Source organism: Aeromicrobium sp. 50.2.37, from assembly GCF_024655735.1.
GTDB lineage: Bacteria > Actinomycetota > Actinomycetes > Propionibacteriales > Nocardioidaceae > Aeromicrobium.
Genome location: NZ_JANLGG010000023.1, coordinates 1 through 55,351, shown reverse-complemented (window position 1 = coordinate 55,351; position 55,351 = coordinate 1). Strand labels below are relative to the sequence as shown.

The following is a 55,351-nucleotide window of genomic DNA, read 5'->3' as shown; positions in this document are numbered from 1 at the left end:
TGGTCGACGACGGCCGGGTGGTGCTCGGCTGCAACGTCGAGAACGCGGCCTACGGCGTGGCCCTGTGCGCCGAGTGCGGCATGGTCTCGGCGCTGCACGCCACGGGCGGTGGCCGTCTGGTCGCCGTCGCGTGCGTGGACGGCGAGGGCCGTCCACTCATGCCGTGCGGCCGGTGTCGCCAGCTCCTGTGGGAGAACGGAGGTCCGACCATGCAGCTGCTCACCGCCTCGGGCGTGCGGACCATGGACGAGGTCCTGCCCGACGCGTTCGGTGCCGATGATCTCGCGTCCGGCGAGGGAACCGACGGCTCGGCCGCGGGCGAGAAGGAGACCGACGCGTGAGTGTCGTCCCCGACCTCACCGATCCCGACCTCCTCGACGACCCGTACCCGCTGCTCGGCCGGTGGCGCGCCGCCGGGCCGATGCTGCGGTCGGAGCAGGAAGGTCGCTGGGTGGCCACCACCCACGCGGCGGTGAGCGCCGTGCTGCGCAACCGCAGCCTCGGTCGGCTCTGGACCGACTGGGAGCCCACCGAGCAGATGGAGCCGTTCAACACGCTGCACCGGAACCAGCTCATGGAGAACGAGCCCCCGGAGCACACCCGCATGCGGCGGCTGCTGGCCGGCGCGTTCTCCCGCGGGCACGTGGAGCGGATGGGCCCGCGCATCGAGGTGCTGGCCGACGAGATGCTCGACGACCTCGCCGACGACCTCCGTGCGGGTCGGCCCGTCGACCTGCTGGCGCGCTATGCCGAACCCATGCCGGTGTTCGTCATCGCTGACCTGCTCGGTGTGCCGCGTGAGGACCACGAGCGGCTGCGCGACTGGTCCCAGGCGATCGTGCACATGTACGAGCAGGGCGTCGGTGACGACGTCCGCGCCGCGGCCGTGACGGCCAGCAGCGAGTTCGCCGCGTACGTGCGCGAGGTCGTCGAGCTGCGCCGCCGGGAGCCGGGCGACGACCTGGTCAGCGACCTGGTCAGGGAGCGGCAGGACGGGAAGGGCTTCAGCGACGACGAGCTCGTGGCGACCGTGGTCCTGCTCCTCAACGCCGGCCACGAGGCGTCGGTCAACGTGTTCGGCAACGGCATGCACGCGCTGCTGTCGCACCGCGACCAGCTGGCCCGGGTCACCGGCGGCGCGGGTGGTGCGGCCGAGGTCGGGGTGGCCACCGCGCTCGAGGAGCTCATCCGTTACGACGCCCCGCTGCAGATGTTCGAGCGCACGGCCACGACTGACGTCGAGGTCGCGGGCGTGACCGTGCGTGCGGGCGAGAGGGTGGCCTGCCTCATGGGCTCGGCCAACCGCGACGCCGACGTGTTCGAGCGGGCCGCCACCTTCGACGTCGCGCGCGACCCCAACCCCCACGTCGGCTTCGGCATGGGCCTGCACTTCTGCCTGGGCGCGCCGCTCGCGCGCGTCGAGCTCGAGATCACCGTCCGACGGCTCCTCGAGCGCTTCCCCACGATCGCGCTCACCGGCGTCGCCCCGCGGCGGCCCACCTGGGTGCTGCGCGGCTACGAGTCCCTCGAGGTGACCCTGACATGAGCCAGACCCCGCCCCCCGCGGCCGGAACCGAGCGCTTCGACGCCCCCGCGGTCATCGCGGCCAAGCGCGACCGGCACGCCCTCACCGACGAGCAGATCGACTGGGTGGTCGACGCCTACACCCGTGGGGTGGTGGCACCGGAGCAGATGTCGGCCCTGGCCATGGCGATCCTGCTGAACGGCATGGACCGGCGCGAGATCGCCCGGTGGACGAACGCCATGATCGCCAGCGGTGAGCGGATGGACTTCTCGTCCCTGAGCCGCCCGACCGCCGACAAGCACTCCACGGGCGGCGTGGGGGACAAGATCACCCTCCCGCTCGCGCCGCTCGTCGCGGCGTGCGGCGTGGCCGTGCCGCAGCTCTCGGGGCGCGGGCTCGGGCACACCGGCGGCACGCTCGACAAGCTCGAGTCGATCCCCGGGTGGCGGGCCGCGCTCAGCAACGAGGAGATGCTGGCCCAGCTGGAGGACGTCGGCGCCGTCATCTGCGCGGCCGGCACGGGCCTGGCGCCCGCGGACAAGAAGCTCTACGCCCTGCGCGACGTGACCGGCACCGTCGAGGCGATCCCGCTCATCGCCAGCTCGATTATGAGCAAGAAGATCGCCGAGGGCACCGGCGCCCTCGTGCTCGACGTGAAGGTCGGGTCGGGCGCGTTCATGAAGACCGAGGAGCACGCGCGCGAGCTGGCCGAGACGATGGTGGCCCTGGGCACGGACGCGGGCGTGACCACCGTGGCGCTGCTGACCGACATGTCCACCCCGCTCGGCCTCACCGCGGGCAACGCGCTCGAGGTCCGCGAGTCGGTCGAGGTCCTCGCGGGTGGTGGGCCGTCCGACGTCGTCGACCTGACCCTCGCCCTGGCCCGCGAGATGCTGGCGGCCGCCGGCCGCACCGACGTCGACCCGGCCGATGCCCTGGCCGACGGTCGCGCGATGGACGCCTGGCGGCGCATGATCTCCGCCCAGGGTGGTGACCCCGACGCCCCACTGCCCACGGCCCGCGAGACGCACGTGGTCACGGCCGAGTCCGACGGCGTCCTGACGACCCTCGACGCGTTCGGTGTCGGCGTCTCGGCGTGGCGTCTCGGCGCGGGTCGGTCCCGTCCGGGGGAGGACGTGCAAGCCGGTGCCGGCATCGAGCTGCACGCCAAGCCGGGCGACGAGGTTCGCGCCGGTGCGCCTCTGATGACCCTGCACACCGACACCCCGGAGCGATTCGAGCGCGCACTCGAGGCGCTCGAGGGTGCGGTGCGGGTCGAGGCCACCGCGTCGGGCTCCGGCGCCGCGGCCGCGGATGTGGTCATCGACCGGATTGGTTAGGGTCGACTGCATGCGTGTGCTCAACGATCGTCACGAGGTCGCCGGGTCCGTGGGTGACGAGCTGGGCGTGAGCGAGTGGGTCCAGGTCTCCCAGGAGCGGATCGACCTCTTCGCCGACGCGACCGGCGACCGTCAGTGGATCCACGTCGATCCCGAGCGGGCGGCCGAGGGACCGTTCGGCGCCACGATCGCCCACGGCTACCTGACTCTGTCGTTGCTGCCGTTCCTCGGGGCCCAGGTGTACGCCTTCGCCGGCGACGTCGCGCGGGTGAACTACGGGCTCAACAAGGTGCGCTTCATGACACCGGTGGTCGTCGGCTCCAAGCTGCGCAACCGGGTGACGGTGCTGGACGTCCAGGACGTCGATCGCGGCCAGCAGGTGACCCTGCGCCACCAGATCGAGATCAAGGGCCAGGACAAGCCCGCCTGCGTGGCTGAGACCGTCACGGTGCTCATGGAGGCCGGCAGCGCCTGAGGCGTCGGCGGCTGGGCGTTCGCTCGGTGCTGCGTCGTCCGGCTGGGTCTTCGCTCGGTGCTGCGTCGCTCGGCTGGGTCTTCGCTCGGGACTGCGTCGCTCGGGTGGGACTTCGCTTGGGGCTGCGCTGCTGTGGCTGCGAGGCGGGTCGGTCTCCGAAAGGGCCTCGACCGGCGGATGGGTCCGGGCTCGGTCGGGTTCTCGGAGCGTGGCTCGGGGGACGCAAGGTTCTGCGTTCGTGCGTGGGAGGGCGAAGGATGCTGCGTTCGTGGTCGGATCCCGTCGTGAACGCAGCATCGTTCGGGCTTCAGCTCGCGAACGCAGAATCGTGCGTCCGCCGAGGCACGTCGCGCGGTGAGTGGGCAGGGATTCTCCCTTGGCGTGGACCGTTCCACGCCGATGGAGAATCACTGCCCCTACGGGGCCGAAGTCGTCGCCACGATGCTTCCTTCGCGAGGCACGGTCCACGCGAAGGAAGAATCGTGCGTGGATCCCGCGCAGAGGGAGAATCGTGGCCGCGCCCCGCAGACCCACCCGAGGCCGAGACCCACCGCTCCGGTCGAGGCCCTTTCGGAGACCACCCCACTCGCAGTCACAGCGACGCAGCAGGGAGCGAAGGCCCAGCCGAGGCAGCGCGGCAGCGAGCCCAAGCCCAGCCGAGTCAGCGCAGCACCGAGCGACGGCACAGCCGAGGCAGTGCAGCAGCGAGCGCAAACCCAGCCGAGGCAGCGCAGCAGCGAGCGGAGGCCCAGCCGACGCAGCGCAACAGCGACCGGAAGTCCAGCCGAGCCGACGCAGCCTCAGGTCACGGCGAACGTCAGTACGCCGACCCACCCGCCAGCGACACGGCGCCCACGGGGTGCCAGACGGTCTTGATCTCCAGGAACGCGCGCAGCCGGGCGGTGCCGGGGGCGGCGGTGAAGTCGGGCTCGCGGCGGGGGGAGTAGACCCGCTTCACGGTGCCCGACGCCGACCGCTCCAGCTCCACGCGGTCGTCGGCAGCCATCCCGGTGAGGTCGAGTCCGTTGACGTCGGCGTGGCTCGCGAGCCAGGGCATCATTTCGGCGGCCCGGCCGGTGAGCACGTTGACGACGCCGGCGGGCACGTCGCTCGTGGCGAGGACCTCGGCGAAGGTGACGGCGACCGTCGGGTCGGCCTCGGACGCCACGACGACGACGCTGTTGCCGCCGGCGAGCACGGGCAGCACGGCTGCGACGAGGGGCAGCAGGGCCGACGTCGGCGACGCGGCGACCGCGACGACGCCGGTGGGCTCGGGTGCGGAGTAGCTGAAGTAGGGACCCGACACGGCGTTGGCGCCACCGAAGACGGCGGGCAGCTTGTCGGTCCAGCCGGCGAAGTGCACGACGCGGTCGATCGACGCGTCCACCTCGGCGCGCGCCTGGGCGGCGGTGGCGCCACGGCTCTGCACGATGAGGTCGACCAGCTCGGCTCGGCGGGCCTCGAGCATCTCGGCCACGCGGTACAGCACCTGGCCGCGGTTGTACGGGGTGGCGCCGGCCCACTTCGAGAACCCGGAGCGGGCGGCGACGACGGCGTTGCGGGCGTCCTTGCGGGAGGCGAGGGCGGCGTTGGCCATGAGCGACCCCTTCTGGTCGTGCACCTGGTAGGTACGGCCGGACTCCGAGCGCGGGAACGCGCCACCGATGTACAGCTTGTAGGTCTTGGCGACGGACAGTCGTGCCATCAGAGTGCTCCCTCGTCGTCGGTGTCGAGGTAGGCCGCCATGCCGGCGGTGCCGCCCTCGCGTCCGAAGCCGGACTCGCCGTAGCCGCCGAACGAGGCGGTGGGGTCGAACTTGTTGAACGTGTTGTCCCAGACGACGCCGGCCTTCAGGCCCGCGGCCATGCCCATGGCGCGCGAGCCCTTCTCGGTCCACACGCCGGCCGACAGGCCGTACGGTGTGTTGTTGGCCTTCGCGAGCGCCTCCTCGGGCGTGCGGAAGGTCAGCGTCGTGAGCACCGGGCCGAAGATCTCCTCACGGGCCACGCGCATCGACGCGGTGGCGTCGGTGAACACCGTGGGGGCCACGAACCAGCCCTTCTCCGGGAGCGCGCAGCTGCTCGTCCACACCGTGGCGCCCTCGTCGGCGCCGACCTGGGTGAGGCCCGTGATCTTGTCGTACTGCATCTGGGAGTTCACGGCGCCCACGTCGGTGTTCTTGTCGAGCGGGTCACCGACGCGCAGCGTCTCGATGCGCTTCTTGAGCTTCTCGACGACCTCGTCGGCCACGGACTCCTGCACGAGGAGGCGGGAGCCGGCGCAGCACACCTGGCCCTGGTTGAAGAAGATGCCCGAGACGATGCCGTCGACGGCCTGGTCGACGGCGGCGTCGGCGAACACGATGTTCGCGCCCTTGCCGCCGAGCTCGAGGGTGAGCTTCTTGCCGGTGCCGGCCAGCTCGGACTGGATGCGCTTGCCGACGGGCGTGGAGCCCGTGAACGCGACCTTGTCGACGCCGGGGTGGTTGACGATGGCGCTGCCCACGTCGCCGGCACCGGGGACGATGTTGACGACGCCGGGCGGCAGCTCGGCGTCCGCGAGGATCTCGGCGAGGATCAGGGCCGTGACAGGCGTCGTCTCGGCCGGCTTGAGCACGACGGTGTTGCCGGCGGCCAGCGCCGGGGCGATCTTCCACGCGGCCATGAGCAGAGGGAAGTTCCACGGGATGACCTGGCCGGCCACGCCGAGCGGGCGCGGGGCGGGTCCGAGCCCGAGGTGGCCGAGCTTGTCGGCCCAGCCGGCGTGGTGGAAGAAGTGCTGGGCGGCGGTCGGGACGTCGAAGTCGCGGGTCTCGCGGATCGGCTTGCCGTTGTCGAGCGACTCGGCCACGGCCAGCTCGCGCGCACGCTCGGCGATGGCGCGGGCGATGCGGAACAGGTACTTGCCGCGCTCGGCGCCGCCCATGCGCGACCAGGGGCCGTCGTAGGCCTTGCGGGCTGCGGCCACGGCGCGGTCGATGTCGGCCGCCGTCGCCGTGCTGACGGTGGTCAGCGGCTCGCGCGTGGCGGGGTTGAGCGACGTCAGGTCGTCGCCGCCGCCGTCGACGAACTCGCCGGCGACGAACATCTGGTACCGCGGCTTGATCGCGGCGATCGCCGCCGACTCCGGGGCCGGGGCGTAGGTCAGGTCGAGATCCATGGGGCTGCTCATCTCTTCGGGTGGTGCTGGGCGGCGGACGGACGCATGGTCAGTCGACGCTCACGTAGCGGGGGCCGCTGTAGTGGCCGTTGGTCTGGGTGCGGCGCTGCATCAGCAGGTCGTTGACGACGCCGGAGGCGCCGAAGCGGAACCAGTGCGGGTCGAGCCACTGCGGGCCGGCGACCTCGTGGACGGCGACGAGGTAGGCGATCGCGTCCTTGGTGGTGCGGATGCCGCCCGCGGGCTTGACGGCGCGCTGGGCGCCGGTGAGGTCGTGCAGGTCGCGCACGGCCTGCAGCATCACGTGGGTGACGGGCAGGGTGGCGGCGGGGGAGATCTTGCCCGTCGAGGTCTTGATGAAGTCGCCGCCGGCCATCAGGGCCAGCCACGACGCACGACGCACGTTGTCGTACGTGGCGAGCTCACCGGTCTCGAGGATCACCTTGAGCCGCGCCGCGCCGGCGGCCTCCTTCACCCGGGCGATCTGGTCGAACACCAGGCCGTAGTCGCCGGCGAGGAACGCACCACGGTCGATGACCATGTCGATCTCGTCGGCGCCGGCCTCGACGGCCAGACGGGTGTCGGCGAGCTTGACCTCGAGCGACGAACGGCCCGCCGGGAACGCCGTGGCCACCGACGCGACCTTCACGCCGGTGCCGGCGACCGCCTCGGCCGCGACGGCGACCATGTCGGGGTACACGCACACGGCCGCGGTCGACGGCGTGCCCTCGACCTCACGGTCCGGGTTCACGGCCTTGCGGCACAGGGCCCGGACCTTGCCCGGGGTGTCCGCACCCTCGAGCGTGGTCAGGTCGACCATCGAGATGGCGAGGTCGATCAGGGCCCGCTTGGTGTCCTTCTTGATGGACCGCGTGGCCAGCTGGGCGGCCCGGGCCTCGACGCCGACAGGGTCGACGGCGGGCAGGCCGTCCAGGAACGTGCGCAGCGCCGCGGTGTCGGTGCCACCCAGCCCCACGGCTGCGCGCAGGTCGGTCGTCGGCACGTCGGCGGAGGTGGTGGGGGTGGGGCTCATCGAGGTGTCTCCGGGTCGAGGGCAGGGCGGTGACGGGTGAACCGCCCGGTGCGGGGCGTCAGGTGGGGTAGCCGCCGGACCCCGTGAAGTCTGCCATCTCCTGACCTGCGGGGACACGTCCGCGCCTGGCGGACGCGCGGCGCGTGGGTGCGGCCTCGATCCGTGGCGCGTGCCACGATGGGCTCGTGACCCTCACCGCCGACCAGATCCGACGCGCGCCCAAGGTGGCGCTGCACGAGCACCTCGACGGGGGCGTCCGTCCCGCCACCGTCGCCGCCATCGCCGAGGAGGTCGGCCACGCGCTCCCCGCGCCCGCGGACCAGCTGGGCCTGTGGTTCGCCGACGCCGCCAGCTCGGGCTCGCTGCCGCGCTACCTGGAGACCTTCGAGCACACCGTGGCCGTCATGCAGCGGCCGAAGGACCTGGCGCGCGTGGCCCGCGAGTCCGTCCTCGACCTCGCGGCCGACGGTGTCGTGTACGCCGAGCTGCGCTGGGCGCCCGAGCAGCACCTGCGCGGCGGGATGAGCCTGTCCGAGACGGTCGAGGCCGTCCAGGCCGGCATCGACGAGGGCCGGGCCGAGGCCGAGGCCGAGGGCACGCCGATCGTCGTCGGCCAGCTGCTCACCGCCATGCGGCACGCCCAGCACGGGCTCGAGATCGCCGAGCTGGTCGTCGAGTACCGCGACCGTGGCGTCTGCGGCTTCGACATCGCCGGCGCCGAGGACGGCTTCCCGCCGATCCTGCACCTCGAGGCGTTCGAGTACCTGCGCCGCGAGAACGCGCACTTCACCATCCACGCGGGCGAGGCGTTCGGCCTGCCGTCCATCTGGCAGGCCATCCAGCGCTGCGGCGCCGACCGGCTCGGCCACGGCGTCCGGATCATCGACGACATCGACCTCGCGGCCGAGGGCGGCCCGCGGCTCGGTCGGCTGGCGGCCTACATCCGCGACAAGCGCATCCCGCTCGAGATGTGCCCGTCGTCGAACCTGCAGACGTCGGCGGTGCCCGGCATGCGCTCCATCGCCGACCACCCGATCGGCCTGCTCAAGGAGCTCGGCTTCCGGGTGACGGTCAACTGCGACAACCGGCTCATGAGCGGCACGTCGATGAGTCGCGAGATGCAGCTGCTCGTCGACGCGTTCGGCTACGACGCCGACGACCTGCGCTGGTTCACCGTCAACGCCATGAAGAGCGCCTTCCTGCCCTTCGACGAGCGCCTGGCCCTCATCGACGACGTGATCAAGCCGCGCTACGCCGCGCTCTGACCCCCACCGACGGTCCGGGGCCGTCAGAGGTAGGTCTCGCACCGAACGACGCCGTCGGAGGTAGGTGAGGCACCTCATCCGGTCGCGATGAGGTGCCTCACCTACCTCCGACTCGGATTCGGTGCCTCACCTACCTCTCACCAGGCGACGTCGAGGGCGACGTCGGCCGGACCTCAGGCCGTGCTGCGCAGCAGCCGCCGGGCCTGACGTGGCGTCATCGGCTCGCAGCCGGCGGCCACGGCCTGCGCGACGACACGGTCGTCGTCGTTCTTCAGCCGCCAGCCGCGCCGCACGAGCACCCAGGGGCTCTTGCGGCCCTCGCGCAGGTCCCGTGCCAGGCGCAGCGCGAAGGTGACCAGTCGGTGCCGACGCAGGCAGATGGCCGCGTCGAGCAGACCCGCCTCGCGACAGGCGGCCACGACCTGAGGGGCGAACAGGCCCTCGGCGATGAACTGGTCGCCCACCACGAGGTGCTGCGTGCCGGTGCGGGCGCTCGAGGCGAGGTCGTAGACGGGCACGTCCGCCTCGCCGCTCGCGCACAGCTCGGCGATGGCGCCGACGGCGGCGACGGGGTCCCAGGAGCCGGGGTGGTCCCAGTCCGGGATGCCCAGGCTCGACCGCGGCAGGTCGGGGTCGTGGCCCTCGCGGTAGAAGTCGTCGAGGCGCAGCACCGACCACCCCAGCACCTGCCCGAGGTGGGACTTCCCGACACCCGACGGCCCGGCCACGATCACGACACCCACGAGGGGTGAGCCTACGAGACGCCGACGCAGGCGCCCACACCGCGACTTCACCCATTCGTCACGTGAGGGGCGTTGACGCCGCAGGTGGTCGTCGGGTGGAATCGAGGCACGTTCCAGAGCTGGTCCGGGCGCAGTCGTGCCATCGGGGGGCCGACTCGACGACCCGAAGGATCGCTCTCACGTGAAGACACGTCTGCGCCGCGCTGCGGCCGCACCCGCTCTTGCCCTCGGCACCACCCTCGCGCTCGGAGCAGGCGTCATCGCCGCGGCTCCGGCCCAGGCCGCCGACGATGTCACCATCCGGCTGCTCGACATCAACGACTACCACGGTCGCATCGACGCCAACACGGTGAAGTTCGCCGGCACCGTCGAGCAGCTGCGGGCCGAGGCGGGGGAGGCGAACACGCTGTTCCTGTCGGCCGGCGACAACATCGGCGCCTCGCTGTTCGCGTCCGCCACGCAGCAGGACGCGCCCACGATCGACGTGCTGAACGCGCTCGACCTCAAGGTCTCCGCCGTGGGCAACCACGAGTTCGACCGCGGGTTCGCCGACCTCACCGGCCGGGTCGCCGACCGGGCGGACTTCTCCTACCTGGGCGCCAACGTCGTCTCCAAGGCCACCGGCGAGCCGGCGCTCCCCGCGTACGAGACCTTCGAGGTCGGCGGGCTCGACGTCGCCGTCGTCGGAGCGGTCACCGAGGAGACGCCCTCGCTCGTCTCGCCGTCGGGCATCGCCGACATCGAGTTCACCGACCCGGTCGAGGCGGTCAACGACACCGTTGCCGAGCTCGAGGCGTCGGCGACTCCGCCCGACGTCGTGGTCGCCGCGTACCACGAGGGAGCCGGGGCCGGGACCCCCGACGGCGCGACCCTGGAGCAGGAGGTGGCCGCAGGCGGCGCCTTCGCCGACATCGTGCAGAAGACCGACGCCGAGGTCGACGCGATCTTCACCGGCCACACCCACAAGCAGTACGCCTGGCAGGCCCCGGTGCCCGGCGAGGCCGGCAAGACCCGCCCGGTGCTGCAGACCGGCAGCTACGGCGAGTTCATCGGCAGCATCGACCTGACCGTCGACGGCGACACCGGCGACGTCACCAGCACCGCCACCAACGCGGCGCGCACCACCACCGACGACGCCACCCTGGTGAGCCGCTTCCCGCGCGTGGCCGAGGTCAAGACCATCGTCGACGCCGCGCTCGCCAACGCCCAGGAGGTCGGCAGCAAGCCCGTCGCCGAGGTCACGGCCGACGTCACCACGGCCTACGCGGGCGGCAACCGAGACGACCGCTCCAGCGAGTCCACGCTCGGCAACCTGGTCGCCGACGCCCAGCTCGCAGGCGTGAAGGACACTCCAGCCGGCGCCGACCTGTCCGTCGTCAACCCCGGCGGCCTGCGCAACGAGCTGCTGTTCGAGGGAACCGGCGGCTCCAACGCCGACGGCGTGGTCACGTTCGCCGAGGCCAACGCGGTGCTGCCCTTCACCAACAACCTCAGCTCGGTCAGCCTCACGGGTGCCCAGCTCACGCAGGTCTTCGAGGAGCAGTGGCAGCGCGACGCCGACGGCAACGTGCCGTCGCGCCCCTACCTGCAGCTCGGCACCTCGAGCAACGTCGCCTACACCTTCGACCCGACCCGCCCCGAGGGCGAGCGCATCACCTCGCTGCGCGTCGACGGCGAGCAGGTCGGTGCCGACACGACGTACAAGGTCGCGGTGCCGTCGTTCCTGGCCTCCGGCGGTGACAACTTCCGGACCTTCGCCGAGGGCACGGCGGTCGACACCGGGCTGCTCGACTACGAGGTCTGGATCGACTACCTGGGCGAGAACAGCCCCGTCGCCCCCAGCTTCGCCCGGCACGCCGTGCAGGTGGAGGGACTCCAGTCCTCCTACGAGGAGGGCGACACGCTCTCGTTCACGCTGCCGAAGCTCGACCTGACGTCGCTCGGCAGCCCGCAGACCCGCAGCGTCACCGCCACGCTCTACTCCGGCGACACCCCGTACGACCTGGGTGAGTTCCCGGTGAGCGACGGCGCCGCCACCGTGGAGCGCGCCCTGCCCGACGGCGTCACCGGCGACGTGCGCGTCGAGGTCGAGGCGAGCCCGACGGGGACCACGGCGGTCCTGCCGCCGTTCTCGATCGAGCAGTCCGGCGCCGACGCCAGGCTCGACGTCGTCACCCTGCCCTTCGTCAAGCAGGGCTCGCCGTCGCTGCTGGTGGCCCGTGTGAAGGGCGGCGAGGGACGCGCCAGCGGCACCCTGACGGTCACCGACGCCGCAGGCACGAAGCTCGGGTCGGCGAGGCTGACCCGCAGCGGCGTCGCCGTCCTGCTGCTCGACACCCGCCGGCTGTCGGCGGGCGCACAGGTGCTCACGGCTGCCTACAGCGGTGACGACACCTACGCCCCGGTCGAGCGTGACCTGAAGGTCACCGTCGTCGCGAAGAAGAAGCGCTGATGCGCGGCGTGCGCGCCGGCGCCGTCCTGACGGCGGGCGCCGCACTGGTCGCCGGCCTCGTGGGTGCCTCGCCGGTCCAGGCCGCGCCCGAGGGCGACGGTCTCGTGATCGGCGAGGCCTACCTGAACGGCGGCAGCAGCGGGGCCACCTACCTCAACAAGTTCGTCGAGATCGAGAACCCCACCGACGAGCCGATCGACGTGTCCGGCTGGTCGCTGCAGTACCGCTCGTACTCCTCGACCGGCGCGTTCACCGGCGTCATCGCCCTCGGCGACCACCACGTGGAGCCCGGCGGCACGCTGCTGGTCTCGGGCAACGCCAACGCCTCGAACGGCCAGGCGCTGCCCACGCCCGACGTCACGTCGTCGATCGCGTTCTCGGGCAACGCCAACGGCGGCACCCTGGCGCTCGTCCGCTCCACGTCGGCGCTGAGCGGCGACCGAGCGAGCGTGCTGGCGTCCGACCAGCTCGTCGACCTCGTCGGCTACGGCGCGTCCGCCACCTACGAGGGCAGCGGCCCCGCTCCCTCGGGGTACTCGGTCACCTCGTCGTTGCAGCGCACGGACGCGCAGGACACCGACGACAACGCGGCCGACCTGCGCGGTGGCGCGCCGACGCCGCAGGCCTGCGGCACCGACTGCGACGGGAGCGGCACGCCGCCCGAGCCTCCGGCCGACGTCACGATCGCCGAGATCCAGGGCACCGGCTCCGCCAGCCCGCTGGTCGGTCGGACCGTCACCACCAGCGGCGTGGTCACCGCCACGTACCCGTCGGGCGGCTTCGACGGGCTCTACCTCCAGACCGAGGGCACGGGCGGCACCGCTCCCGCGGACCGGACGGCCTGGGTGGGTGTGTTCGGCGCGTGGGCCGCCAGGGCGGCCGACGTCGAGATCGGCGACCACGTCGAGGTCACCGGCACGGTGGCCGAGAGCTTCGGGCTCACCCAGGTGTCGCCGACCGCCGGTGGCTGGAAGCAGCTCGCCGACCCGGCCCAGGCCGTGAAGCCCACGCCGCTCACCCTGCCGCTGGGCGAGGCGCAGCGCGAGAGCCTCGAGGGCATGCTCGTGGCGCCCGAGGGCCGCTACACGATCACCAACAACTTCGGCACGAACACGTTCGGCGAGATCGGTCTCGCCGCCGGCGACACCGGGCTCCCGCAGCCCACCGACGTCGCCCGCCCGGGATCGGCGGAGTACGACGCCGTCGTGGCCGACAACGCGCGGCGCCTCATCACCGTCGACGACGGTGCCGGCATCAACTTCACGAGCGGCGGCAAGAACACGCCGGTGCCGTGGCTGCGTCCCGACAACGAGGTGCGCGCCGGTGCTCCGGTCACGTTCACCGGTGACGACCTGGTGCTCGACTACCGCTTCAGCCTGTGGCGGCTCCAGCCCACCCAGCAGCTGACCGCCGGCGGCGACGAGCCGATCACGATCGGCAGCACGCGGGTCGCCGCTCCGAAGGACGTCGGCGGTGACGTGAAGATCGCGTCGTTCAACGTGCTCAACTACTTCACCCTCACCGGGGAGGCGTACGAGAAGTCCGGTGCCGGCACCTGCACCTACTACTCCGACCGCAACGGCAACCGGGTCACCGTCAACTCCTGCACCAACGACGGACCCCGCGGTGCTGCCGACGACGCGAACCTCCAGCGCCAGCAGGCCAAGATCGTCAACGCCATCGACGCCCTCGGTGCCGACGTCGTCTCGCTGGAGGAGATCGAGAACTCCGCCGCCTTCGGCATGGACCGCGACACCGCGCTGCGTGCCCTCGTGGCCGCGCTCAACGAGAAGGCAGGCCGTGAGGAGTGGGCGGCCGTCGCGTCACCCACCCGGGTTCCCGAGCGCGAGGACGTGATCCGCACGGCGTTCATCCACCGCGTCGGTGTCGTCGAGCCGGTGGGGGAGTCCGTCATCGACGACGACCCCGCGTTCGACAACGCCCGTGACCCGCTGTCGCAGGAGTTCCGGCCCGTCGGCGGCACGGAGCGCGACGACTTCCTGGTGGTCGTGAACCACTTCAAGTCCAAGGGCTCGGGCTCCGGCGAGGACGCCGACACCGGCGACGGCCAGGGTGCGTCGAACGCGTCGCGCGTCCGCCAGGCCACGGCGCTGGTCGCCTTCGCCGACGAGCAGAAGGCGGCGGCCGGCACCGAGACGGTGTTCCTGACCGGCGACTTCAACAGCTACAGCAAGGAGGACCCGATCGCGGTCCTCGAGGACGCCGGCTACGTGAACGTCCCCGCGACGTACACCGACAAGACCACGTACCAGTTCGGTGGTCTGCTCGGCTCGCTCGACCACGTGTTCGCCTCGCCGGCCGCGGTGGACAAGGTCACCGGTGCCGACGTCTGGGACATCAACGCCGACGAGTCGCTGGGGCGTGAGTACAGCCGCTACGACAACAACGTCACGCGGCTGTACGACACGAGTCCCTACCGGGCCAGCGACCACGACCCGGCGATCGTCGGGTTCACGGCGAAGCAGAAGGAGCCGGAGGTCGGCCCCACGCGCATCGCGGTGACCGGCTACACCGCACCGCCCAAGGTCACGCTCACGGCCACGGTGGCCGGAGGCGACGTGAAGGCCGACGGCGGCGTGCTGCTCGTGCTCGACGGCTGGCGCCCGGTCGGCGTCGCGAAGGTCGTGGACGGCACGGCCTCGGTGCGGCTCTCCGGGGTCGGCAGGGGCAAGCGGACCCTGACCCTCCTCTACTCCGGCGACCGCCGCATCAAGCCCGGGGTGACGCTCTACCGCACGCGCTGAGGCCCTCGCTGGTCGAGTAGCGGGGGCGGCGAGCGCCAGCGAGCTCGGTCCTGCGTATGGAGACCACTCCGGGGTGGTCTCCATGCGTCGCGGCTACGCCCTTGGTGCGACGGCTCCACCGTCCCCACGAGCTCGCCGTCGCTCGCCGTGGGCACTACTCGACCAGCGGGAATCTCACGGACGCTCGGGTCAGGCGAGGCCGAGAGCGACGGCGAGGTCCGTCTTGACGGCCTCGAGCGTGGCCGAGGCCTCCTCGCGGGCGACCTCGACCGAGTCGGTGACCGGCACGACCACCTCGACGTAGCACTTGAGCTTCGGCTCGGTGCCCGACGGACGGCAGATGATGCGCGCGGAGTCGATCGCCGCCCGCTGCCCGGCACCCCCGCCGGACGGCAGTCCGAGGCCGAGCCGGATGCCGTCGGTGGGAGGGAGGCCGGCGTACCCGTCGGCCAGGTCGTCGACGGACGTCACCTCGAGCCCGGCGAGCAGGCGAGGCGGGGTGCTGCGCAGGGTGCTCATGGCCGTCGCGATGATCGACAGGTCCTCCACGCGCACCGAGAGCTGGCCCGTGGCGTGCAGCCCGTGCTCGCGGTACAGGTCGTCGAGCAGGTCGAGCAGCGTCCGACCCTGGGCCTTCAGCTCGGCGGCGAGCTCGAGCACCGCGAGGATGGCCGAGACACCGTCCTTGTCGCGCGCCACGTGCGGGGCGACGCTGTAGCCCAGCGCCTCCTCGTAGCCGAACACGAGGTCGTCGATCTTGCCCAGCCACTTGAAGCCCGTGAGCGTCTGCTGCCAGCGTCGGCCGTGCGCGGCGGCCTGGCGGCCGAGCATGTCCGACGACACGATCGACGACCCGTACGTGCCCACGGCGCCACGCCGCAGCAGCAGCTCGGCGAGCAGGACACCGGTCTGGTCGCCGGTGAGCATGCGGAACCCCTCGCCGTCGCGCACGCCCACGGCGCAGCGGTCGGCGTCGGGGTCGTTGGCCACGATCACGTCGGCCTGCACCTCCGACGCGAGCTTGAGCGCCAGGTCCATGGCGCCGGGCTCCTCGGGGTTCGGGAACGCGACGGTCGGGAAGTCGGGGTCGGGGTCGCCCTGCTCGCGGACGACGTGGAGCGGCGCGAAGCCGGTACGGCGCACGACCTCGACCAGCGTGTCCCGCCCGACGCCGTGCATGGGCGTGTAGACGGCCACCACATCGCGTGGCCCGTCGTGCGCGAGGTCGACGACGGCCTGCACGTACGCCTCGGCCACCTCCGGCCCCACCACCGTGTAATCGTCGCTGCGCGGCAGCTCGTCGACGCGTCCGACCGCGTCGATGAGGGCGGAGATGTCGGTGTCGGCGGGAGGGACGATCTGGCTGGAGTCGCCGAGGTAGACCTTGTAGCCGTTGTCCTGGGGCGGGTTGTGCGACGCCGTGACCATGACACCCGCGGAGCAGCCCAGGTGCAGGATCGCGTGGGCGAGCACGGGGGTCGGCAGGTGCGTGGGCAGCAGGTAGGCCCGCACGCCCGCCGCGTGCATGATCTCGGCGGTGTCGCGCGCGAACACGTCGGAGTTGTGACGGGCGTCGTAGCCGACGACGACCGACGGGTCGTCGGGCGTCTCGCGCAGCAGGTAGGCCGCGAGACCCGCTGCGGCCTTGGCCACGATGACCCGGTTCATCCGGTTCGGCCCCCCGCCGAGCGCGCCGCGCAGCCCGGCCGTGCCGAACTGCAGCCGCTCGTCGAAGCGGTCGTGCAGCGCGTCCAGGTCGTCGGCGTCGACGAGGGCCTGCAGCTCGGCACGCGTGACCGGGTCAGGATCCTGGTCGATCCAGTCGAGGGCGAGGTCGACGACGGGCATGGTGCCTCCTGGCTGGCGGTGCTGGTGGGAGCGGTACGGGTCGGGTGCGGCGCCGACTAGATCCGGGGGATGACGTCGGCGAGCAGGGCGCCCATGCGGCTCGCGGCCGCCTTGCCGGCCTCGAGGACCTCCTCGTGGTTGAGGGGCTCGCCGGAGATGCCGGCGGCGAGGTTGGTCACGAGCGAGAGTCCGAGCACCTCCATGCCGGCCTCGCGTGCCGCGATCGCCTCGAGCGTCGTCGACATGCCCACGAGGGTGCCGCCGATCGCGCGCACCATGGCGATCTCGGCGGGCGTCTCGTAGTGCGGCCCGGGGAACTGCACGTACACGCCCTCGTCGAGCGAGGGGTCGACCTCGCGGCACAGGGCCCGCAGGCGCGAGGAGTAGAGGTCGGTGAGGTCGACGAAGTTCGCGCCCTCGATCGGCGAGGTGGCGGTGAGGTTGATGTGGTCGCTGATGAGCACGGGCGTGCCGGGCGTCCAGCGGGGGTCGAGCCCGCCGCAGCCGTTGGTGAGCACGACGGTGCGGACACCGGCAGCTGCCGCGGTGCGGACGCCGTGGACGACGGCCGCCACCCCCTTGCCCTCGTAGAAGTGCGTGCGTCCGAGGAACACGAGGGCGCGGCGTTCTCCGACCTGCACCGAGCGCACCGTGCCGCCGTGGCCGGCGACCGCCGGGGCACTGAAGCCGGGCAGGTCGGCGAGGGCGATCTCGTGGTCGGGGGTCCCGAGGGCGTCGGCGGCGGGCAGCCAGCCCGATCCCATCACGAGAGCGACGTCATGGGTCGCCCCGTCGGTCCGGTCGGCGAGGGCTTCCGCGGCTGCGCGGGCAAGTTCGGCAGTGGTCACCGGTCCACCCTACGAGACGTGACGGACGCCACCGGCTCGGGCGAGACGCCGCGGCGCCCGGTTCGGGGAGCCGAAGGTCCCGACGCGGCACCGGTCAAAAGAGTGACTAGCCAGGACTAGTCCTAAAGAACTAGTTCCGTGTAGTCTCCTGTGACCAAGGGGACGAACGAAAGGACTCCGGAGTGATGACGATCCGCACGCGCAGGGTGCTCGCCTCGAGCGTCGCCGTGCTCGCCGCCGCCGCGGCGCTCGTGCTCGTGCCGACCACGGCGCAGGCAGCGCCCCAGGCCGGGATCCAGCCGCTCGTCACCCAGGGCATCCAGCCGCTCGACACCGACGGCATCCAGCCGCTCGGCACCGACGGCATCCAGCCCCTCACCACGGTGGCGACCGCATGACGCACTGAGACTTCCGGTCTGTCGGGGGACGGGCCGGACGGTGGAGCATCTCGGGGGGATGGTCCATCACACACGACGAGACCCTGGCCGTTCGGGGGGATGGCCAGGGTCTCGTCGCGTGCGCACGCGGTGCGCGTCAGTTGAACTCGGAGGGGTCGGGGCCGGTGCGCTCGTCGCGGTTCAGGGTGCTGATGCGCTGCAGTTCCTCGTCGGTGAGGGTGACCTCGCTGGCCGCGAAGTTGTCGGCGATGCGCTGTGGCGTGACCGACTTCGGGAACACGACGTTGTCGAGCGCCAGCTGCCAGGCGAGCACGACCTGGCCCGGCGTGGCGTCGTGGGCCTCGGCGATCTCGACGATCGAGGCCTCGTCGAGCACCTTGCCCTGGGCGAGCGGGCTCCACGCCTCGGTGACGATGCCGTGCTCGGCGTGGTACGCCCGCAGCACGTCCTGGGTGAGTGCCGGGTGCAGCTCGACCTGGTTGACCGAGGGGGTGGTGAGACCCTCGTCGGCGAGGCGCTGCAGGTCCTGCACACGGAAGTTGGAGACACCGATCGAGCGCACACGGCCGTCGGCCTTGATCTGCTCGAACGCCTTCCAGGTGTCGACGTAGGTGTCGTGGGCCGGGGTGGGCCAGTGGATGAGGTAGAGGTCGAGGACGTCGAGCCCGAGCTTGCCCATGCTGGTGTCGAAGGCGCGCAGCGTGGACTCGTGGCCCTGGTCGTCGTTCCACAGCTTGGTGGTCACGAAGACCTCGTCGGCGAGCCCCGTGGCCTTGAGCGCGGCGCCGACGCCCTCCTCGTTGCCGTAGATCCTGGCGGTGTCGATGTGGCGGTAGCCGACCTCGAGGGCCTTCTCGACGGCCGCCTGCGTCTCGGCGGGGTCGATCTGGAACACCCCGAACCCCAGCTGGGGGATGGTGGTTCCGTCGTTCAGGGAGATGTCGCGAACAGTCATGCCTCCACGGTAGGTGCGTGCCGGCGACACGCACGCCGACCGCTCAGGCGCCCCAGCTGGGGTCCCAGCCCTCGACCTCGTCGGCGCGTCGGGGGTCCGGGCCGGTGTAGATCGAGGAGGGCCGGATGAGGCGGCCCTTGTTGTACTGCTCCAGGATGTGGGCGCTCCAGCCGGCCGTGCGTGCCGACGTGAACATGGCCGTGAACATGTTCGGCGGGACCTCGGCGAAGTCGAGCACGATCGCGGCCCAGAACTCCACGTTGGTCTCGAGGACGCGGTCGGGTCGGCGTGCACGCAGCTCGGCGAGGGCAGCCTGCTCGAGCGCCTCGGCCACCTCGGCGCGAGGCGCGTTGAGCTCCTTGGCGGTGCGGCGCAGCGTGCGGGCGCGGGGGTCCTCGGCGCGGTAGACGCGGTGGCCGAAGCCCATGAGGCGCTCGCCGGAGTCGAGCAGGTTCTTCACGTAGCCCTCGGCGTCGCCGGACTTCTCGACCTGCTCGATCATGTGCAGCACGCGCGACGGTGCTCCGCCGTGCAGCGGGCCCGACATGGCGCCCACGGCACCGGAGAGCGCGGCGGCCACGTCGGCGCCGGTGGAGGCGATGACGCGCGCGGTGAAGGTGGAGGCGTTCATGCCGTGCTCGGCGGCCGAGACCAGGTAGGCGTCGATGGCCTTCGCGTGGTCGGGGTTCACCTCGCCGCGCCAGCGCATCAGCATCCGCTCGACGATGGTGGCCTGCTCGTCGATGACAGCCTGGGGCACCATCGGCTTGCCGACGCCGCGGGCGGCCTGCGCCACGTACGACAGGATCATCACGGCCGTGCGGGAGAGGTCCTCGCGGACCTGCTCGGGGGTCTCGATGTCGTAGAGCTGGCGCAGGCCCCACGCCGGGGCGGTGAGGGCGATGGCGCTCTGCACGTCGGCGCGGATGTCGCCGGAGTGCACGGGGATGGGGAACGGCTCGGCGGGCGGCAGGCCGGGCTCGTAGTGGCCGTCGACCAGCAGGCCCCAGATCTTCTCGAACGGGACGCGGCCGACGAGGTCGTCGATGTCGACGCCGCGGTAGCGCAGCGCGGACCCTTCCTTGTCGGGCTCGGCGATGTCGCTCTCGAACGCGATGACGCCCTCGAGCCCGTGGTGAACCTTCACGTCTTCAGCCATGGCTGCATTGTGCCCTGGACCGCAGGTCTGGTGTGCGGCGCGTCCTGCCGGTGGGCCTGCGCCGCACTACCGTGGTGGTCATGTCCGGTTCCCTCGACGCGGCACGACTCGCGGCCATGCGCAGCGAGTACGAGAACGCGGGGCTCGACGAGGACACGGCCGGGGACGACCCGATGGACCTGCTGAGGCGCTGGCTCGACGAGGTCGTCGACGCGCAGGTCCCCGAGCCCAACGCGATGGCGCTCGCCACGGCCACGCCCGACGGTCTTCCGTCGGTCCGCACGGTGCTCATGAAGGGACTCGACCACCGGGGCATCACGTTCTTCTCCCACTACTCCTCCCGCAAGGGCGTGGAGCTCGCCGCGAACCCCCGAGCCGCGGCCACCTTGCTCTGGCACCCCGTGCAGCGCCAGGTGCGCCTCGAGGGACGGGTCGAGCGGTTGCCGGCGGAGGAGAGTGACGCCTACTTCGCGAGTCGACCGCGGGGCGCCCAGCTGGGCGCGGTCGCGTCGCACCAGTCGCGTCCGGTCGCCGACCGCGCAGCGCTCGAGGAGCAGGTGCGCGAGGCGACCGAGCGCGCGGGGGAGGCAGAGGTGCGACGTCCCTCCGCCTGGGGCGGGTACCTCCTGGTGCCGACCACCATGGAGTTCTGGCACGGCCGGCGCAACCGCGTGCACGACCGCCTCCTGTACCGCCACGAGGACGGCGGCTGGCACCGCACCCGGCTCCAGCCCTGAGCCCAACGAGACTCAGAGCGCGAAGACTGCCGTCACCACCGCCGGCAGCACGCCCAGCAGGGTCCACGGTGAGACGGGCGAGAGCCGGTGCACGAGCCGGCCGGCGGAGACGGCCGCGCAGCCGAGTGCTCCCATGACGAGCACGAGCACGACCGCCGCGTCGTGCCGCTCGCCGGCGAGCATCGCGACCGCGGCGGCCAGCGCTCCCAGCGGGAAGCAGGACACCGCGACGACGAGCAGGCTCACGATCCACTGCTGGACCTGCTGCGTCGTCATCGGTGGTCGGGCCATGACGTGATCCTGCCAGCGAGGGTCGGTCACCCATGCGCCAAGATCGTTGCGTGGGGAGACTGTCAGGGGTGGCCGGTGCGGTGCTGACCGACGTGCGTCCGCTGCGCGCATCACCGGCGTACCGACGGCTGTGGCTCGGCCAGACCGTCTCCGCGTTCGGCCAGCAGATGACGATCGTCGCGATCGCCTACGAGGTCTACTCGCTCACCACGTCGTCGTTCTCCGTCGGGCTCATCGGCCTGGCCGGACTCCTGCCCCTCGTGCTCGGCGGGCTCTACGGCGGTGCGCTCGCCGACGCCTTCGACCGGCGTCGGGTCGCCCTCGTGTCCGCCCTCGGGCTGTGGCTCTGCTCGATGGCCCTCGTCGCACACAGCCTGGCCGGCGTCGACTCCGTGGGCTTCCTCTACGGTCTGGTCGCCGTGCAGTCGGCGCTGTTCGCCGTCAACCAGCCCGCGCGGTCGGCCATGCTGCCGCGCCTGCTGCCGGCCGACCTGCTCCCGGCCGCCAACGCCCTCGGGATGGCCGCGACCAACCTCTCCTTCACCGCCGGGCCGCTGCTCGGTGGGCTGCTCATCGCGTGGAAGGGCGTCGACGCCGCCTACCTCGTCGACGTCGTGCTCTTCGTGGCCGCCCTCTACTCCCTGTTCCGGCTGCCGGCGCTGCCGCCGCTCACCCGCCAGCCGGTTCCGGGCCTCCGCTCGGTGGTCGAGGGCCTGCGCTTCCTGCGCACTGCCCCCAACGTGCGCATGACCTTCGTGATCGACCTGTTCGCCATGGTGCTCGCCCAGCCGCGTGCCCTGTTCCCCGCCCTCGCCGTGACCGTGTTCGCGACCGGCCCGGAGACCCTCGGGCTCCTGCAGGCCGCTCCGGGCATCGGCGCGGTGGTCGCGTTCCTCGTGTCCGGCTGGGTGAGCCGCGTGCACCGGCACGGGGTCGCGGTCGTGGCCGCCGTGTGCGTCTACGGCGCCGCGGTGTCGGCGGCAGGCGTGTCGGTGTTCTCCGGCGCGAGCCTGCTGTGGCTGTGCGTGCTCATGCTCGCCTGCTCCGGTGCGGCCGACATGGTCAGTGCCGCCTACCGGTCGACGATCCTGCAGACCGCGGCCCCCGACGAGCTGCGGGGACGCATGCAGGGCGTGTTCATCGTCGTGGTCGCCGGTGGCCCGCGGCTCGGTGACTTCGTGATGGGCTCGCTCGCCGGTCTGGCGGGGGAGGCCTGGGCGATGACGATCGGCGGGGCGCTGTGCGTGGCCGCCACGGCCTGGTTCGGCCTGCGGTCACGCGGCTTCCGGGCCTACGACGCGCGCGAGCCCACCCCGTAGCGCGACTCGGGCATCCGGCTCGACGGGCGCTCGACTCGTCAGAGGTAGGTAGCGCACCGAACGGGCACGTCGGAGGTAGATCTCGCACCTCATCGACGGCGCATGAGGTGCGAGACCTACCGCCGACGGTGGGGTTCGGTGCGTCACCTACCTCTGACCAGGGTGAGGTGCGCCATCTGCCTCTAACGCGGACGCGGGCGTGACGCGGGGTCAGGAGAAGCGGGCGAGGTCGATCTCGATCCACACCTGCTCGGCCCGACCCAGCAGCTCGCCGTCGACGGTGTGCAGGGCGGTGGCGGTGCGGAACTTGCGGCCGTCGCGCTCGCGAAGGAAGCCCGACGCGAGCAGCGCCTCGCCCGCAGCGGGGCGACGCAGCACCTCGGCCGTCATCCGGCCCAGCACCATCGGCTGCGCGGTGAAGTCGGCGGCCCAGCCGCCGGGGCAGTCCAGCGCCGCCCACGTGGTCGGGACGTCGAGCAGGCCGTCGCTGCCGGCCACGGCGGGATCGGGCGTCCAGGTGCCCGCCGTGCGCCCGTCACCCACCGGACCGGTGAAGAGTCGCAGGCCGTCGCCGGGCTCGCGCGCGGTGCCGCACGTGAAGCACAGGTCGAAGGGGTGCGACGAGAAGCCCTGGTAGGACGCGACGCCCTGCTCGGCCTCGGCGGCGCTCGGGGCGGCGAGCGGCTCGTGCTCGAAGCTCCCCGACGTCGCCTCGCCGATGAGTGCGCCACCGGCCGTGACGAGTCGCACCTCCTCGGGGTGGTCCTCCCAGGTGAGCGGGACCTCCAGCGGGGGCGGCTGTCGCAGGGTGGCCGTGACTACCGTGCTGCCGTGCCGCTCCTGCTGCTGCGCGGCGAGCAGCCCGCTCACCCAGCCGCCGTTGCCTGAGTGCTCCGGGCCGTTGAACCTGCGGGGGATCGTGGTCACGGGACCACCGTAACCACGCTGCTCGGTCGGGGCGACGACCCCGGTCCCGCCGCTGTCGTGTCAGGAGGCCAGGTGCCGGTAGCCCGGATCAGGAACGCATGGCCTCGTAGCGGCGCAACGACTCCTTGCGCTCCTCTGCGTGGTCGACCATCGGGCCGGGGTAGTCGGCCGGCGGCTCGTCCAGGCGCCACGGCTCGTGGACGAACCGGTCCGGCACGTCGCGCAGCTCGGGCACCCAGCGGCGCACGTAGGTGCCGTCGGGGTCGAACTTCTTGCCCTGCGACGTCGGGTTGAAGATGCGGAAGTACGGCGATGCGTCGGTCCCGCACCCGGCCACCCACTGCCACCCGTGCTGGTTGGAGCAGGGGTCGGCGTCGACCAGCAGGTCGAGGAAGTGGTCGGCGCCCACGGTCCACTCCAGGTGCAGGTCCTTCACCAGGAAGCTCGCCACGATCATCCGCACGCGGTTGTGCATCCAGCCCTCCGCCTGCAGCTGCCGCATGCCGGCGTCGACGATCGGGAAGCCGGTGCGGCCGTCCTTCCACAGCTGCAGGTCGCCGCCGGGGTGGTCGTACTCCATGGACTCGAACCGCTTGTCGTAGTAGCCCTCGAGCGTGTCGGGCCGGTGGTGCACGACGTCGGCGTAGAACTCGCGGAACGCCAGCTCGCGCGCGTAGGCCTCGGCTCCCTTGCCACCCCGTTCGGCCAGGTCGGCGAGCATGGTGCGCGGGTGGATGGTGCCCCACTTCAGGTGCACCGACATGCGGGACGTCGCGTCGCGGCCGGGCACGTCGCGCAGGTCGTCGTACTCGTCGACCTGGTCGATCCAGTCGCGCCAGCGGCGTCGGGCCGCCTCCTCGCCGAGCGGGGGGAAGATGACGCCCTCGGGCGGGTCGACGTCGGGCAGCTGGGTGGTGCGCACGTCGGCCTGGATCCACGGCACCGAGCGGACGCCCGGGGCCGGAGCGCGCCACCCGTGCTCCTTCCAGGCCCGGAAGAAGGGGGTGAAGACTCGGTAGGGCGTGCCGTCGTCCTTGGTCACCCGACCGGGCGCGACGGCGTACGACGAACCGGTGCGCACGAACGCCACGTCGTCGTCGGCCAAGGCCTTCTCGATGCGCTCGTCGCGGCCCGACTCGTACGGGCCGTAGTCGGCGGCCACGTGCACGCTCGACGCGTCGACGGCACGCGCCACCCGCGGCACGACCTCCTCGGGCTTGCCGTGCACCACCACCAGTCCGCCGACACGATCGTCGAGGTCGCGCAGCAGCCCCATGAGGTAGGCCAGGCGGGTCCGACCGTTCGGCCCCCAGTAGTGGTCGTCCAGCACGAACATCGGCACGACGCCGTCGGGACCGGCCTCGATGGCCTCGCGCAGGGCCGGGTTGTCGTTCAGCCGGAAGTCGGATCGGAAGCACATCACGGAGGTCGGCACGGGCACCATCCTCACGCGTGCACGCGGTGTCTGCACCTCATGGAACAATGGCCGCGTGAGCGAGCTGATCGACACCACCGAGATGTACCTGCGCACCGTCTTCGAGCTGGAGGAGGAGGGCATCGTCCCCCTGCGCGCGCGCATCGCCGAGCGGCTCCACCAGAGCGGACCGACGGTCAGCCAGACCGTGGCGCGCATGGAGCGTGACGGCCTGCTCACCGTCGAGGGCGACCGCCACCTCGAGCTGTCCGACAAGGGTCGCGCCCTCGCCACGCGCGTCATGCGCAAGCACCGTCTCGCCGAGCGCCTGCTCACCGACGTCATCGGGCTCGAGATCGAGTTCGTGCACGAAGAGGCCTGCCGCTGGGAGCACGTCATGTCCGAGCAGGTCGAGCGTCGGCTCGTCGAGCTGCTCGAGCACCCCACCGAGTCGCCCTACGGCAACCCCATCCCCGGGCTCGAGGAGCTCGGCGAGGTCGTCGACGACTCCCGGTTCCTGCACGGGGTCGAGCCGCTCACCAAGGCCGCCGGCCGTTCCGACGAGCCCGTCCGTCGCATCGTCCGGCGCATCGCCGAGGAGCTGCAGAAGGACACCGAGGTCATGTCGGTGCTGCGCCGCGTCGGCGCGCTGCCCGGCAACGACGTGCTCGTCTCCCGCGGTCACGACGGCGTGGTCGTCGCCCGCCAGGGCGAGACGGCCGAGATCGACTCCGACGCCGCAGCGCACATCTTCGTCTCGGAGTAGGCGCCTCGGCGCACGGCCGCCGCAGCGCTACGGACGCTGCGCGGCCTGGTGGAGCGCTGCCTCCACCGTCGTCGGCCCGCCGGGTGGTGGCCCCACGAGGTCGTCGAGGTCGCGCTCGGTGCACACCATGTCCAGCGCCAGGCTGTGCACCAGTGCGGCGTTGAGCGAGCTCGGGCCCGGAGCGACGGTGCCGACGAGCAGGCTGAACGTGTGGGGGAGCAGCACGGGGAACAGCAGCGTCGACGGCACGCGTCGGCCCGCAGCCCGTGCGTGGGCCTGGAGCAGCTCGCGGTACGTGACGACGTCGGGTCCGCCGACGTCGAAGCTGCGTCGCACCTCGCCCTCGAGGTCGGTCACGCCGACCAGGTAGTGCAACAGGTCCTCGAGCCCCACGGGCTGCATCCGGTGCTTCAGCCACGTGGGCCCGACGACGACGGGAAGGAGGCGGGTGGCGACCTCCATGAGGTCGAACGACGCCGAGCCGCGGCCGATCACCATGCCGGCGCGCAGCACCACCGCAGGGACGCTGCCGCCGAGGAGGATCTGGGCGACCTCGTCGCGCGAGGCCAGGTGCTCGGTCAGCTCGCTGTCCGCGGGCGGCAGCAGGCCACCCAGGTAGACGATGCGCCGCACACCTGCCTCGGCGGCCGCGGCGGCGAAGGTGTTCGCGAGCACCCGGTCGGCGGCGGCGTAGTCGTCGCCGTCGGACATCGCGTGCAGCAGGTAGTGGGCCACGCCGACGTCGGCCAGAGCACGGGCCAGGACCTGCGGGTCACCCGCGTCGCCCTGCACCACCTCCACCGACGACACCCAGGGTGCGTCGGGCAGGCGAGCGGGGTCGCGCACCAGCACGCGCACCTGGTGACCGCGATCGACGAGCCGCTCGGCCAGGTGTGCCCCGACGAACCCCGTGACGCCGGTGACCAGCACCGGTGCGGTGGTCACGCCTTCTTCGGGGGCAGAGGGATGAATCCGCTCGTGCGACGGACGTAGTCGTCGTAGCCGGGCTTGGTGCGCTTCATGCCCTTCTCGTTGAGCGAGGCGCCGGTGACCTTCGTGAGGAAGATCGTCATGGCGATCGGGCTGATGATCGTGGCCACACCGGCCCACGACGACGCCGCCACGAGCCAGATGCCGGTCCACACGCACGCGTCGCCGAAGTAGTTCGGGTGGCGCGTGTAGCGCCACAGGCCCTGGTCCATGACCTGGCCCTTGTTCTCGGGATCCTTCTTGAACCGGGCCAGCTGCCAGTCGCCCACGGCCTCGAAGAACAGGCCGACGGCCCACACGGCGGCGCCCAGCCAGCCGAGCCAGCCGATCGTGCCGATGTTGTTCATGCCCACCATCACGGGCGTGGCCACCAGGAACATCGCGATGCCCTGGGGGATGAACACCCGGGTGAGCGCGACCTGCCCGAACGAGCGTCCGTCCTTCTCGGCCAGCTCGGCGTAGCGGGGGTCCTCGTCCTTGCCGCTGTTGCGGTGGTGCAGGTACACCGCGAGCCGCACGCCCCACACGGCGGTGAGCACGAGCAGCAGCAGCTGGGTGCCCGGCATCCCGTCGCCGTAGCCGGTCACGAAGACCGAGACGACGGCCACCGCCACGAAGCCCAGCGGCCACGCGGTGTCGACCACGGTGAGCTTCTGGATGCGCACCGAGATGGCCATGCAGACGGCCATGAGGACGACGACCGTGAGCAGCCCGAAGCCGAGCGTGACCAGCGCGTGGGAGGTGTCGTTGGCGATCAAGCCAACCACTCCAGGGGGCTGGCCGGCATGTCGCTGCGGCCGGCGGGGGAGGGCTTCACGGCCAGGATCTGGTCGACGCCCATGCGGTTCTCCTCGAAGGCGAGCGACCCGCCGGCCAGGTAGAGGCGCCACACGCGGGCGGTCTCCTCACCGACGAGGGCCACGGCCGTGGCCCAGTTCTCCTCCAGGTTGGCGGCCCACCCGGCGACGGTCTGCGGGTAGTGCTCGCGCATGGCCTGCACGTCGCGGATCTCCAGGCCGGCGCCAGCGATGAGGCCGATGGTCTTCGCGATCGGCTTCATGTGCATGTCGGGGGCGATGTAGGTCTCGATGAACGGACCGCCGCCGGGTCGGTCGCCGGGCGCGTCGTTGCTGCGCGACATCTGCTGGATGAGCACGCGTCCGCCGGGGCGCAGGTAGCGCTGGATCGACTCGGTGAACACCACGTACTCCTCGTCGCCCACGTGCTCGCCCATCTCGATGGAGGCGATGGCGTCGATCGTGCCGTCGGCCACGCCGGCCCCGGCGAGGTCGCGGAAGTGGCGCAGGCTCACGTCCACGCGCCCCTGGAGCCCACGCTCGGCAGCGCGCTTCATGACGTAGTCGCGCTGCTCCGACGACAGCGTCACGCCCGTGACGTGCACGCCGTAGTGCGCTGCGGCGTGCAGGCTGAGCGAGCCCCAGCCGGAGCCGATGTCGAGCATCCGCATGCCCGGTCGAAGTCCGAGCTTGCGGCAGACGAGGTCGAGCTTGGCCGTCTGCGCCTCCTCGAGGGACATCGTCGGATCGGCGTGGAACCCGCTGGAGTAGGCCATCTGCGGGTCGAGGATGAGCTCGTAGAAGTCGTTCGACAGGTCGTAGTGGTGGCTGATGGCCGCCCGGTCGCGCTCGCGGCTGTGCAGCTCGCCGGTCAGGTTCGACTCGGCGGCCGGTGCGGCGGGGCGTCGGCCGATGGCGCCGAGGCGCACCGCGAGGTAGGCGCCGCGCAGCTTGAGGCGCAGGCTGATCTTCGGCCGACCGGCCTTGCCGTCGGCCTCGCGGGCCACGCGCACGGCCTCCCACATGGTGCGCAGGCCCTCGGCCAGGTCGCCCTCGAGGTCGAGGTCGCCCTGCACGTAGGCGCGGGCGACGCCGAGCTCGCCGGGGGAGTGCAGCACGTGCCGGACGGCGCGCTTGTCGCGCAGCACCAGGACGGGAGCGTCGGCCGGACCGGCCTCGCTGCCGTCCCAGAGCCGGAGCCGGACGGGCAGGGACATGTCGAGGGCGTCCTCGGCGAGGGACAGCAGGGCGGCGGCCTTGTTCATGGGTCAATCCTGGTCTGGTCGGCGTGGACCCGCCATCCGGGGTCCGCGAGAACCATTCGATGCCGCGGCCACCGTGGATCGGTGTGTCCAGGACCGCACGAGGTCCGCACCGCGGTGTGGGTGGACTAGGGCATCCTGTGGCCATGAAGCAGCAGCGTCGTGAGCGCGGCGTGCTCGAGCGTGTCGTCACCGAGACGCTGGGCTGGGTCCTGGTCGTGGTGGGGATCATCCTGTGGCCGCTCCCGGGCCCCGGACTCCTGATCATCCTCGCGGGCATCACGGTGCTCTCGCGCCAGCACGCCTGGGCGCGGCGGGCGCTGGGACCCGTGCAGGAGCGAGCCGTCGAGGCGGCGCGCTTCGGCGTCGCCACCTGGCCGCGCATCACCCTCAGCGCCCTCGGCGGGGTGTGGCTCTTCGCGCTCGGTGTCGTGTGGTGGATGTCGCCGACCATCCCGGAGTTCGAGGTGCTCGGCGTCGGCTTCGGGCCCCGACTTCCCGCGGCCGGATGGGCCACGGGCCTGGGACTGATGGCCTCCGCCGTGGTGGCGTGGGGTCTGCTCGTCTACAGCGTGCGGCGCTGGCGAACGCGGTAGTCTTCGCCCGTGACGCCCCGACGTCGTCGTCCCCCTGTCGCCGTGATCGTCCTCGCCACGACGGTCGCCGGGCTGCTGGCGTCCGGGATCACTCCGGTCGCCGCGTCGGACGCCGCGCCGGTGGACCGGGCGGCGGAACGGATCGTCGCCCGCGCGGCGGACGGCCAGCCGCTGCGTGTGGTCACCACGACCCTCGGGCCACAGGGTCGCCCCGAGATCAGCACCACCGTCGTGCCCAGTCGCAGTCGAGCCAGGCTGCTCGTGGCCCGTGCCCTGCGCGACCGCGACGTCGACGCGGTGTCGCTCGCGCTGCCCGTGCGCACCACCGCCTCGAACGACACCCTCCGCCCCAGGCAGTGGGGACTGACCCGGCTCCAGGCCGAGGCCGTCTGGACGCGAGCGAACGGTGCCGCCACCAGGACCACGAGGCGTGCGGTCGTCGCCGTCGTCGACACCGGGGTCGACGCCACGCACAGCGACCTCAAGGGCAACGTGCTGGCGGGCTACGACGTGCTCGCTCCCGGCACCAGCGCGGCGGACCCGAACGGCCACGGCACGCACGTGGCCGGGATCGTGGCCGCCGTCGCGGGCAACCGTCGCGGGGTGGCCGGACTCGCGCCCCGCGCGGCCGTCCTGCCGATCAGGGTGCTCGACTCGGCAGGTCGCGGCACGAGCGACGCGGTCGCGCGCGGCATCGTGCGTGCGGCCGACCGCCGGCCCCACGTCATCAACCTCTCGCTGAGCATCCCCGGCGACGATCCCGCCGTGCGTCAGGCCGTGGCCTACGCCCAGCGCAAGGGCGTCCTCGTGGTCGCCGCGGCCGGCAACACGGGGTGTGGCCTGCTCCGACGCACGCAGTACCCCGCCGCCTACGCAGGGGTCGTCGGCGTCGGCTCCGTCGACTCGTCCCTGGCCGCGTCGCGCTTCAGCAGCTGCGGATCCTGGGTCGACGTCGCCGCACCGGGGGGCGGCATCTGGTCGACCGTCCCGCGGCAGAACCGGATGAGCTGCGCCGCGACCTACTGCTCGCTCAGCGGCACGTCGATGGCGGCGCCGCACGTGGCCGCCGCTGCGGCGATGGCCATGAGCCGGCGCGGCTGGAGCGCCACCACGGTGGCCTCGCGCCTCGAGCGCACCGCCCGCGACCTCGGTGCCCGCGGCAAGGACCAGACCTACGGAGCCGGTCTGCTCGACGTGAGATCGCTCGTGCGATGACCTTCCTCGCACGCCGCTTTCCGGAGGCCGACCTGCCGTGGGTCCGCCTCGGGACCGGCCCCACGCCGGTGCGGGAGCTCGACGGCTTCTGGGTCAAGGACGAAGCAGGCTTCGGCGACGGCGGGTGGGGCGGCAACAAGGTCCGCAAGCTCGAGTGGATCATCCCCGAGCTCCATCGTCGGCGTCGCGGCGTGATGTTCACCGTGGGTGGCATCGGGACCCACTGGGGTCTCGCCGCCGCGCTCTACGGACGTGAGCACGGGCTGCGCGTGGTGCTCGGCCTCGTCGACCAGCCGGTCGACGACCACGTGCGCGAGCAGACACGTCGCCTCGACGCCTCCGGTGCCGACATCCACCGGTTCCGGTCGGTGCGGAGCCTGAAGCGCATGGCGCCCCTCCTGCTCGCGCGCTACGCCGACGGGCTGCGTCTGCCGCACTACGTCCCGGCCGGCGGATCGACCGCGGTCGGCAGCCTCGGCTACGTCGAGACCGCGCTCGAGATCGCGGAGCAGGTCCGCGCCGGTCTGCTGCCCGAGCCAGCCACCGTCGTGACGGCGGTCGGGTCCGGTGGCACGGCCGCAGGTCTCACCCTCGGCCTGCGCATGGCGGGCCTGCGCTCGCGGGTGCTGGGCATCGTGGTCAACGACGCCTTCCGCCTCGACGCCGTGACCATCGCGCGCCTGGCCGACCAGACGGCTGCGCTCCTGCGGACCCGCGGCGCTCCGGTGGAGGAGCGCATCGGTCCGCGCGACCTCGTGGCCGACGCGTCGTGGCTCGGCGAGACCTACGGCGCCGTCACGCCCGAGGCCGAGGAGGCCCGCGCCTGGGCCGCCGACCAGGGGCTGGAGCTCGAGCCGGTCTACACGGCCAAGGCGCTCGCCGCGATCCGTGGGAGCGCCCTCGACGGGCCGGTGCTCTACCTGCAGACCCACGGTCCTCGCTGACGGGACTCGCCCCGGTGGGTGCCATGACGCAGGATGGCGTCATGACGACGTGCGACGTGGTGGTGATCGGTCTCGGACCCGGTGGCGAGGCGCTGGCGGCCCGACTGGCAGGGGAGGGGCTCGAGGTCGTGGCCGTGGAGTCCGGCCTCGTGGGTGGCGAGTGCCCCTACTGGGGCTGCATCCCGTCGAAGATGTTCATCCGTGCCGCCGGCGCGATCGCGGAGACGCGGCGCGCGGTCGAGCTGGCCGGCGCCGCGACGGTCGAGCCCGACTTCTCCGTGGTCGCGAGGCGCATCCGTGAGCAGGCCACCGACGACTGGGACGACACCGTGGCCGCCGAGCGGCTCGAGAAGTCGGGTGCGCGCCTGGTCCGCGGTCACGGTCGGCTGGCCGGCCCCGGCGTGGTCGAGGTCGACGTGTCCGGCGGGGGCACGCAGCGCATCGAGGCCCGGCGCGGTGTCGTGCTCAACCCGGGGACGCGGGCCGCGGTGCCACCGATCGACGGCCTCGCCGACACGCCCTTCTGGACGAACCACGAGGCCCTCGAGGCCACCGTCCTGCCGAGCTCCCTCGTGGTGATCGGCGGTGGACCGATCGGGCTCGAGCTGGCGCAGGCGTTCGCACGCTTCGGCAGCGAGGTCACGGTGGTCGAGGTCGGCCCCCGGATCCTCGGCCCCGAGGAGCCGGAGGCCTCCGACGTGCTGCGGGGAGCCTTCGAGCGCGACGGCATCGACGTGCGCGAGGGCGACAGCATCACGTCGGTCTCCCACGACGGCACGCAGTTCACCCTCGAGCTGGCCTCGGGCACCGTCCACGCCGAGCAGGTGCTGGTGGCAGCCGGGCGCAAGCCGTCCATCGGCGACCTGGGGCTGGAGACCGTCGGCCTCGATCCTCACGCCCGGTCGATCGAGGTCGACGACGCGATGCTCGCGACGGACGGCGTGTGGGTCGTCGGCGACGTGGCCGGGCGGGGCGCCTTCACCCACGTCTCGATGTACCAGGCGGACCGCGCGGCCCGCGCGATCCTCGGGGAGGACCTGCCCGACTACGACACGTCGTTCCCGCGGGTGACCTTCACGGACCCGGAGGTCGGCGGCGTCGGCCTCACCGAGAAGCAGGCGCGCGACCGCGGTCTCGACGTGGCCGTCTCCACCACCGACCTCGCGCAGAGCTCGCGCGGGTTCACCCACGGCCCTGGCGCGGAGGGCGTCGTCAAGATCGTCGTCGACACCGCCCGCGACGTCGTCGTCGGTGCCACGGTGGTCGGACCGGCCGGGGGCGAGACCGTCTCGGGTCTCGCGGTCGCCGTCCGCGCCGAGGTCCCGGTGGCGACGCTGCGGAACTCCGTGTTCGCCTACCCGACCTTCTGGCGAGCGGTCGAGAGCGTGCTGCAGGACGTGGCGGAGTAGCCCTCAGCCCTTGCCGAGCAGCTCGAGGACCTGCTTCTCCAGCGTGCGGCTCACCGGCTCGCCCGGAGCGACGGGACGGTGGCCGCCGGCCACCACGACCCCGTCGTCGAAGAGGTCGACGACCCGCGGGTCCACGTACGACGACCGCGCGACGGCCGGCGTGTTGCCGAGGTGCTCGGAGACCTCCCGCATGGCGGCGGCCACGGACTTCTTTCGAGCGGTCTTCGTGGACGCGTCCGACGAGGAGAGGGCGGCCGCCGCGATCACGGTGCCGCGCCACGTGCGGAAGTCCTTCGCCGAGAACTCCTCGCCCAGCATCTCCTTCACGTACTCGTTGACGGCCGACGCGCCCAGCGCCGACCAGCCGTCGTCGCCCCGGTACGCCAGCAGGACGTCGCCACCGGTGCGGCGGCGACGCAGCGGCTCCAGTGCCGAGATGAGCCGCTCGTCGCGCAGCGAGACCTCCAGGTCCTGGCCACTCTTGGCCACGTAGGCGAAGACGAGCGTGTCGGCGGCGCGTCGGACGTGCTGCTTCTCGATGGTGGTCAGCCCGTAGCTGCCGTTCTCGTCGGCGTAGCGGTCCGACCCCACCCGGAAGATCCCGAGGTCGAGCAGTCCGAAGGCCAGCGCCGAGACGCTGCGCAACGTCGACTCGTCGGTGACCTCGTCGCGGGCACGGTCGCGGACGTCGAGCAGCGCCGCGGCGAAGCCCTCCATGTGCACGAACTTCTCCGCGTCACGCCGTTCGCGCCACGCCGGGTGGTACAGGTACTGACGTCGGCCGGCGTCGTCGGTGCCGACCGCCTGCAGGTGGCCGTTCTGCACCGGACAGATCCAGACGCGTTCCCAGGCGGGCGGGATCACGAGCTGCTTGCAGCGCTCGACGTCGATCTCCTGCAGCGGGGCGCCGTCCTGGTCGAGGTAGCGGAAGCCTCGGCCGTGTCGCACCCGCGACCAGCCGTCCATCGAGGCGGAGACGCGACGCAGCCGGACCATGCAGCGACCGTAGGTCGCCTCCGTGGCCCCCGCGACTCGAGACGAGGGCGTGCTCGTGCCGTCGATGACGCCGTGTCGACCACGTGGCGAGGCGCCACCGGGCAGACTGGGGCCGTGCGAGCTCTCGTCGCGGTCGTCGCCCTGTCCCTTGCCCTGGGCGCCTGCACGCGCGGTTCGGCAGGACCCGAGGCGGGACCGACCGGCATGCCGTCGACAGCCGGTTCCGCGGGGACGTCCGCCGGCTGCGGGTCCGTGCCCGACGACGTCACGGGGGCGACGCGCGACGTGACCCGGAGGATCCCGGTCGACAGCACGCTGCGGCAGTACATCGTGCACGTGCCGACCGGCTACGACGGCTCACGTCCCCTGCCCGTCGTCTACCTCTTCCACGGCCTCGGCAGCTCCGCCGCGGAGGTCGCGACGTACGCCTCGTTCCCGGCGGCCGCCGACGACCGGGACTTCATCCTCGTCTCGCCGCAGGCCACCGGGACGCCCAGCACGTGGGACGTCATGGCGCCCGCCTCCACTCCCGGATCCGACGCCGCGTTCTGGCTCGAGCTCACGGCGTCCCTCGGCGACGAGTGGTGCGTCGACGACGACCAGCAGTACGCGGCCGGCATGTCGAACGGGTCGGCCGTCGTCTTCGCTATGGCCTGCTCGGGCGACTTCCCGTTCAAGGCCTACGGCGGGGTGTCCGCCACGTTCTACGACGAGGCCGCCTGCGGTGGGGCCCCTCCGACGTCGTTCATCTACTTCCACGGCACCGGCGACGAGGTGGTCCCGTTCGACGGCGGGGAGACCCCGCTCTTCCCCGTCCGCTCGGTCGACGCCGTGATGGCCGACTGGGCGAAGCACGACGGCTGCGACGCGCAGCCACGCACGAGCGAGGTGGCCTCCGACGTGGAGCTGGAGCGGTGGCGCGGCTGCGACGACTCCGCGCGCCTCGAGGCCTACGTGATCGAGGACGGCGGGCACACCTGGCCGGGTGCCGACTTCGAGGTGCCCGTGCTCGGGAAGACCACGTCCTCGATCGACGCGACCGACCTCATCGTCGAGTTCTTCGGGTTGGACGACTGAGGGGCCGGGACGGATCTGGACGAGACGCGGTAGGTCGCGCGGCGACGATGTGCTGGTGCGCCCGTCGCGCGGGACGCCGAGCAGCCGTTACGTTGGAGTACCTCCCCCCGTGCCGACCCCTGGAAGGCCACTGGCCTAGGTGCGGGGGGAGGCCCCGAGCAGCCCCGGCAGGTGGCGCCTGACGTCGTCGAGGGGCTCCGGGTCCCGAGCCACCCGTGAGCGCAGGATGGCGCCCTCCACCGCGCTGATCGCCACGCTGGCGGCGCCCGGATCGCCCGTGGTCTCGGAGAGCAGCTCGTGCAGGCGCTCGAACACCGCCCGGGCGGCTGCGTTCACCACCGGGTCGTCGTCGACCGCCGCGGCCGCGATCGGACAGCCCAGCGCTCCGCCGTGGCGCCGGACCTCCCGCTCCCACCAGTCCAGCAACGCCTCGAGCATCGCGACGGCGGGCTCCGCAGGGGCGGCTGCGGCGCCGTCGGTCATGAGTCCCTCCAGGTGCCGTCCTGCGACCCGGACCGCCTCGGCGACGAGGGCCGGCTTGCCGGCGGGGAAGTGCTGGTAGATCGAGCCGCGCGCCGCGCCGCTGCGCTCCAGGACCTCGGCCACGCCGGTGCCGTGCACCCCGCGCTCGCGCACCAGCGCAATGGTGGCGGTGACGATGCGATCCCTCGCTCCGGTGGCCATCGGTCCACTATAGACCGATCGGTCTATAGTGAGTCATCGTCGATCGAGAGGGTCCGTCATGACGTCGCTGTCAGCCGAGCAGCTGGAGCACCTGAAGCAGCTCACCGGGCTGGAGTTCCTCCGGACCGCCTTCGCGGCCGAGGACAGGCCGCCCTTCATCGGCGACCTCCTCGGTCTCGAGGTCGAGTCGCTGGAGGAGGGGACGGTCATGTTCTCGGTGCCGACCAAGCCCACCTTCGCCAACCCCCTCGGATCCCTGCACGGAGGCATCTGCGCGACCCTGCTCGACTCGGTGATGGGCTGCTCGATCCACTCGACGCTCGAGGCGGGCGTCGGGTACGGGACGCTCGAGCTCAAGGTCAACTACATCCGGACCGTCCCGGTCGACGGCGCACGTCTGGTGGGGACCGGTCGCACCATCCACGTCGGACGCCAGGTGGCCACCGCCGAGGGCTCCATCGTCGACGCCTCCGGTCGGCTCGTCGCCCACGGCACCACGACCTGCATGATCTACCGCTGACCCGCCGAGTCCGGGTCGGCTGCGCCCCGCACCCGGCGCGCCTGCCAAGATGGGGGTGCGTCGGCTCACTTCGGGGTTCGGCGCCCCGCCCCCGTAGCTCAGGGGATAGAGCAACGGTTTCCTAAACCGCAGGTCGCAGGTTCGAATCCTGCCGGGGGCACCCACGGCTTGGCCGGGGTGAACGTGGTGCGGCCGCGGCAGGGAAACGGTTTCCTCAACCGCAGGTCGCAGGTTCGAATCCTGCCGGTGACCCGAAAGGTCCGGGCCGCGCCGGGTCCAAGGTCCCCTTTCGTGCGAGAGCGCCCTACCGGCGCACGCGGAGCTCCATACTGGTCGCGGCCCGCCCCTCTGTCTCGTCCGGAGCACCGATGTCCCTCATGAGCGCTCGCTCGCCTCTTGCCCGCCTCGCCGTCGCGGGCGCCTGCGCCGTCGCCGGTCTGGTGACCGTCACCGCACCCGCGCTCGCCGACGACACCACCGCGACCGACGTCGACGGCTCCGAGGAGTCGACGCCCACCTCCGTCCCCGAGAGCTCCGAGGCTCCCGGCGGCGAGTCCGGCGTCGAGGGGCGCACCACCCCGGAGGCCGGGACGCCGACGTCGGAGGCACGCTCCGAGGCGACGTCGACCGAGGACACGCCTGCCCCGAAGGTCACCGACGAGGCCGATGCGGCCGAGGAGGTCGTGCCGAACTACGGGTCGCGGAAGTTCCGGGTGGGTGTCCGCCTCGCCGACGACAGCGACCTTCCCGCCGGGACCATCACCGAGGGCAGCGTGCTCCGGGTGACGGTGACCAGCCAGGACGGCGCCGACTCCGAGACCTTCGACTGCACCACGATCGCGGTCGGAGACCCGGGGAGCGGCGACAGCCAGTGCGAGGGTGACCTGTTCCGGCCCTACCCCAACCAGCCGGAGCGTCGCGCCGCCGCCCGCGGTGTCGACATCGAGGATCCCGGCCAGCCCTCGACGGACCGGTTGAACTGGTACTACACGACGCCGGGCGCCACGGTCACCGTCCAGCACCTCTCGTCCCCGGGCGGGCTGGCGCCCGAGACGACGACTGCCACCGTGACCCCGTGCGAGGTGAGTGAGACCGACGTGCTCTTCTGCGACGACACCGCCGACGTGTGGTTCGAGCTGGGGGCACCGAGGCCCGTGGAGCCGGTCGACCCGGCCGATCCCTCGAACCCGGCCGATCCCACGGAGGCGACCGACTCGGCACGTCTGCCCGACACCGGCGGCGCGGACCAGGCCCTGCTGGTCCTCGGCCTCGGCATGGTCGCTGCGGGCGGGGTGGCGGTCGCGGCCGGGCGACGACGCCCCGCCGTCGACTGAGCCTGCTGTGCTCGGACCACACGTCTGGCGTTGCCGCGCGCTGCGGCCCGACGGGACGACCGCGTGGTTCGCGTCCGTCGTCGGCGACGCGCGACCGGACGGTTCGACGGTCGAGCGGCCCGTCGAGGAGGCCGAGCGGCTGGTCCAGGGGGAGACGGTGCTGTGCCGGCTCGTCCCGGACGCCGACGGCGCCCCGGCGCACCTGGAGCCCGCTCCGGCGCTGCTGGACCGGATCGGCCCCGTGTGGTTCGTGCAGGTCCACGAGCCCCAGGAACGTGAACCGGCCACGAACCTCGTCGCCTTCACCGGCGGCACGATCGAGCCGGGCACCGTCCTGCAGGGGCGTGTTCCTCGCGACGCGGGCGCGCGCAGTGCCGACCAGGCCGGCGCGGTGCGGTGGTGGCCCCGCACAGGGGAGGTCGACCAGGTCTACGTGGCACCCGCTCGTCGGCGCACCGGGCTCTCGACGGTGCTGCTCGCGGTCGCCGGGACGGTCGCCACGGCCTCGGGCTCGGTGCCGCTCTGGGGCGACGGCCAGCGCACCGCTCTGGGGGAGCGCATGAAGCAGGCGTCGGCGTGGAGCCATCGGTTCGCCGAGCTGGAGCACCTGGTCGCGCCCATGACGCCCTTCGACGAGCGGTAGGGCGGTCCGACGACGTCGACGCGCGGTCGGCCATCGCGCCGACGCGCGCACCGAGCGGAACGGACGTACGCTCACCGCACCACGCTCGCGCAGCTCGGAGGCCCCATGTCACGACCGGACGAAAGCTCCTGGACCGTGGTCGTGTACGAGGTCAGCGGCGTGCGCGAGCAGCAGCGGATCCTCGCCGACTTCCACACCGCGGCGATGAGCGGCGTGGTCGCGCTGGGCACCCACAACGGGTCCAGCGTCTACGTCGTCGTCGAGTGCCGGGGCGCGGGCGACCAGTGGTTGGTCGACGCCGTCGTGCACCAGATCGACCCCGACGCCCGGTGCACCAGCGAGCACCCGCAGCCCGCGGGGCTCGCAGCGGTGGTCGCTCCCGCCGACGGCTGACCGTCCGGAGGGGTGCGCACCCGGAGCACGTGTGACGGTCGACGCGTCGACGATGCCGGGACCGGGTTCCGCGCCGCGTAGGATGTGCCCGTGGTGTCCCTGGTCCGTCGTGCTCGCACGCCTGCGTCGGGACCGCTCCTCGTCCTCCTCGCGTCGGTGCTCACGGCGACCCTCGTGCTCGCCGGCACCACCATGGCGCGTTCCGACGAGCCGGCGGCCCCGCCCGTCGCCGATGGTCCGTGCAGCACTCCCGCGCCCGGCATCATCGGCACGAGCGAGCGCACCATGACCTTCGGTGGCGTCGATCGGCGCTACCTCGTGCACGTGCCCGCCAGCTACGACGGCAGCCGCCCGCTGCCGGTCGTCGTCCTGTTCCACGGTCTCGGACGTGACCCGGAGTCGATGCTGCGCATGACCCGCATGGACCAGCTGGCCGACACCGAGGACGCCGTGGTGGTCGCCCCCCAGGCTCTCGGCAAGGTTCCCGCGTGGCGGTTCCGCGAGGTCGACGGTCGCGAAGGGGCCGACCTGGCCTTCGTCGACGCGCTCCTCGACGACGTCCGCAGCACCACCTGCACCGACGAGTCGCGCACCTACGCCGTCGGCTTCTCCAACGGCGGCGCCCTCACCATGGCGCTCGCGTGCCGCGACGACGACCGCTTCGCCGCGTACGCGTCGGTGGCCGGTCCCTACCGCACACGGGAGTGCGCCGAGGCCCCTGCGCGACCCCTGATCGTCTTCCACGGCATGAAGGACAAGGTCGTCCCGCTCAAGGGGGCGGTCAAGACCAGGATCGGGAGCCTCCCGTCCGCAGTCCTCACGACCGCACGCTGGGCCGAGCAGAACGGGTGTCGGCCGGGCGAACGCACCAAGCTGCCCGGTGGTGTCGTCCACCTCGTCTACACCCCGTGCGCGGGCGGTGACGACGTCGAGGCGTACTTCCTGGGCGCCGGCAAGCACCGCTGGCCCGGTGGTGACGCCCCCGGCGCCACCGTCGACTCGCCCCGCACGGCACCGGCCAAGGGCGACGTGGACGCCACCCAGCTGATCTGGGACTTCGTGCGCACGCACTCCATCGACCAGGAGAAGCCATGACCAAGCCCGTCGTCTCGTGGCTCACCGACATGGACGGCGTCCTCGTGCACGAGGAGCGCGCGATCCCGGGTGCGGCCGACTTCATCGCAGCCCTGCGCACGCAGGAGCGCCCGTTCCTGGTGCTCACCAACAACTCGATCTTCACCCCGCGCGACCTGCGGGCCCGCCTGCACGCCGCCGGTCTCGACATCCCGGAGTCGGCGATCTGGACGTCGGCCCTGGCCACCGCCAAGTTCCTGAGCGAGCAGCGTCCCGAGGGGACCGCCTACGTGATCGGCGAGGCCGGGCTGACGACGGCCCTGCACGACGTCGGCTACGTGATGACCACCCGCGACCCCGAGTACGTGGTGCTGGGCGAGACCCGGACCTACTCCTTCGAGGCGATCACCAAGGCCATCCAGCTCATCGAGAGCGGGGCCCGGTTCATCGCCACGAACCCCGACCCCACCGGACCCTCCCCGTCGGGCAGCCTGCCGGCCACCGGATCGGTCGCGGCGCTCATCACGAAGGCCACCGGCGTGGAGCCCTACTTCGTGGGCAAGCCCAACCCGCTCATGATGCGCACGGCGCTGAACCGCATCGAGGCGCACTCCGAGACCACTGTCATGATCGGTGACCGCATGGACACCGACGTGCTCTCGGGTCTCGAGGCCGGCCTCCGCTCGATCCTGGTGCTCACCGGCTCCACCTCACCGGGCCAGGTCGACCGTTTCCCGTTCCGGCCCACCCGCGTCCTCGACTCGATCGCCGACGTCGTCCCCCTCGTCGCCGAGTTGGCCGACAGCGACGTCTGAGGGCCCTGGGCCCGGTTCCGCTATCCTGGTCCGATCGATCGCCCGACCGGCGTTCGACACCAGTCCACACACGGCGGTACACCACCCGACGTCACGGAGCCAGAACGTGAAGGTCTTTCTCACCGGAGCCAGCGGAGTCATGGGCCGCTCGACGATGACGAGTCTCGTCGATGCAGGACACGACGTCGTCGGTCTCGCCCGGTCCGACCGGGCCGCCTCGGTCGTCGAGGCCCACGGCGGCCGCCCGCACCGCGGCACCGTGTTCGACGCCGACGCGCTCGTGGAGGGCATGCGGGGCTGCGACGTCGTCATCAACTTCGCCGGGCAGATGCCGGTGGGTCTGTCGATGCTGCGCCCCGGCGCGTGGCGGGCCAACGACCGGATCCGGGCGATTGGCTCCCAGCGGGTGGCCCAAGCAGCCCTCTCGGCCGGTGTGCCGCGGCTCGTGCAGCAGAGCCGGTCGTCCATCTACGCCGACGGCGGCGACGACTGGATCGACGAGCAGGCCCCCGTCGAGATCACTCGCGACACCGACACGGTGGCCGAGGCCGAGCAGCACGCCGAGGCGGTCCGCCGGCACGGCGCCGACGTGGTGGTGCTGCGCTTCGGCCAGATCGTCGGCCCCGACCCCAGCTCGCGCTGGATGGTGCGCCGAGCCCGGTCCGGCCGGCCCACCGGCTGGGGCGACCCGCAGTCGTGGGTCCACCTCGTGCACGTCGACGACGTCGGGACCGCAGCGGAGTCGGCCCTCACCGCGCCGGTGGGCACCTACAACGTGGGAGCCGAGCCCTGCCGTCGTGCCGACCTGGCTGAGCAGCTCGCGCTCGCGGGCGGACGCCGCGGCGGGCGCTTCCACCACCGCATCACCCAGAGGGTCGCAGGCGTGCGGCTCGAGACGTTCTCGCGGTCCCAGCGCATCAGCTCGCAGCGCTTCGGCGACCGCGCCGGCTGGCACCCCCTGTTCCCGAAGCTCACCCCGGACTGGCTCGACGGTGTCGGCTGACGACGAGGCGCGGCGCGCAGAGCAGGAGCGTCGGCGCCGGGCCGCCCTGCTGCTCGGGGACCTGCTGCCCGACACCACCCGCGACGAGCGCGACGACGACACGTCCTCACCCCCACGCACGAAGGGCGGGACGCCCGCACCGTCTCGTCGTGACGACGAGCTGATGCGGGACGTCCCGCCCCACCACGGCGGCTAGGCCAGAGGTCAGCCGATCGGACGCTGCAGCGAGTCGCGGATCTCGCGGAGGAGCTGGATGTCCTCGCTGACGCCCTCGGGCTCGGGCTCCTTGCCGCGCGAGAGGCGCTCGTTGATGGTCTTCATGGGCACGACGACGACGAAGTACACGACCGCCGCGGTCAGCACGAAGGTGATGATGGCGGTGATGAACGCCCCGTAGGTGAACACCTGGCCGTTCACCTCGAAGCTGCCGCCTGCCGTGCCGCCGCCGCTGACCAGCCCGATCAGCGGGTTGATGAACGAGCTGGTGAACGCGCTGACGAGTGCGGTGAACGCCGTGCCGATGACCACCGCGACGGCGAGGTCGACGATGTTGCCGCGCAGAAGAAAGTCCTTGAATCCCTGGATCATGGTGTCCCCCTAGGACAGTTGGAAGGGTCGTCCTCGAGCGTAGGGCACGGGGTGCGCGCCTCCGAGCACCATCGCCGCGGCCGCCTCAGGCGGTGCCGGGGGAGACCGCCACGACGCTGAGCTGCGCCTCGAGACCGACACGGGCGAGGGCCAGGGCGGTCTCGCGTGGCGTCTGGACGGCGAGCGTGGCCTCCGCGGCGCCGTCCGGCGCGGGCACGGCAGCGACCTGTGCCGACTCCGCGACGACCGTGGCCCTCGGTCCGTCGTCGCGCGCGGCCACGGCCACGACGTCGACCCGGTCGCCCACCCGCAGTCCCTGGGTGGCGGCTGCGTCGGCCAGGCGGAGCGTGGTCACGACGTGCCCCTCGGGCAGCTGGTCGCTCGTGCCGGACGAGAGCACCCGGGCGTCGGTGAACACCTCGCCGGCGCGCATGGGGCCGCCGACGCGTCGACCGACGAGGGACTCGTCGTCGGTGACGACGCCGGCGGGGGCAGACGTCCGGGGGAGCCGGGCGACGGTGACGTCGGCGTCGGTGAGGGCGTGCCCGCTGGGCAGGTCGGCCGCCGCGACGGGCACCGTGACCGTGTCGCCGGGCTGGCGGATCGCGACCACCGTGAGGAGCACGGCGAGGCCGGTGCATACCGCGGCCAGGAGTCGGCGGTGGTCGAGCAGAACGGAGCGGAGTCGGTCCATCCGTGCAGGCTAGGGAGAGCGGGTCCCCCGCTCCAGCGGCCGTCCACAGCCCCGGCGCGGCTCGCCGGGTGCGGACGACGACGCGGCACGGGGGCCGGGGTCAGGAGGCCCAGGTCAGGAGGAGGAGCCTCCGGTGGACGTCGAGCTGCTCGACGCCGAGCTGCCCGAGGTCGAGCTGCCCGAGGTCGAGCTGGACGTCGAGGTCTTCTCCTTGGCCGCGCCGGAGTCCTTGCTCGCCGAGGAGCTCGAGGTCTCCGACGAGGTCGTCGTCCCGCGGCTGTCGTTGCGGTAGAACCCGGAGCCCTTGAACACCACGCCCACCGCGTTGAACACCTTGCGGAGCCGGCCCTGGCAGGCAGGGCACTCGGTCAGCGCGTCGTCGGTGAACGACTGGTGCACCTCGAGCGCTTCACCGCAGTCGGTGCACTGGTACTGGTAGGTCGGCACGGGTCTTCTCTCCTGACGTCATGCCGGCGCTCGGGTGCTGAGCCGGCAGGAACTCCTGACGGGCAAAGGGTACAGTTCGGTGCATCGTGACCGACCCCGACTCAGCCGGAATGACCGCATGACCGAGCTTCTGCTGCTGGGCCTGTCGTTCCTGCTGATGCTTGCCTGCGGCGTCTTCGTGGCCGCCGAGTTCTCGTTCGTGACCGTCGACCGCGCCACGGTCGAGCGCGACGCGGAGCAGGGCGACGCCGGAGCGGTCGGCACCCTCAAGGCGCTGCGCACGCTCTCGACCCAGCTGAGCAGCGCACAGCTCGGCATCACGATCACCAACCTGGCGATCGGCTTCCTCGCCGAGCCCGCGATCGGCCGGCTCGTCCGGGGGCCTCTGGAGGACGTCGGCGTCACCGGCGGTGCCCAGAGCGCCGTGTCGTACGCGATCGCCCTGTTCGTCAGCACCGTCGTGACGATGCTCGTGGGCGAGCTGATCCCCAAGAACCTCGCCCTCGCGCTCCCGCAGCGCACTGCGGCAGCGACCCAGCTGCCGCAGCGGCTGTTCACCATGGTCATGGCCTGGCCGATCCGCTTCCTCAACGGCACCGCCAACCGCACGCTGCGTGCGCTCGGGGTCGAGCCGCAGGAGGAGCTGAGGTCGGCGCGCTCGCCGCTCGAGCTGCGCTCGCTCGTGCTCCGGTCGGCGCGCGAGGGCGCGATCGACGACGAGACCGCCGACCTGGTGGCGCGCAGCATCGCCTTCGGTGACCGCACCGCCGCGGACGTGCGCACCCCGCGCGTGCGCGTGCACTTCCTGGAGGCGCGCGACACGGCCCTCGACGTGATCGAGGCCGCCCGGCAGACGGGTCACTCCCGCTTCCCCGTCACTGGGCGCTCGCCCGACGACGTGATCGGCATCGTCCACGTGAAGCAGGCGGTGGGCGTCGACCCCGACCGCCGCAGGAGCGTGCGCCTCTCCGACCTGGCCGGCCCGGTGACGACCGTGCCCGACAGCCTCGAGCTCGACCCGCTCCTGGTGCTCCTGCGCGACCAGGGCATGCAGATGGCCGTGGTCGTCGACGAGTTCGGCGGCACCGACGGCATCGTCACGCTGGAGGACCTGGTCGAGGAGATCGTCGGCGAGGTCCTCGACGAGCACGACCGCCTGTCGTCGCCCAGCCGCCACCGCCAGGACGGCACGTGGTCCCTGTCGGGCCTGCTGCGGCCCGACGAGGTGCTCGAGCAGACCGGCGTGGCGCTCCCCGAGAGCGAGGACTACGAGACCGTGGCCGGTCTCCTGCACGCCGAGCTGGGCCGGCTCGGCGTCCGGGGCGACGTGGTCCGGCTCCAGGTCGACCCCACGCCCGACGACGACGAGGACGACCCGGAGCCGCTGCCCGTCTCGCTCACCATCGACCGGATGGACGGGCGACGGATCGACCGGGTGACGTTGACGATCGAGCGGCCCACGGACGGCGAGGAGGTCGACCATGGGTGACTGGTTCGGCATCGGCCTCACGCTCGTGCTGCTGGCGCTCAACGCCCTGTTCGTGGCGGCGGAGTTCGCCCTCATCTCGGTGCGACGCACCCAGCTGGAGCCGCTGGCCCAGGCCGGTTCGCGCAGTGCCAAGCTCGCCCTCAAGGCCATGGAGAACGTCACCCTCGCCATGGCGGCCGCCCAGCTGGGCATCACCATCTGCTCGCTCGGGCTCGGCGCCATCAGCGAGCCGGCGCTCGCCCACCTGATGGAGCCGGCGTTCGAGGCCGCGAACGTCCCCGAGCGGTTGGTGCACCCCATCTCGTTCGTCATCGCGCTGTCGATCATCGTCTTCCTGCACGTCGTCTTCGGCGAGATGGTGCCCAAGAACCTCGCGCTGGTGAAGCCCGACCGCGCCTCGCTCGTGCTCGGTCCGTTCATGCTGGTGGTCATCGCGATCCTCAAGCCGCTGGTCGTCTCGCTCAACGGCATCGCCAACCTCTCGGTCCGCCTGCTCGGCGTGCAGCCGGTCGACGAGGTGTCGTCCACGTACACCCACGACGAGGTGGCCGGGCTCGTCGAGGAGTCCCGTCGCGAGGGGCTGCTCGACGACGACGAGTACGGCCTCGTGCAGGGCGCGCTGGAGTTCCACGACGGTCGGGTCGACCAGGTGCTGCTGCCGCGCGAGAGCCTCATGACCATCGCGCCGTCCGCCACGCCCGCCGACGTCGAGCAGGCGTGCGCGAGCACCGGCTTCTCCCGTTTCCCCGTCACCGACGCCGGTGGGGACCTCACCGGGTACCTGCACATCAAGGACGTGCTGGAGACCGACGAGACCGCCCGGAACGAGCCGATCGCCGACAAGTGGCTGCGGCCGCTGTCCACGGTGGGGGTGGGCTCGGGGCTCTACGAGGCGCTGCGGGTGATGCAGGCCAAGGGTTCGCACATGGCGCGGGTGGCCGACGAGTCGGGCGCCGTGCTGGGCGTGATCATGCTCGAGGACGTGCTGGAGGAGCTCGTCGGCGAGATCCGCGACGCCGAGCGGCTCGAGGTCTGACCGTGGATCCCCGCCTCAGCTTCGTGACCCTGGCCGTGCCCGACCTCGACGCGGTGCGCCGCTTCTACGTCGACGGCCTCGGCTGGCCCGTCGAGCTGGAGGCGGACGGCGAGGTGATCATGATCCGCGTGGCCGACAAGGTCGTGCTGTCGCTGTGGTCCGAGGCCGGCTTCGAGGCAGAGGTCGGACCGATCCGCCGTGGTGAGGGCGTCGCGCCGATCACGCTGGCGCACAACGTCGCCACGCCCGAGGAGGTCGACGCCGTGCTGGCGGCCGCCCGTGACGCCGGTGCCGTGCACGTGGCGGCGGGGGAGCACCGCGAGTGGGGCGGGTACTCGGGCTACTTCGCCGACCCGGCCGGCTTCCGCTGGGAGGTCGCACACAACCCGGGACCGATCGGGCAGGCCGTGCTCTGAGCCGTGTCCTGCTCGGTGCCGGGTGCTCGGGCTCGGTCTCGGGTCTCACGGGACCCGGAAGACCCCGTTCTCGGTGACGACCACGTCGACCGGCACGTCGTGGTCCTCGTGCGGCACCTGCGGCACCAGCTCGTCGGCGTGCACGAGCGCGACAAGGAGGGGGCGCCGCGGGCCGGACAGCGACGCGAGCGCGCGGTCGTAGTACCCGGCGCCGCGCCCCAGGCGACGTCCGCGGTGGTCGGCGGCGAGGGCCGGCAGGACGACCACGTCGACCCCGTCGAGCGCCCCCGCGCCGAGGTCGGCGCCCACCGGCTCGTCGACGCCGAGGCGGGACCTGCGCGTGGGCGCGGTCGGGTCGTGCTCGACCCAGGCGAGCGTCCCGTCGTCGTGGGTGACGGGCAGCAGGACGGTGATGCCCCGCGCCACGAGTCCGTCGAGCAGGACCGCGGTCCCGGGCTCGTCGGCCATGGAGCGGTAGGCCGCCACGCGGCCGGAGCGGGCGATCGAGGGCAGTGCCAGCAGGTGCGCGGCGAGCGCCTCCTCGACGACGGCCCGCTGCTCGGGGGTCCGACGACGGCGCGACTCCAGCAGCGGGCGGCGCGCGGCATGCTTCGCCTCTGCGATCGACCGGCCCATGTGACTAGCCTAGGCGGGTGGACGGACTGGAGCTGGCGCGCACGAAGATGGAACGGGCCGACGTGGCCGCACCGGCGATCGAGGTCTTCAGCGACTTCTACCGCCAGCTCGAGGGAGGGGCGACGGGACTCGTGCGGGAGGCCGACGTCGACCCGCTCGTCGACGTCGACCGTGCCGCCGACGTCGGCTTCGACGCCCGGGCGCAGCGCGACGCCGCCGCCGTCACGGCGGTCATCAAGCTCAACGGCGGGCTCGGCACGTCGATGGGCATGGACCGTGCCAAGACCCTCCTGCCCGTGCGGGCCGACCTCACCTTCCTCGACGTCATCGCCCGCCAGGTCCAGCAGGTGCGCCGCGACCACGACGTGTCCCTCCCGCTGCTGTTCATGCACAGCTTCCGGACCCGAGACGACTCCCTCGCGGCGCTCGCCGCCCACGACGGGCTCGAGGTCGACGGGCTGCCGCTGGACTTCCTGCAGAACCGTGAGCCCAAGCTGCGTGCCGACGACCTCACCCCGGTCACCTGGGACGCGGACCCCTCGCTCGAGTGGTGCCCGCCCGGGCACGGCGACCTGTACACGGCGCTGCTGGTCTCGGGCGTCCTGGAGCGTCTGGTCGAGGCCGGGTACCGCTACGCCACCGTCTCCAACGCCGACAACCTCGGCGCCGCGCCCGACCCGGCGATGATGGCGTGGTTCGCCTCCACCGGCGCCCCGTACGCGGCCGAGGTGTGCCGGCGCACCCCCGCCGACGTCAAGGGCGGCCACCTCGTGGTCCGCCGGTCCGACGGACGGCTGGTGCTGCGCGAGACCGCCCAGACGGCCGACGAGGACGCCGAGAGGGCTGCCGACCTGACGGTGCATCCGTTCTTCCACACCAACAACCTCTGGTTCGACCTCCCGCGCCTGCTCGAGACGCTCCGCTCGAGCAACGGCGTGCTGGGGCTGCCGCTGATCCGCAACGAGAAGACCGTCGACCCCACCGATCCCACCTCGCCGAAGGTGGTGCAGATCGAGTCGGCGATGGGCGCGGCCGTGGAGGTCTTCGACGGGGCCACGGCCATCGAGGTCGACCGGTCGCGCTTCCTGCCCGTCAAGACCACCAACGACCTCCTGCTGCTGCGCTCGGACGTGTACGGCCTCGGCGACGACGCCCGCCTCCGGGCCACGGTCAACCCGCGCCCGCTCGTGGACCTCGACCGTCGGTTCTTCACGACGATCGCCGACTTCGACGCCCGGGTGCCGCACGTCCCGTCGCTGTCGGGCGCGTCGTCGTTGACGGTGCGCGGCGACTGGCGGTTCGAGCGCGACGTGGTCGTGGTCGGTGACGCCCGGCTCGACGACGACGGCACGGCCCGCAGCGTTCCGGCGGGCACCCGGTTAGGCTGACGCGCATGTCGTCCGACGTGGGGAACGAGACCGGTCAGCAGACCGGTGACGCCGCTCCCGTCCGTGGACCCCGCCCCCGGGTGCGTCCGGAGAGCGTGCCCGACGGGTTCCTGACCGTCGAGGACCACCTCGAGCAGATCCTGCGGGGCATCGGACCGCTCGAGCCGTACGACCAGCCGGTGGTCGAGTCGCTCGGCCTGCCGCTGCACTCCGACGTGCGCGCCCCGATCTCCCTGCCGCGCTTCGACAACTCCGCGATGGACGGCTACGCCCTGCGCGCGGAGGACCTCGCCGAGGCGAGCACGGCCCAGCCGGTCGAGCTCCCCGTGGTGGGCGACATCCACGCCGGGACCGCGCGTCCGTTCGCCATCTCCCCGGGCACCGCGGTCAAGATCATGACGGGCGCCCCGGTGCCGCGCGGCGCCGACACCGTCGTCCCGTTCGAGGACGCCGACCGCGGGAACGCCCGCGTGCGGTTCACCTCGGCCCCCCGCGTCGGTGCCCACGTGCGCCGCGCGGGCGACGACGTGAGCGAGGGCGACCTGGTGCTCCCCGCGGGCAGCGTGGTCGGTCCGCGCGAGGCCGGGCTGCTGGCGTCGCTGGGTCTCGGCCGCGTGGCCGCACGACCCCGGCCCCGCGTGGTGGTGCTGTCGACGGGCAACGAGCTGCGCGAGCCCGGTGCCCACCTCGACTACGACTCGATCTTCGACGGCAACAGCTACATGCTGGCCGCAGCGGTCCGCGCGGCCGGTGCGATCGCCTACCGCGTCGGCGCCGTGGGCGACGACCCCCGCACGTTCCGGCGCACGCTGTCGGACCAGCTGGTGCGCGCCGACCTCGTCGTGACGAGCGGTGGCATCAGCGAGGGCGAGAAGGACGTCGTCAAGGAGACCCTCTCGGCGCTCGGCACCGTCTCCTTCCCCAAGGTCGCGATGCAGCCCGGCAAGCCCCAGGGCTTCGGCACGATCTTCGACGAGCAGACGCCGATCATCACGCTGCCCGGCAACCCCGTCTCGGCCTACGTGTCGTTCGAGGTGTTCGTGCTGCCCGCGATCCGGCGGCTCATGGGTCTCACGCCGTACCGGCGGCCCATGGTGCACGCGGTGCTCACGCAGGACGTGGTGTCGTCCCCGGGGCGCCGCCAGTACGTGCGCGGCGTCTTCGAGGTCACGCACCGCGGCGCCAAGGTGACACCGCTCGGCGGCCACGGGTCGCACCTGCTCGGGTCGTTGGCGCACGCCAACGCGCTCATCGTGGTGGGGGAGGACGAGACGGCGCTCAACCTCGGCGACACCGTGCGCACCCTCGTGCTCGACAGGCCCTTCTGACGTGGGCGCGGTCGGCCCCGGCGGGGCTTCCCCTCGACGGGGCTCGGCAGGACCCGGGCCGCGGGCGGAGAGCCGGCCGAGCCTGACGCACGTCGACGAGACGGGGGCTGCGCGCATGGTCGACGTCGGCGACAAGGACGTCACGCGGCGCACCGCGACCGCCCAGGGCCGGGTCGAGGTCTCGCCCGAGGTGGTCGCGCTGCTGCGCGGCGAGGGCGTGCCGAAGGGTGACGCCCTCGGCGTCGCGCGGGTCGCGGGGATCATGGCGGCCAAGCGGACGCCCGACCTCGTGCCGCTCTGCCACCCGTTGGCCATCAGCGGTGTCGACGTGTCCCTCACCGTGGCCGACGACGCCGTCGAGATCAGCGCCAGCGTGCGCACCACCGACCGCACGGGCGTGGAGATGGAGGCGCTGACCGCTGTCGCCGTCGCGGCCCTCACGGTCGTCGACATGGTCAAGGCCGTCGACAAGCACGCGCGCATCACCGACGTCGAGGTCGTGGCCAAGTCCGGCGGTCGCAGCGGCGACTGGAGCACGTCGTGACCTCGGTCCCCGAGCCCGTCGAGGGGCGCCGTGCCGCGGTCGTCGTCGCCTCCAACCGCGCGTCCGCCGGGGTCTACGAGGACCAGACGGGTCCGATGCTCGTCGAGGCGCTGCGAGATTGGGGCTTCGACACCGACGACGCCGCCGTGGTGCCTGACGGCGAGCCCGTGGCCGACGCGATCTCGGCGGCGCTGGCAGCCGGTGCGGCGGTTGTCCTCACCACCGGAGGCACCGGCATCAGCCCCACCGACCGGACCCCCGACGTCACCCGCCCCCTGCTCGACCGCGAGCTCCCGGGTCTTGCCGAGGCACTGCGGGCGGCCGGGGTCGCCAAGGGCGTCCCCACGGCCGTGCTGTCGCGTGGCCTCGCCGGCGTGGCCGGCAGCACGCTCGTCGTGAACCTGCCCGGGTCCCGCGGAGGCGTGAAGGACGCGATCGAGGTCCTGGCCCCCGTGGTCGGACACGCGGTCGACCAGCTCGCGGGCGTCGACCACGGCGGTCCCGACCACCCGCAGGCCCACACGTGAGGGTCCGGACGTGAAGGGGTGGCCGGTCGAGCTGTCGCACGGCGACGTCGGCGTCCGACCGCTCAAGCGGTCCGACGCGGGCACCTGGGCGCGGCTGAGGCGCGCCGACGTGGCGTGGCTTGCGCCCTGGGAGGCCACCCTCCCGCCCGGCGGAGGCTCGGCGCCGATGTCCTACCGGGCGATGATCGGCGCTCAGCGCCGTCGGGCCCGACAGGGCAAGGCCATGCCGTTCGCCGTGACCTGGCAGGGCGAGATGGTCGGCCAGGTCACCGTCAACGGCATCGCGTGGGCGTCGGCGCGCTGGGGCAGCATCGGGTACTGGATCTCGCGGCGGCACGCGGGCCACGGCATCACCCCGGTGGCGGTGGCGCTCGTGGCCGACCACCTGCTCGACACCGTGGGTCTGCACCGTGTCGAGATCTCGGTACGGCCCGAGAACACCGCGAGCCTGCGCGTCGTGGAGAAGCTCGGGCTCGACGAGGTGGGGCTCGCTCGGGAATACCTGCACATCGACGGCGCGTGGCGTGACCACCGGATCTTCCAGGCGCTGGCCGACGACCGCCCGGGGCGGCTCCTGGCCCGCGTGACGGGCACGGACGACGCCCGCGAGCCGGTCACCTGAGTCACACCCGTCACAATCTTCACGCGACACACGGTGTGACCTGCGCCGATTCGTTCGGCGTCCGCCCTACCGTTGCGGCGTGGGTGCCAATGGACTGATCGTCGCGTTCGTCGTCGCGGTGTGGGCGGCGTACTTCGTGCCGCTCGTCCTGCGTCGGTACGACGAGGCCAGCTCCTCGGAGTCCCTCGAGTCGCTGAGCCCCCTGAGTCGGGTCGTCTCCAGGCGGCGCGAGGCCGCACAGCCCGAGGAGGCCGATCCCGTGGACGAGATCGTCGACGAGCCCGCCGTCCAGGCCGAGACGCGTGAGGTGACCCGGTCGTCGGTGCCGTCCGCCGCCCCGACGTCTGCCGTCTCCGCGCCGACGCGTCGGGCCGCGATCGTGGCCGCCCGCCGTCGCCGTCGGACGCTGCTGACCCTGCTCACCTCGCTCGTGCTCGTCGGCGGCCTGGCCGCCTTCTCGGTCGTCTCCCCGGTCTGGGTGGGTCTGCCCGCCCTGCTGGTCGTCGCCTGGCTCGTGGCCTGTCGCGTGCAGGTGCGTGCCGAGCGTGGCATCAGCCGTCCCCGTCGCGAGCGCGCCTCACTCGCCTCGCGACTGCCCTCCCTCAAGCGTGCGGCCCAGTCGGCGGCGTCCGACGTCGCCACGCGCTCGTCGCGCCGCGCCACTCCCGAGCGCACCGCCGACGACGAGCACACGATCGTGGTCTCCGGCCAGTTCGAGGACGTCGAGCCCGACCGCAAGCACGTCATGCAGCGCACGGAGCTCCCGGCCGACGCGCTGGAGGAGAAGCTGCAGATCGCGGTGCCGTCGGTGTCCACGTCGGGCACGCCGCTGTGGGACCCGCTCCCGGTCACGCTGCCCACGTACGTGACCAAGCCGCGCGTCGGCCGCACGGTCCGCACCATCGACTTCGACGCTCCGGGTACCTGGACGTCGGGGCACGTGGAGGGCGAGGACGTCGAGCTCCCGGGTCGCCCGGCGGCCGGCGAGACGGTCGCCGAGCAGCCGCGGCGGGCGTCCGGCCAGTAGGTCCCGGTGGTCGCCGGGTCGGTGCGGAAGCGCCCGGACCTGGTGCTAACCTGGATCGTCCTGGGGCATTGGCGCAGTTGGTAGCGCGCTTCGTTCGCATCGAAGAGGTCAGGAGTTCGAATCTCCTATGCTCCACTCGGATGAGACAAGGCCCCCGTCACTCGTGACGGGGGCCTTGTTCGTTTCTGTGGGGGCCTTGTCTCATCCGAATCGGGACTGGTGATTCGGGGACGACCGAGCGCCAGCGAGGGAGGGAGTCTCCTATGCTCCACTTCTCTCTCGTTCGAATCGAATCCGGTGATCCGGGGACGACCGAGCGCCAGCGAGGGGCGCGCCGCGAGGGGAGCCTCCAGCCATCCGCTCCGCTGACGAGCAGGGCTCACTCGCCGACGTCGTCGTCCACGTCGACCCCGTCGCGGTCCGCCCACTCCAGCAACGGGGCGAGGTCGAAGACGGCGTCGTCGATCCCGGCGTGCAGGTCCCCGAGCCGGGCGAAGCGGGGCGGCACGGTCTCGAGGGTGAAGTCGCGCGGGTCGACGTCCGGCACCTCGTCCCAGGTGATCGGGGTCGAGACCCGACCGTCGGGCACGCCGCGCACGGAGTAGGCCGCGGCGATCGTGTGGTCGCGGGCGTTCTGGTTGTAGTCGATGAACACCTGCGACGGGTCGCGGTCCTTGCGCCACCAGGTCGTGGTGGCCTCGTCCGTGCGGCGCTCCACCTCGCGCGCGAACGCGAGGGCGGCCCGGCGGACCTCGGTGAAGCCGTGCTCGGGCGGTATCCGGACGTACACGTGCAGGCCGGAGCCACCGGAGGTCTTCGGGAAGCCGACGGCGCCCAGCTCGTCGAGCACCTCGTGGGCCACGGCGGCGACACGCTGCACCGTAGCGAAGTCGCAGTCCGGCCCCGGGTCCAGGTCGATCCGCCACTCGTCGGGCTTCTCCGGGTCTGCGCGTCGGCTGTTCCAGGGGTGGAACTCCACGGTGGACATCTGTACGGCCCACACCACGGCCGCGAGCTCGGTGACGCACAGCTCGTCGGCGGTCCGGTCGTAGCGCGGGAAGGTCAGGCGCACCGTCTCCAGCCACGGGGGTGCCCCGTGCGGGACGCGCTTCTGGTGCACCTTGTCGCCCGCGAGGCCCTTCGGGAAGCGGTGCAGCATGCACGGTCGCTCGAACAGCGCGTTGACGATGCCGTCGCCGACGGCGAGGTAGTACTCGACGAGGTCGAGCTTGGTCCATCCTCGTTCCGGGAAGTACACGCGGTCGGGGTTGGAGACGCGCACGAGCCGGTCGTCGACCTCGATCTCGACCGCGTCAGTCACTCGCTCAGCCTGTCACTGCGCCGCGTCCGCTGCCACTGGTGGCGAACCGCCGGTCGGGGAGGGGCCCGGAGTCAGCCGAGAGCCGGGCCGGCCGGCTCGGTCGGCAGGAGCCGCTCGACGGTCTCGGCCACGTAGGCGTCGAGGTCGGCGTCGTCGACGAGGCCGGGCAGGGTGAGAGCGTCCACCACCAACCAGTTGAGGGCCTGGTAGAGCAGTCGCACGGTGACGGCGTCGCCCGGCATGTGCCACTGCTCGTGGGTGCTGATGTTGCTCAGCAGGTCGGCCCGGACACGGTCGGTCAGCACGTCGCGGACGCCCTCGCGCCGGGTGGCCTCGAGCCGGAGCTCGAGCAGCGCGAGGAAGCCGGTGCGGTAGTCGACGATCCGGCGCACGGTGTCGACCATGAGCCGGACCAGCAGGTCGCGGTCGCGGGGAGCGTCGGCGGGCACGACCACCTGGCTCGCGCCGTCGAGGAGCCGCTCGTAGACGCGCTCCCCGGCCTGGGTGAGCAGGTCGTCGCGGTTGCGGAAGTAGTTCGACGCCGTCCCGGCCGGAGCGTCGGCGCCGGCGTCGACCGCTCGGAACGTCAGGCCACGTGCTCCCTCGGCAGCGAGTGTCTCGATCGCGGTGTCGAGGAGCGCGACCCGTCGGGCGGGGTTGGATCGTGCCACGTGAGACCACTCCATCCGTAGTGTTACAGTCGAACCACTACGCCCATAGTACTCAGGAGGATCGCATGCGGAGGCTCGTCTACTACGTCGGCACGTCGCTCGACGGCTACATCGCCGGACCCGAGCACGAGGTCGACCTCTTCGCCCCGTCGGAGGAGCTGCTCGCGTGGATCCGTGAGCACTACCCCGAGACCCTGCCGCACGCGTACCGCGAGGCGATGGGGATCGCCGACGAGCCGAACCGGCACTTCGACACCCTGCTGATGGGGCTCGGGACCTACCAGCCGGCCCTGGACGTGGGCATCACGCAGCCCTACCGGCACCTGCGCGAGGTCGTGGTCTCCTCGACCCTCGAGGCACCCGACCCCGCCCTCGAGGTCGTCCGGGACGACGTCGTCGGGCGGGTCCAGGAGCTGAAGTCGCAGGACGGGCTGGACATCTGGCTGTGCGGGGGTGGGCGGCTCGCCGGGAGCCTGCTGTCGGAGATCGACGCGATCATCCTCAAGCGGTACCCGGTGGTCGCCGGGTCCGGGCGGCCCGTGATCGACGGATCCTTCCGGCCCACGGCCTTCCACCCCACCGACTCCGTCGCGTTCGACGACGGGGCGCTCGTCACCTGGTTCGAGCGGCGGGCCTGACGGCGGTCAGCGCCGGCGTCGCAGCCACCCGACCAGGCGCCACAGCAGCCATCCCAGCAGCGCGACGCCGAGCCAGGGGAGCACGGCTCCGAACGCCTCGACGGTCGCGTTGACGACGGCGACCAACGCGTTCCAGCCCGACTGCAGGCCGCCGACGAACCCGCCGGGGTCGACCGACTCGGCGCCGTCGCGGGCGACGAGCTCGACCGACAGCGTCGAGAGGTCGACCTGCTCGCGCACTGCGCGCCGCTGGCCCTGGAGCGACTCCAGATCGGCCTGCCGCTCCGACAGCGCCCGTTCGACGGCCAGCAGTGCCTCCGCGTCGTCGGCGTCGGTGAGGATCTCGAGCAGGCGATCGACCGACGTGGTGAGGCTGCGGATGCGGGCGTCGAGATCGGCCACCCGGTCGGTCACGTCCTCCCGCGCGACGTCGACCCCGGTGACGGTGCCATAGGTGCGCAGCTGCGCTACCGTGCGGTCGACGGCGTCGGCGGGAACCCTCACGACGAGGGAGGCCGACGTCACCCTCGCGCGCTCGCCGGACCCGTCACTCGCGTACTCGGACCGCTGGTCGATGCGCCCTCCGGCTCGATCGACCCAGGCGGCCAGGGCGTCCGCGACCTGGGCCGGCGCCGAGACACGCACGGTGGCGCTGCCGGTCGTGACGACCTGGCGCTCGGACGGCTCGACGTCCGGCAGCTCCTGCGTCGCGGCGTCGCCGGGCTCCGCCTCGGCGCGGAGCGCTCCTGCTGCCTGCTCGGGCTGCTGGGGTGCGGCGGCGACGTCGGCGCTGCTGTCGGCGCCGGCC

57 protein-coding genes, 2 tRNA genes and 1 pseudogene (1 of these 60 cut by a window edge) are annotated in these 55,351 nt (G+C 72.4%); 37 read left to right on the top strand and 23 right to left on the bottom strand.

From position 1 onward, the window contains the following. The 4 genes in view from NUV38_RS13045 to NUV38_RS13030 are tightly spaced (at most 10 nt apart) and all read left to right on the top strand, a layout consistent with a single transcriptional unit that may run on beyond the window. Positions 1-341, top strand: partial view of a cytidine deaminase gene (locus NUV38_RS13045; protein WP_257729537.1) — the 3' portion only. The gene continues 136 nt to the left of window position 1, outside the view; the window shows 341 of its 477 coding nt (coding positions 137-477); its start codon lies off the left edge, out of view; its stop codon occupies positions 339-341. Further along, on the top strand, positions 338-1,546 hold the full coding sequence (locus NUV38_RS13040) for a cytochrome P450 (RefSeq protein WP_257729536.1): 1,209 nt from the start codon (positions 338-340) through the stop codon (positions 1,544-1,546). The genes NUV38_RS13045 and NUV38_RS13040 overlap by 4 nt, the downstream gene beginning before the upstream one ends. Next, positions 1,543-2,865: a thymidine phosphorylase gene (locus NUV38_RS13035; protein ID WP_257729535.1), complete on the top strand. Its 1,323-nt coding sequence runs from the start codon at positions 1,543-1,545 to the stop codon at positions 2,863-2,865. The genes NUV38_RS13040 and NUV38_RS13035 overlap by 4 nt, the downstream gene beginning before the upstream one ends. Before the next feature lie 10 nt (positions 2,866-2,875). Next, positions 2,876-3,340: a MaoC family dehydratase gene (locus NUV38_RS13030; RefSeq protein ID WP_257729534.1), complete on the top strand. Its 465-nt coding sequence runs from the start codon at positions 2,876-2,878 to the stop codon at positions 3,338-3,340. 817 nt (positions 3,341-4,157) lie between these two features. Here the strand turns inward: NUV38_RS13030 and NUV38_RS13025 are convergent. Genes NUV38_RS13025 through deoC form a run of 3 tightly spaced genes read right to left on the bottom strand, consistent with a single transcriptional unit; the run spans position 4,158 to position 7,532 of the window. Continuing rightward, on the bottom strand, positions 4,158-5,045 hold the full coding sequence (locus NUV38_RS13025; RefSeq protein ID WP_257729533.1) for an aldehyde dehydrogenase family protein: 888 nt from the start codon (positions 5,043-5,045) through the stop codon (positions 4,158-4,160). Next, positions 5,045-6,499 carry an aldehyde dehydrogenase family protein gene (locus NUV38_RS13020; protein ID WP_257729532.1) on the bottom strand — a complete coding sequence of 485 codons (1,455 nt, stop codon included), beginning with the start codon at positions 6,497-6,499 and terminating at the stop codon, positions 5,045-5,047. The genes NUV38_RS13025 and NUV38_RS13020 overlap by 1 nt, the downstream gene beginning before the upstream one ends. A gap of 49 nt (positions 6,500-6,548) precedes the next feature. Further along, positions 6,549-7,532: a deoxyribose-phosphate aldolase gene (gene deoC, locus NUV38_RS13015; protein ID WP_257729531.1), complete on the bottom strand. Its 984-nt coding sequence runs from the start codon at positions 7,530-7,532 to the stop codon at positions 6,549-6,551. Between the two features lie 185 nt (positions 7,533-7,717). Here deoC and NUV38_RS13010 point away from each other — a divergent pair, with 185 nt between their 5' ends. Continuing rightward, complete coding sequence (locus NUV38_RS13010) at positions 7,718-8,797, top strand: adenosine deaminase (RefSeq protein WP_257729530.1); 1,080 nt, start codon at positions 7,718-7,720, stop codon at positions 8,795-8,797. 173 nt (positions 8,798-8,970) lie between these two features. Here the strand turns inward: NUV38_RS13010 and NUV38_RS13005 are convergent, their stop codons facing one another. Continuing rightward, on the bottom strand, positions 8,971-9,540 hold the full coding sequence (locus tag NUV38_RS13005) for an ATP-binding protein (RefSeq protein ID WP_257729529.1): 570 nt from the start codon (positions 9,538-9,540) through the stop codon (positions 8,971-8,973). 181 nt (positions 9,541-9,721) lie between these two features. Here NUV38_RS13005 and NUV38_RS13000 point away from each other — a divergent pair, with 181 nt between their 5' ends. Together NUV38_RS13000 and NUV38_RS12995 are read left to right on the top strand one after the other, a co-directional pair. Further along, positions 9,722-11,992 (top strand): 5'-nucleotidase C-terminal domain-containing protein, encoded by a 2,271-nt coding sequence (locus tag NUV38_RS13000; RefSeq protein ID WP_257729528.1) that lies wholly within the window; start codon positions 9,722-9,724, stop codon positions 11,990-11,992. After that, a complete protein-coding gene (locus NUV38_RS12995; RefSeq protein WP_257729527.1) occupies positions 11,992-14,757 on the top strand; it encodes an ExeM/NucH family extracellular endonuclease in 2,766 nt (921 codons plus the stop codon). The genes NUV38_RS13000 and NUV38_RS12995 overlap by 1 nt, the downstream gene beginning before the upstream one ends. A 189-nt stretch (positions 14,758-14,946) precedes the next feature. Here NUV38_RS12995 and NUV38_RS12990 read toward each other — a convergent pair whose 3' ends face one another. Next, positions 14,947-16,605, bottom strand: a complete 1,659-nt coding sequence (locus NUV38_RS12990; protein ID WP_257729526.1) for a phospho-sugar mutase — start codon at positions 16,603-16,605, stop codon at positions 14,947-14,949. Positions 16,606-16,661: 56 nt separating this feature from the next. Then, positions 16,662-17,453, bottom strand: a complete 792-nt coding sequence (locus NUV38_RS12985; RefSeq protein WP_257729525.1) for a purine-nucleoside phosphorylase — start codon at positions 17,451-17,453, stop codon at positions 16,662-16,664. Between the two features lie 185 nt (positions 17,454-17,638). Between NUV38_RS12985 and NUV38_RS12980 the strand changes: the two genes are divergently transcribed. Beyond that, positions 17,639-17,851: a hypothetical protein gene (locus NUV38_RS12980; protein ID WP_257729524.1), complete on the top strand. Its 213-nt coding sequence runs from the start codon at positions 17,639-17,641 to the stop codon at positions 17,849-17,851. Positions 17,852-17,987: 136 nt separating this feature from the next. On the opposite strand, the gene NUV38_RS12975 is transcribed toward NUV38_RS12980, so the two are convergent. Beyond that, positions 17,988-18,806, bottom strand: a complete 819-nt coding sequence (locus NUV38_RS12975; RefSeq protein ID WP_257729523.1) for an aldo/keto reductase — start codon at positions 18,804-18,806, stop codon at positions 17,988-17,990. 43 nt (positions 18,807-18,849) lie between these two features. After that, complete coding sequence (locus NUV38_RS12970) at positions 18,850-19,965, bottom strand: citrate synthase 2 (RefSeq protein ID WP_257729522.1); 1,116 nt, start codon at positions 19,963-19,965, stop codon at positions 18,850-18,852. 80 nt (positions 19,966-20,045) lie between these two features. On the opposite strand from NUV38_RS12970, the gene pdxH reads away from it, so the two are divergent. Beyond that, positions 20,046-20,702: a pyridoxamine 5'-phosphate oxidase gene (pdxH, locus tag NUV38_RS12965; protein ID WP_257729521.1), complete on the top strand. Its 657-nt coding sequence runs from the start codon at positions 20,046-20,048 to the stop codon at positions 20,700-20,702. Positions 20,703-20,714: 12 nt separating this feature from the next. On the opposite strand, the gene NUV38_RS12960 is transcribed toward pdxH, so the two are convergent. Continuing rightward, on the bottom strand, positions 20,715-20,993 hold the full coding sequence (locus NUV38_RS12960; protein ID WP_257729520.1) for a hypothetical protein: 279 nt from the start codon (positions 20,991-20,993) through the stop codon (positions 20,715-20,717). A gap of 50 nt (positions 20,994-21,043) precedes the next feature. On the opposite strand from NUV38_RS12960, the gene NUV38_RS12955 reads away from it, so the two are divergent. Next, on the top strand, positions 21,044-22,312 hold the full coding sequence (locus NUV38_RS12955) for an MFS transporter (protein WP_257729519.1): 1,269 nt from the start codon (positions 21,044-21,046) through the stop codon (positions 22,310-22,312). A 210-nt stretch (positions 22,313-22,522) separates the two neighbouring features. Here the strand turns inward: NUV38_RS12955 and NUV38_RS12950 are convergent, their stop codons facing one another. Both NUV38_RS12950 and NUV38_RS12945 read right to left on the bottom strand, forming a co-directional pair. Beyond that, positions 22,523-23,239, bottom strand: a complete 717-nt coding sequence (locus NUV38_RS12950) for a hypothetical protein (RefSeq protein ID WP_257729518.1) — start codon at positions 23,237-23,239, stop codon at positions 22,523-22,525. Positions 23,240-23,327: 88 nt separating this feature from the next. Then, on the bottom strand, positions 23,328-24,683 hold the full coding sequence (locus NUV38_RS12945; RefSeq protein WP_257729546.1) for a deoxyribodipyrimidine photo-lyase: 1,356 nt from the start codon (positions 24,681-24,683) through the stop codon (positions 23,328-23,330). 46 nt (positions 24,684-24,729) lie between these two features. On the opposite strand from NUV38_RS12945, the gene NUV38_RS12940 reads away from it, so the two are divergent. Continuing rightward, positions 24,730-25,419 (top strand): metal-dependent transcriptional regulator, encoded by a 690-nt coding sequence (locus tag NUV38_RS12940; protein WP_257729517.1) that lies wholly within the window; start codon positions 24,730-24,732, stop codon positions 25,417-25,419. A 27-nt stretch (positions 25,420-25,446) separates the two neighbouring features. On the opposite strand, the gene NUV38_RS12935 is transcribed toward NUV38_RS12940, so the two are convergent. The 3 genes from NUV38_RS12935 to NUV38_RS12925 are packed head-to-tail and all read right to left on the bottom strand — an operon-like array spanning position 25,447 to position 28,471. Then, the gene (locus NUV38_RS12935) at positions 25,447-26,364 is read right to left on the bottom strand and encodes an NAD(P)H-binding protein (RefSeq protein WP_257729516.1); all 918 of its coding nucleotides are present in this window, start codon (positions 26,362-26,364) and stop codon (positions 25,447-25,449) included. Next, the gene (locus NUV38_RS12930; protein ID WP_257729515.1) at positions 26,361-27,167 is read right to left on the bottom strand and encodes a DUF1295 domain-containing protein; all 807 of its coding nucleotides are present in this window, start codon (positions 27,165-27,167) and stop codon (positions 26,361-26,363) included. The genes NUV38_RS12935 and NUV38_RS12930 overlap by 4 nt, the downstream gene beginning before the upstream one ends. Further along, positions 27,164-28,471 (bottom strand): cyclopropane-fatty-acyl-phospholipid synthase family protein, encoded by a 1,308-nt coding sequence (locus tag NUV38_RS12925; protein WP_257729514.1) that lies wholly within the window; start codon positions 28,469-28,471, stop codon positions 27,164-27,166. Before NUV38_RS12925 ends, NUV38_RS12930 begins: the two co-directional genes overlap by 4 nt. 143 nt (positions 28,472-28,614) lie before the next feature. On the opposite strand from NUV38_RS12925, the gene NUV38_RS12920 reads away from it, so the two are divergent. Genes NUV38_RS12920 through NUV38_RS12905 form a run of 4 tightly spaced genes read left to right on the top strand, consistent with a single transcriptional unit; the run spans position 28,615 to position 32,632 of the window. Next, the gene (locus NUV38_RS12920; RefSeq protein ID WP_257729513.1) at positions 28,615-29,064 is read left to right on the top strand and encodes a PGPGW domain-containing protein; all 450 of its coding nucleotides are present in this window, start codon (positions 28,615-28,617) and stop codon (positions 29,062-29,064) included. Positions 29,065-29,073: 9 nt separating this feature from the next. Continuing rightward, on the top strand, positions 29,074-30,279 hold the full coding sequence (locus tag NUV38_RS12915) for a S8 family serine peptidase (RefSeq protein WP_257729512.1): 1,206 nt from the start codon (positions 29,074-29,076) through the stop codon (positions 30,277-30,279). Then, the gene (locus NUV38_RS12910; protein WP_257729511.1) at positions 30,276-31,223 is read left to right on the top strand and encodes a 1-aminocyclopropane-1-carboxylate deaminase/D-cysteine desulfhydrase; all 948 of its coding nucleotides are present in this window, start codon (positions 30,276-30,278) and stop codon (positions 31,221-31,223) included. Before NUV38_RS12915 ends, NUV38_RS12910 begins: the two co-directional genes overlap by 4 nt. A 41-nt stretch (positions 31,224-31,264) precedes the next feature. Then, positions 31,265-32,632 carry an NAD(P)/FAD-dependent oxidoreductase gene (locus tag NUV38_RS12905; protein WP_257729510.1) on the top strand — a complete coding sequence of 456 codons (1,368 nt, stop codon included), beginning with the start codon at positions 31,265-31,267 and terminating at the stop codon, positions 32,630-32,632. Positions 32,633-32,635: 3 nt separating this feature from the next. Here the strand turns inward: NUV38_RS12905 and NUV38_RS12900 are convergent, their stop codons facing one another. After that, on the bottom strand, positions 32,636-33,628 hold the full coding sequence (locus NUV38_RS12900) for a DNA topoisomerase IB (protein ID WP_257729509.1): 993 nt from the start codon (positions 33,626-33,628) through the stop codon (positions 32,636-32,638). Positions 33,629-33,742: 114 nt separating this feature from the next. On the opposite strand from NUV38_RS12900, the gene NUV38_RS12895 reads away from it, so the two are divergent. Further along, positions 33,743-34,705, top strand: a complete 963-nt coding sequence (locus NUV38_RS12895; RefSeq protein WP_257729508.1) for a PHB depolymerase family esterase — start codon at positions 33,743-33,745, stop codon at positions 34,703-34,705. 135 nt (positions 34,706-34,840) lie between these two features. Here the strand turns inward: NUV38_RS12895 and NUV38_RS12890 are convergent, their stop codons facing one another. Further along, entirely contained in the window at positions 34,841-35,389 is a 549-nt protein-coding gene (locus NUV38_RS12890; protein WP_257729507.1) for a TetR/AcrR family transcriptional regulator, read from the bottom strand. 58 nt (positions 35,390-35,447) lie between these two features. Between NUV38_RS12890 and NUV38_RS12885 the strand changes: the two genes are divergently transcribed. The 9 genes from NUV38_RS12885 to NUV38_RS12845 all read left to right on the top strand — a co-directional run bounded on the left by NUV38_RS12885 (position 35,448) and on the right by NUV38_RS12845 (position 41,367). Next, the gene (locus tag NUV38_RS12885; protein WP_257729506.1) at positions 35,448-35,909 is read left to right on the top strand and encodes a PaaI family thioesterase; all 462 of its coding nucleotides are present in this window, start codon (positions 35,448-35,450) and stop codon (positions 35,907-35,909) included. An 87-nt stretch (positions 35,910-35,996) separates the two neighbouring features. After that, positions 35,997-36,069: transfer RNA gene (locus tag NUV38_RS12880), tRNA-Arg, on the top strand. A 217-nt stretch (positions 36,070-36,286) separates the two neighbouring features. Next, positions 36,287-37,243, top strand: a complete 957-nt coding sequence (locus NUV38_RS12875) for a hypothetical protein (protein WP_257729505.1) — start codon at positions 36,287-36,289, stop codon at positions 37,241-37,243. 7 nt (positions 37,244-37,250) lie between these two features. After that, positions 37,251-37,886 (top strand): hypothetical protein, encoded by a 636-nt coding sequence (locus NUV38_RS12870; RefSeq protein ID WP_257729504.1) that lies wholly within the window; start codon positions 37,251-37,253, stop codon positions 37,884-37,886. A gap of 105 nt (positions 37,887-37,991) precedes the next feature. Next, positions 37,992-38,279 (top strand): hypothetical protein, encoded by a 288-nt coding sequence (locus NUV38_RS12865; protein WP_257729503.1) that lies wholly within the window; start codon positions 37,992-37,994, stop codon positions 38,277-38,279. A 90-nt stretch (positions 38,280-38,369) separates the two neighbouring features. Next, positions 38,370-39,374 (top strand): PHB depolymerase family esterase, encoded by a 1,005-nt coding sequence (locus tag NUV38_RS12860; protein ID WP_257729502.1) that lies wholly within the window; start codon positions 38,370-38,372, stop codon positions 39,372-39,374. Further along, positions 39,371-40,168 (top strand): HAD-IIA family hydrolase, encoded by a 798-nt coding sequence (locus tag NUV38_RS12855; protein WP_257729501.1) that lies wholly within the window; start codon positions 39,371-39,373, stop codon positions 40,166-40,168. Before NUV38_RS12860 ends, NUV38_RS12855 begins: the two co-directional genes overlap by 4 nt. A 106-nt stretch (positions 40,169-40,274) precedes the next feature. Continuing rightward, positions 40,275-41,171 carry an NAD(P)-dependent oxidoreductase gene (locus NUV38_RS12850; protein WP_257729500.1) on the top strand — a complete coding sequence of 299 codons (897 nt, stop codon included), beginning with the start codon at positions 40,275-40,277 and terminating at the stop codon, positions 41,169-41,171. Beyond that, positions 41,161-41,367, top strand: coding sequence for a hypothetical protein (locus tag NUV38_RS12845; protein ID WP_257729499.1), 207 nt, complete (start codon positions 41,161-41,163; stop codon positions 41,365-41,367). The genes NUV38_RS12850 and NUV38_RS12845 overlap by 11 nt, the downstream gene beginning before the upstream one ends. 8 nt (positions 41,368-41,375) lie before the next feature. Here NUV38_RS12845 and mscL read toward each other — a convergent pair whose 3' ends face one another. Both mscL and NUV38_RS12835 read right to left on the bottom strand, forming a co-directional pair. Further along, entirely contained in the window at positions 41,376-41,759 is a 384-nt protein-coding gene (gene mscL / locus NUV38_RS12840; RefSeq protein WP_257729498.1) for a large conductance mechanosensitive channel protein MscL, read from the bottom strand. Positions 41,760-41,844: 85 nt separating this feature from the next. Beyond that, positions 41,845-42,453, bottom strand: coding sequence for an SAF domain-containing protein (locus NUV38_RS12835; RefSeq protein WP_257729497.1), 609 nt, complete (start codon positions 42,451-42,453; stop codon positions 41,845-41,847). Between the two features lie 133 nt (positions 42,454-42,586). Here NUV38_RS12835 and NUV38_RS17115 point away from each other — a divergent pair, with 133 nt between their 5' ends. Continuing rightward, positions 42,587-42,745 carry a hypothetical protein gene (locus tag NUV38_RS17115; protein ID WP_308219699.1) on the top strand — a complete coding sequence of 53 codons (159 nt, stop codon included), beginning with the start codon at positions 42,587-42,589 and terminating at the stop codon, positions 42,743-42,745. Positions 42,746-42,807: 62 nt separating this feature from the next. Here the strand turns inward: NUV38_RS17115 and NUV38_RS17160 are convergent. Further along, positions 42,808-42,852, bottom strand: a pseudogene (locus NUV38_RS17160) (hypothetical protein); the annotation flags it as partial. Between the two features lie 166 nt (positions 42,853-43,018). On the opposite strand from NUV38_RS17160, the gene NUV38_RS12825 reads away from it, so the two are divergent. The 3 genes from NUV38_RS12825 to NUV38_RS12815 are packed head-to-tail and all read left to right on the top strand — an operon-like array spanning position 43,019 to position 45,841. Further along, a complete protein-coding gene (locus tag NUV38_RS12825; RefSeq protein ID WP_257729495.1) occupies positions 43,019-44,389 on the top strand; it encodes a hemolysin family protein in 1,371 nt (456 codons plus the stop codon). Next, positions 44,382-45,425, top strand: a complete 1,044-nt coding sequence (locus tag NUV38_RS12820; protein WP_257729494.1) for a hemolysin family protein — start codon at positions 44,382-44,384, stop codon at positions 45,423-45,425. Before NUV38_RS12825 ends, NUV38_RS12820 begins: the two co-directional genes overlap by 8 nt. 2 nt (positions 45,426-45,427) lie before the next feature. Next, positions 45,428-45,841 carry a VOC family protein gene (locus tag NUV38_RS12815; RefSeq protein ID WP_257729493.1) on the top strand — a complete coding sequence of 138 codons (414 nt, stop codon included), beginning with the start codon at positions 45,428-45,430 and terminating at the stop codon, positions 45,839-45,841. Positions 45,842-45,886: 45 nt separating this feature from the next. On the opposite strand, the gene NUV38_RS12810 is transcribed toward NUV38_RS12815, so the two are convergent. After that, positions 45,887-46,477, bottom strand: coding sequence for a 5-formyltetrahydrofolate cyclo-ligase (locus NUV38_RS12810; RefSeq protein ID WP_257729492.1), 591 nt, complete (start codon positions 46,475-46,477; stop codon positions 45,887-45,889). 47 nt (positions 46,478-46,524) lie between these two features. Here NUV38_RS12810 and NUV38_RS12805 point away from each other — a divergent pair, with 47 nt between their 5' ends. The 7 genes from NUV38_RS12805 to NUV38_RS12775 all read left to right on the top strand — a co-directional run bounded on the left by NUV38_RS12805 (position 46,525) and on the right by NUV38_RS12775 (position 52,048). Beyond that, a complete protein-coding gene (locus NUV38_RS12805) occupies positions 46,525-47,865 on the top strand; it encodes a UTP--glucose-1-phosphate uridylyltransferase (RefSeq protein ID WP_257729545.1) in 1,341 nt (446 codons plus the stop codon). A 5-nt stretch (positions 47,866-47,870) separates the two neighbouring features. Then, a complete protein-coding gene (gene glp, locus NUV38_RS12800; protein WP_257729491.1) occupies positions 47,871-49,193 on the top strand; it encodes a gephyrin-like molybdotransferase Glp in 1,323 nt (440 codons plus the stop codon). Positions 49,194-49,308: 115 nt separating this feature from the next. Then, a complete protein-coding gene (gene moaC, locus NUV38_RS12795; protein ID WP_257729490.1) occupies positions 49,309-49,737 on the top strand; it encodes a cyclic pyranopterin monophosphate synthase MoaC in 429 nt (142 codons plus the stop codon). Then, positions 49,734-50,264: a molybdenum cofactor biosynthesis protein B gene (locus tag NUV38_RS12790; RefSeq protein WP_257729489.1), complete on the top strand. Its 531-nt coding sequence runs from the start codon at positions 49,734-49,736 to the stop codon at positions 50,262-50,264. The genes moaC and NUV38_RS12790 overlap by 4 nt, the downstream gene beginning before the upstream one ends. A 10-nt stretch (positions 50,265-50,274) precedes the next feature. Next, the gene (locus NUV38_RS12785) at positions 50,275-50,886 is read left to right on the top strand and encodes a GNAT family N-acetyltransferase (protein WP_257729488.1); all 612 of its coding nucleotides are present in this window, start codon (positions 50,275-50,277) and stop codon (positions 50,884-50,886) included. A gap of 79 nt (positions 50,887-50,965) precedes the next feature. Further along, on the top strand, positions 50,966-51,913 hold the full coding sequence (locus tag NUV38_RS12780) for a hypothetical protein (protein ID WP_257729487.1): 948 nt from the start codon (positions 50,966-50,968) through the stop codon (positions 51,911-51,913). 62 nt (positions 51,914-51,975) lie between these two features. Next, positions 51,976-52,048: transfer RNA gene (locus NUV38_RS12775), tRNA-Ala, on the top strand. A gap of 244 nt (positions 52,049-52,292) precedes the next feature. Here NUV38_RS12775 and ligD read toward each other — a convergent pair. Together ligD and NUV38_RS12765 are read right to left on the bottom strand one after the other, a co-directional pair. Continuing rightward, on the bottom strand, positions 52,293-53,234 hold the full coding sequence (gene ligD, locus NUV38_RS12770; RefSeq protein ID WP_257729486.1) for a non-homologous end-joining DNA ligase: 942 nt from the start codon (positions 53,232-53,234) through the stop codon (positions 52,293-52,295). 71 nt (positions 53,235-53,305) lie between these two features. Then, complete coding sequence (locus NUV38_RS12765; RefSeq protein WP_257729485.1) at positions 53,306-53,905, bottom strand: TetR/AcrR family transcriptional regulator; 600 nt, start codon at positions 53,903-53,905, stop codon at positions 53,306-53,308. 65 nt (positions 53,906-53,970) lie between these two features. Between NUV38_RS12765 and NUV38_RS12760 the strand changes: the two genes are divergently transcribed. Continuing rightward, positions 53,971-54,543 carry a dihydrofolate reductase family protein gene (locus tag NUV38_RS12760; protein ID WP_257729484.1) on the top strand — a complete coding sequence of 191 codons (573 nt, stop codon included), beginning with the start codon at positions 53,971-53,973 and terminating at the stop codon, positions 54,541-54,543. A gap of 6 nt (positions 54,544-54,549) precedes the next feature. On the opposite strand, the gene NUV38_RS12755 is transcribed toward NUV38_RS12760, so the two are convergent. Further along, positions 54,550-55,351, bottom strand: an 802-nt coding sequence (locus NUV38_RS12755; RefSeq protein ID WP_257729483.1) for a DUF4349 domain-containing protein, incomplete at its 5' end; no start/stop codon positions are given.

Coding starts and splice junctions, on each gene's coding strand:
- NUV38_RS13035 (WP_257729535.1), top strand. CDS start 1,543: ATGAGCCAGACCCCGCCCCCCGCGGCCGGAACCGAGCGCTTCGACGCC.
- NUV38_RS13030 (WP_257729534.1), top strand. CDS start 2,876: ATGCGTGTGCTCAACGATCGTCACGAGGTCGCCGGGTCCGTGGGTGAC.
- NUV38_RS13025 (WP_257729533.1), bottom strand. CDS start 5,045: ATGGCACGACTGTCCGTCGCCAAGACCTACAAGCTGTACATCGGTGGC.
- NUV38_RS13020 (WP_257729532.1), bottom strand. CDS start 6,499: ATGGATCTCGACCTGACCTACGCCCCGGCCCCGGAGTCGGCGGCGATC.
- deoC (WP_257729531.1), bottom strand. CDS start 7,532: ATGAGCCCCACCCCCACCACCTCCGCCGACGTGCCGACGACCGACCTG.
- NUV38_RS12995 (WP_257729527.1), top strand. CDS start 11,992: ATGCGCGGCGTGCGCGCCGGCGCCGTCCTGACGGCGGGCGCCGCACTG.
- NUV38_RS12990 (WP_257729526.1), bottom strand. CDS start 16,605: ATGCCCGTCGTCGACCTCGCCCTCGACTGGATCGACCAGGATCCTGAC.
- NUV38_RS12980 (WP_257729524.1), top strand. CDS start 17,639: ATGACGATCCGCACGCGCAGGGTGCTCGCCTCGAGCGTCGCCGTGCTC.
- NUV38_RS12975 (WP_257729523.1), bottom strand. CDS start 18,806: ATGACTGTTCGCGACATCTCCCTGAACGACGGAACCACCATCCCCCAG.
- NUV38_RS12970 (WP_257729522.1), bottom strand. CDS start 19,965: ATGGCTGAAGACGTGAAGGTTCACCACGGGCTCGAGGGCGTCATCGCG.
- pdxH (WP_257729521.1), top strand. CDS start 20,046: ATGTCCGGTTCCCTCGACGCGGCACGACTCGCGGCCATGCGCAGCGAG.
- NUV38_RS12960 (WP_257729520.1), bottom strand. CDS start 20,993: ATGGCCCGACCACCGATGACGACGCAGCAGGTCCAGCAGTGGATCGTG.
- NUV38_RS12945 (WP_257729546.1), bottom strand. CDS start 24,683: ATGGTGCCCGTGCCGACCTCCGTGATGTGCTTCCGATCCGACTTCCGG.
- NUV38_RS12925 (WP_257729514.1), bottom strand. CDS start 28,471: ATGAACAAGGCCGCCGCCCTGCTGTCCCTCGCCGAGGACGCCCTCGAC.
- NUV38_RS12920 (WP_257729513.1), top strand. CDS start 28,615: ATGAAGCAGCAGCGTCGTGAGCGCGGCGTGCTCGAGCGTGTCGTCACC.
- NUV38_RS12910 (WP_257729511.1), top strand. CDS start 30,276: ATGACCTTCCTCGCACGCCGCTTTCCGGAGGCCGACCTGCCGTGGGTC.
- NUV38_RS12905 (WP_257729510.1), top strand. CDS start 31,265: ATGACGACGTGCGACGTGGTGGTGATCGGTCTCGGACCCGGTGGCGAG.
- NUV38_RS12900 (WP_257729509.1), bottom strand. CDS start 33,628: ATGGTCCGGCTGCGTCGCGTCTCCGCCTCGATGGACGGCTGGTCGCGG.
- NUV38_RS12890 (WP_257729507.1), bottom strand. CDS start 35,389: ATGGCCACCGGAGCGAGGGATCGCATCGTCACCGCCACCATTGCGCTG.
- NUV38_RS12885 (WP_257729506.1), top strand. CDS start 35,448: ATGACGTCGCTGTCAGCCGAGCAGCTGGAGCACCTGAAGCAGCTCACC.
- NUV38_RS12875 (WP_257729505.1), top strand. CDS start 36,287: ATGAGCGCTCGCTCGCCTCTTGCCCGCCTCGCCGTCGCGGGCGCCTGC.
- NUV38_RS12865 (WP_257729503.1), top strand. CDS start 37,992: ATGTCACGACCGGACGAAAGCTCCTGGACCGTGGTCGTGTACGAGGTC.
- NUV38_RS12855 (WP_257729501.1), top strand. CDS start 39,371: ATGACCAAGCCCGTCGTCTCGTGGCTCACCGACATGGACGGCGTCCTC.
- mscL (WP_257729498.1), bottom strand. CDS start 41,759: ATGATCCAGGGATTCAAGGACTTTCTTCTGCGCGGCAACATCGTCGAC.
- NUV38_RS12835 (WP_257729497.1), bottom strand. CDS start 42,453: ATGGACCGACTCCGCTCCGTTCTGCTCGACCACCGCCGACTCCTGGCC.
- NUV38_RS12825 (WP_257729495.1), top strand. CDS start 43,019: ATGACCGAGCTTCTGCTGCTGGGCCTGTCGTTCCTGCTGATGCTTGCC.
- NUV38_RS12820 (WP_257729494.1), top strand. CDS start 44,382: ATGGGTGACTGGTTCGGCATCGGCCTCACGCTCGTGCTGCTGGCGCTC.
- NUV38_RS12810 (WP_257729492.1), bottom strand. CDS start 46,477: ATGGGCCGGTCGATCGCAGAGGCGAAGCATGCCGCGCGCCGCCCGCTG.
- NUV38_RS12805 (WP_257729545.1), top strand. CDS start 46,525: ATGGAACGGGCCGACGTGGCCGCACCGGCGATCGAGGTCTTCAGCGAC.
- glp (WP_257729491.1), top strand. CDS start 47,871: ATGTCGTCCGACGTGGGGAACGAGACCGGTCAGCAGACCGGTGACGCC.
- moaC (WP_257729490.1), top strand. CDS start 49,309: ATGGTCGACGTCGGCGACAAGGACGTCACGCGGCGCACCGCGACCGCC.
- NUV38_RS12760 (WP_257729484.1), top strand. CDS start 53,971: ATGCGGAGGCTCGTCTACTACGTCGGCACGTCGCTCGACGGCTACATC.